This is a genomic window from Lysobacter sp. M15 (genome assembly GCF_022662515.1).
Classification (GTDB): domain Bacteria; phylum Pseudomonadota; class Gammaproteobacteria; order Xanthomonadales; family Xanthomonadaceae; genus JAKPBU01.
This window is the reverse complement of the sequence record NZ_JAKPBV010000002.1, coordinates 288,358-345,224: the sequence shown is the minus strand read 5'-3', so window position 1 is coordinate 345,224 and position 56,867 is coordinate 288,358. Positions and strand designations below refer to the sequence as shown.

Annotated in this window: 52 protein-coding genes, 3 tRNA genes and 1 pseudogene (2 of these 56 only partly in view); 15 read left to right on the top strand and 41 right to left on the bottom strand. The window is 65.6% G+C overall.

The window, feature by feature from the left end:
* Positions 1-211, top strand: the 3' portion of a protein-coding gene (gene fdxA / locus MC380_RS02370) for a ferredoxin FdxA (protein WP_242104292.1). It extends 113 nt beyond the left edge of the window; only the last 211 of its 324 coding nucleotides appear in the window; the start codon falls outside the window, past its left edge; it ends in the stop codon at positions 209-211.
* 70 nt (positions 212-281) lie between these two features.
* On the opposite strand, the gene MC380_RS02365 is transcribed toward fdxA, so the two are convergent.
* Together MC380_RS02365 and dapA are read right to left on the bottom strand one after the other, a co-directional pair.
* Positions 282-845: a hypothetical protein gene (locus tag MC380_RS02365; RefSeq protein ID WP_242104293.1), complete on the bottom strand. Its 564-nt coding sequence runs from the start codon at positions 843-845 to the stop codon at positions 282-284.
* A 21-nt stretch (positions 846-866) separates the two neighbouring features.
* Positions 867-1,772 (bottom strand): 4-hydroxy-tetrahydrodipicolinate synthase, encoded by a 906-nt coding sequence (dapA, locus tag MC380_RS02360; protein ID WP_242162797.1) that lies wholly within the window; start codon positions 1,770-1,772, stop codon positions 867-869.
* Positions 1,773-1,938: 166 nt separating this feature from the next.
* Here dapA and MC380_RS02355 point away from each other — a divergent pair, with 166 nt between their 5' ends.
* From MC380_RS02355 to MC380_RS02325, 7 genes are all read left to right on the top strand, one after another.
* Positions 1,939-2,505: a glycine cleavage system protein R gene (locus MC380_RS02355; protein WP_242104295.1), complete on the top strand. Its 567-nt coding sequence runs from the start codon at positions 1,939-1,941 to the stop codon at positions 2,503-2,505.
* 13 nt (positions 2,506-2,518) lie between these two features.
* A complete protein-coding gene (locus tag MC380_RS02350; protein ID WP_242162795.1) occupies positions 2,519-3,001 on the top strand; it encodes a peroxiredoxin in 483 nt (160 codons plus the stop codon).
* An 84-nt stretch (positions 3,002-3,085) separates the two neighbouring features.
* Positions 3,086-4,483, top strand: coding sequence for a PhoH family protein (locus MC380_RS02345; protein WP_242104297.1), 1,398 nt, complete (start codon positions 3,086-3,088; stop codon positions 4,481-4,483).
* A gap of 285 nt (positions 4,484-4,768) precedes the next feature.
* Positions 4,769-5,002, top strand: a complete 234-nt coding sequence (locus tag MC380_RS02340; protein ID WP_242104298.1) for a helix-turn-helix transcriptional regulator — start codon at positions 4,769-4,771, stop codon at positions 5,000-5,002.
* On the top strand, positions 5,002-6,720 hold the full coding sequence (sulP, locus tag MC380_RS02335) for a sulfate permease (RefSeq protein WP_242162793.1): 1,719 nt from the start codon (positions 5,002-5,004) through the stop codon (positions 6,718-6,720). Before MC380_RS02340 ends, sulP begins: the two co-directional genes overlap by 1 nt.
* 25 nt (positions 6,721-6,745) lie before the next feature.
* A complete protein-coding gene (thiD, locus tag MC380_RS02330; RefSeq protein ID WP_242162791.1) occupies positions 6,746-7,570 on the top strand; it encodes a bifunctional hydroxymethylpyrimidine kinase/phosphomethylpyrimidine kinase in 825 nt (274 codons plus the stop codon).
* Positions 7,560-8,468 carry an alpha/beta fold hydrolase gene (locus MC380_RS02325; RefSeq protein WP_242162788.1) on the top strand — a complete coding sequence of 303 codons (909 nt, stop codon included), beginning with the start codon at positions 7,560-7,562 and terminating at the stop codon, positions 8,466-8,468. Before thiD ends, MC380_RS02325 begins: the two co-directional genes overlap by 11 nt.
* Here MC380_RS02325 and virB11 read toward each other — a convergent pair.
* The 17 genes and pseudogenes from virB11 to MC380_RS02240 form a co-directional block, all read right to left on the bottom strand.
* Positions 8,465-9,508 carry a P-type DNA transfer ATPase VirB11 gene (gene virB11 / locus MC380_RS02320; protein WP_242162786.1) on the bottom strand — a complete coding sequence of 348 codons (1,044 nt, stop codon included), beginning with the start codon at positions 9,506-9,508 and terminating at the stop codon, positions 8,465-8,467. The genes MC380_RS02325 and virB11 overlap by 4 nt on opposite strands.
* Positions 9,509-9,628: 120 nt before the next feature.
* Complete coding sequence (locus MC380_RS02315; RefSeq protein WP_242162784.1) at positions 9,629-10,894, bottom strand: TrbI/VirB10 family protein; 1,266 nt, start codon at positions 10,892-10,894, stop codon at positions 9,629-9,631.
* On the bottom strand, positions 10,891-11,661 hold the full coding sequence (locus tag MC380_RS02310; RefSeq protein ID WP_242104304.1) for a TrbG/VirB9 family P-type conjugative transfer protein: 771 nt from the start codon (positions 11,659-11,661) through the stop codon (positions 10,891-10,893). The genes MC380_RS02315 and MC380_RS02310 overlap by 4 nt, the downstream gene beginning before the upstream one ends.
* Positions 11,658-12,602, bottom strand: a complete 945-nt coding sequence (locus MC380_RS02305; protein WP_242162781.1) for a type IV secretion system protein — start codon at positions 12,600-12,602, stop codon at positions 11,658-11,660. The genes MC380_RS02310 and MC380_RS02305 overlap by 4 nt, the downstream gene beginning before the upstream one ends.
* A gap of 51 nt (positions 12,603-12,653) precedes the next feature.
* Positions 12,654-13,088, bottom strand: coding sequence for a hypothetical protein (locus MC380_RS02300; RefSeq protein WP_242104626.1), 435 nt, complete (start codon positions 13,086-13,088; stop codon positions 12,654-12,656).
* Positions 13,089-13,904: 816 nt separating this feature from the next.
* Positions 13,905-14,402, bottom strand: coding sequence for a DUF4189 domain-containing protein (locus tag MC380_RS02295; RefSeq protein ID WP_242162779.1), 498 nt, complete (start codon positions 14,400-14,402; stop codon positions 13,905-13,907).
* A gap of 20 nt (positions 14,403-14,422) precedes the next feature.
* The gene (locus MC380_RS02290; RefSeq protein ID WP_242162777.1) at positions 14,423-14,860 is read right to left on the bottom strand and encodes a DUF4189 domain-containing protein; all 438 of its coding nucleotides are present in this window, start codon (positions 14,858-14,860) and stop codon (positions 14,423-14,425) included.
* 93 nt (positions 14,861-14,953) lie between these two features.
* Positions 14,954-16,198 carry a peptidoglycan-binding protein gene (locus MC380_RS02285; protein ID WP_242162776.1) on the bottom strand — a complete coding sequence of 415 codons (1,245 nt, stop codon included), beginning with the start codon at positions 16,196-16,198 and terminating at the stop codon, positions 14,954-14,956.
* Between the two features lie 29 nt (positions 16,199-16,227).
* Positions 16,228-16,845: a hypothetical protein gene (locus MC380_RS02280; protein WP_242162773.1), complete on the bottom strand. Its 618-nt coding sequence runs from the start codon at positions 16,843-16,845 to the stop codon at positions 16,228-16,230.
* Between the two features lie 77 nt (positions 16,846-16,922).
* Positions 16,923-17,450: a DUF4189 domain-containing protein gene (locus MC380_RS02275; protein WP_242162771.1), complete on the bottom strand. Its 528-nt coding sequence runs from the start codon at positions 17,448-17,450 to the stop codon at positions 16,923-16,925.
* A 221-nt stretch (positions 17,451-17,671) separates the two neighbouring features.
* Positions 17,672-18,211, bottom strand: coding sequence for a DUF4189 domain-containing protein (locus MC380_RS02270; protein WP_242162769.1), 540 nt, complete (start codon positions 18,209-18,211; stop codon positions 17,672-17,674).
* A gap of 11 nt (positions 18,212-18,222) precedes the next feature.
* Complete coding sequence (locus tag MC380_RS02265) at positions 18,223-19,815, bottom strand: type IV secretion system protein (RefSeq protein ID WP_242162767.1); 1,593 nt, start codon at positions 19,813-19,815, stop codon at positions 18,223-18,225.
* A gap of 97 nt (positions 19,816-19,912) precedes the next feature.
* A complete protein-coding gene (locus MC380_RS02260; protein ID WP_242162765.1) occupies positions 19,913-20,698 on the bottom strand; it encodes a hypothetical protein in 786 nt (261 codons plus the stop codon).
* Positions 20,699-20,769: 71 nt separating this feature from the next.
* Positions 20,770-23,226 (bottom strand): VirB4 family type IV secretion/conjugal transfer ATPase, encoded by a 2,457-nt coding sequence (locus tag MC380_RS02255; protein ID WP_242162763.1) that lies wholly within the window; start codon positions 23,224-23,226, stop codon positions 20,770-20,772.
* Positions 23,227-23,251: 25 nt separating this feature from the next.
* A complete protein-coding gene (locus MC380_RS02250) occupies positions 23,252-23,569 on the bottom strand; it encodes a VirB3 family type IV secretion system protein (RefSeq protein WP_242104315.1) in 318 nt (105 codons plus the stop codon).
* 16 nt (positions 23,570-23,585) lie between these two features.
* Complete coding sequence (locus MC380_RS02245) at positions 23,586-23,978, bottom strand: TrbC/VirB2 family protein (RefSeq protein WP_277929822.1); 393 nt, start codon at positions 23,976-23,978, stop codon at positions 23,586-23,588.
* A gap of 483 nt (positions 23,979-24,461) precedes the next feature.
* Positions 24,462-24,872, bottom strand: a pseudogene (locus tag MC380_RS02240) (lytic transglycosylase domain-containing protein); the annotation flags it as partial.
* Positions 24,873-25,185: 313 nt separating this feature from the next.
* On the opposite strand from MC380_RS02240, the gene MC380_RS02235 reads away from it, so the two are divergent.
* Both MC380_RS02235 and MC380_RS02230 read left to right on the top strand, forming a co-directional pair.
* Positions 25,186-26,820: a type IV secretory system conjugative DNA transfer family protein gene (locus tag MC380_RS02235; protein ID WP_242162829.1), complete on the top strand. Its 1,635-nt coding sequence runs from the start codon at positions 25,186-25,188 to the stop codon at positions 26,818-26,820.
* Positions 26,821-26,963: 143 nt separating this feature from the next.
* A complete protein-coding gene (locus MC380_RS02230; RefSeq protein ID WP_242104316.1) occupies positions 26,964-27,392 on the top strand; it encodes a CBS domain-containing protein in 429 nt (142 codons plus the stop codon).
* Positions 27,393-27,458: 66 nt separating this feature from the next.
* On the opposite strand, the gene MC380_RS02225 is transcribed toward MC380_RS02230, so the two are convergent.
* From MC380_RS02225 to MC380_RS02185, 9 genes are all read right to left on the bottom strand, one after another.
* Positions 27,459-27,535 (bottom strand) — tRNA-Arg (locus tag MC380_RS02225).
* A gap of 181 nt (positions 27,536-27,716) precedes the next feature.
* Positions 27,717-27,809: transfer RNA gene (locus MC380_RS02220), tRNA-Ser, on the bottom strand.
* A gap of 44 nt (positions 27,810-27,853) precedes the next feature.
* A complete protein-coding gene (csrA, locus tag MC380_RS02215) occupies positions 27,854-28,081 on the bottom strand; it encodes a carbon storage regulator CsrA (protein WP_242104317.1) in 228 nt (75 codons plus the stop codon).
* 153 nt (positions 28,082-28,234) lie between these two features.
* On the bottom strand, positions 28,235-30,871 hold the full coding sequence (gene alaS / locus MC380_RS02210) for an alanine--tRNA ligase (RefSeq protein WP_242162761.1): 2,637 nt from the start codon (positions 30,869-30,871) through the stop codon (positions 28,235-28,237).
* Positions 30,872-31,119: 248 nt separating this feature from the next.
* Positions 31,120-31,608 carry a recombination regulator RecX gene (recX, locus tag MC380_RS02205; RefSeq protein WP_242162827.1) on the bottom strand — a complete coding sequence of 163 codons (489 nt, stop codon included), beginning with the start codon at positions 31,606-31,608 and terminating at the stop codon, positions 31,120-31,122.
* A 154-nt stretch (positions 31,609-31,762) separates the two neighbouring features.
* The gene (recA, locus tag MC380_RS02200; protein WP_242104320.1) at positions 31,763-32,788 is read right to left on the bottom strand and encodes a recombinase RecA; all 1,026 of its coding nucleotides are present in this window, start codon (positions 32,786-32,788) and stop codon (positions 31,763-31,765) included.
* Between the two features lie 249 nt (positions 32,789-33,037).
* Complete coding sequence (gene lexA, locus MC380_RS02195; protein ID WP_242162758.1) at positions 33,038-33,688, bottom strand: transcriptional repressor LexA; 651 nt, start codon at positions 33,686-33,688, stop codon at positions 33,038-33,040.
* Positions 33,689-33,754: 66 nt separating this feature from the next.
* The gene (locus MC380_RS02190) at positions 33,755-34,246 is read right to left on the bottom strand and encodes a CinA family protein (RefSeq protein WP_242104322.1); all 492 of its coding nucleotides are present in this window, start codon (positions 34,244-34,246) and stop codon (positions 33,755-33,757) included.
* Between the two features lie 180 nt (positions 34,247-34,426).
* Positions 34,427-37,057 (bottom strand): TonB-dependent receptor, encoded by a 2,631-nt coding sequence (locus MC380_RS02185; RefSeq protein WP_242162756.1) that lies wholly within the window; start codon positions 37,055-37,057, stop codon positions 34,427-34,429.
* Between the two features lie 222 nt (positions 37,058-37,279).
* Here MC380_RS02185 and mutS point away from each other — a divergent pair, with 222 nt between their 5' ends.
* The 3 genes from mutS (at position 37,280) to katG (ending at position 43,126) form a co-directional block, all read left to right on the top strand.
* Entirely contained in the window at positions 37,280-39,898 is a 2,619-nt protein-coding gene (gene mutS / locus MC380_RS02180; protein WP_242162754.1) for a DNA mismatch repair protein MutS, read from the top strand.
* Positions 39,899-39,954: 56 nt separating this feature from the next.
* Entirely contained in the window at positions 39,955-40,632 is a 678-nt protein-coding gene (locus MC380_RS02175; protein ID WP_242162752.1) for a DUF937 domain-containing protein, read from the top strand.
* Between the two features lie 238 nt (positions 40,633-40,870).
* Positions 40,871-43,126 carry a catalase/peroxidase HPI gene (katG, locus tag MC380_RS02170; RefSeq protein WP_242162749.1) on the top strand — a complete coding sequence of 752 codons (2,256 nt, stop codon included), beginning with the start codon at positions 40,871-40,873 and terminating at the stop codon, positions 43,124-43,126.
* 72 nt (positions 43,127-43,198) lie between these two features.
* Here katG and MC380_RS02165 read toward each other — a convergent pair whose 3' ends face one another.
* The 7 genes from MC380_RS02165 to ffh all read right to left on the bottom strand — a co-directional run bounded on the left by MC380_RS02165 (position 43,199) and on the right by ffh (position 48,207).
* A complete protein-coding gene (locus MC380_RS02165; RefSeq protein ID WP_242104327.1) occupies positions 43,199-43,609 on the bottom strand; it encodes an RNA-binding S4 domain-containing protein in 411 nt (136 codons plus the stop codon).
* A gap of 185 nt (positions 43,610-43,794) precedes the next feature.
* Positions 43,795-44,202: a 50S ribosomal protein L19 gene (gene rplS, locus MC380_RS02160; RefSeq protein ID WP_242104328.1), complete on the bottom strand. Its 408-nt coding sequence runs from the start codon at positions 44,200-44,202 to the stop codon at positions 43,795-43,797.
* A gap of 173 nt (positions 44,203-44,375) precedes the next feature.
* Entirely contained in the window at positions 44,376-45,131 is a 756-nt protein-coding gene (trmD, locus tag MC380_RS02155; RefSeq protein WP_242162747.1) for a tRNA (guanosine(37)-N1)-methyltransferase TrmD, read from the bottom strand.
* 42 nt (positions 45,132-45,173) lie between these two features.
* Positions 45,174-45,701: a ribosome maturation factor RimM gene (gene rimM, locus MC380_RS02150; RefSeq protein ID WP_242104330.1), complete on the bottom strand. Its 528-nt coding sequence runs from the start codon at positions 45,699-45,701 to the stop codon at positions 45,174-45,176.
* 37 nt (positions 45,702-45,738) lie between these two features.
* The gene (gene rpsP, locus MC380_RS02145) at positions 45,739-45,996 is read right to left on the bottom strand and encodes a 30S ribosomal protein S16 (protein WP_242104331.1); all 258 of its coding nucleotides are present in this window, start codon (positions 45,994-45,996) and stop codon (positions 45,739-45,741) included.
* 116 nt (positions 45,997-46,112) lie between these two features.
* Positions 46,113-46,814: a VIT family protein gene (locus MC380_RS02140; protein WP_242162745.1), complete on the bottom strand. Its 702-nt coding sequence runs from the start codon at positions 46,812-46,814 to the stop codon at positions 46,113-46,115.
* 28 nt (positions 46,815-46,842) lie between these two features.
* The gene (gene ffh, locus MC380_RS02135; RefSeq protein WP_242104333.1) at positions 46,843-48,207 is read right to left on the bottom strand and encodes a signal recognition particle protein; all 1,365 of its coding nucleotides are present in this window, start codon (positions 48,205-48,207) and stop codon (positions 46,843-46,845) included.
* A 176-nt stretch (positions 48,208-48,383) separates the two neighbouring features.
* On the opposite strand from ffh, the gene ccsA reads away from it, so the two are divergent.
* On the top strand, positions 48,384-49,175 hold the full coding sequence (ccsA, locus tag MC380_RS02130) for a cytochrome c biogenesis protein CcsA (protein ID WP_242104334.1): 792 nt from the start codon (positions 48,384-48,386) through the stop codon (positions 49,173-49,175).
* 62 nt (positions 49,176-49,237) lie between these two features.
* Here the strand turns inward: ccsA and radA are convergent, their stop codons facing one another.
* Positions 49,238-50,629, bottom strand: coding sequence for a DNA repair protein RadA (gene radA / locus MC380_RS02125; RefSeq protein ID WP_242162743.1), 1,392 nt, complete (start codon positions 50,627-50,629; stop codon positions 49,238-49,240).
* Positions 50,630-50,779: 150 nt separating this feature from the next.
* Here radA and MC380_RS02120 point away from each other — a divergent pair, with 150 nt between their 5' ends.
* A complete protein-coding gene (locus tag MC380_RS02120; protein ID WP_242162741.1) occupies positions 50,780-52,450 on the top strand; it encodes a GMC family oxidoreductase in 1,671 nt (556 codons plus the stop codon).
* A gap of 93 nt (positions 52,451-52,543) precedes the next feature.
* On the opposite strand, the gene MC380_RS02115 is transcribed toward MC380_RS02120, so the two are convergent.
* The 5 genes from MC380_RS02115 to ileS form a co-directional block, all read right to left on the bottom strand.
* Complete coding sequence (locus tag MC380_RS02115) at positions 52,544-52,801, bottom strand: hypothetical protein (protein ID WP_242104337.1); 258 nt, start codon at positions 52,799-52,801, stop codon at positions 52,544-52,546.
* Between the two features lie 20 nt (positions 52,802-52,821).
* Positions 52,822-52,897, bottom strand: a tRNA-Thr gene (locus MC380_RS02110).
* 54 nt (positions 52,898-52,951) lie between these two features.
* Positions 52,952-53,911, bottom strand: a complete 960-nt coding sequence (gene ispH, locus MC380_RS02105) for a 4-hydroxy-3-methylbut-2-enyl diphosphate reductase (protein ID WP_242104338.1) — start codon at positions 53,909-53,911, stop codon at positions 52,952-52,954.
* Between the two features lie 74 nt (positions 53,912-53,985).
* The gene (gene lspA, locus MC380_RS02100; protein WP_242104339.1) at positions 53,986-54,483 is read right to left on the bottom strand and encodes a signal peptidase II; all 498 of its coding nucleotides are present in this window, start codon (positions 54,481-54,483) and stop codon (positions 53,986-53,988) included.
* Between the two features lie 87 nt (positions 54,484-54,570).
* Positions 54,571-56,867: the 3' portion of an isoleucine--tRNA ligase gene (ileS, locus tag MC380_RS02095; RefSeq protein ID WP_242162825.1), read on the bottom strand. 532 nt of this gene lie beyond the right edge of the window; 2,297 of the gene's 2,829 nt are visible here — the last part of the coding sequence; the start codon falls outside the window, past its right edge — the gene reads right to left on this strand; it ends in the stop codon at positions 54,571-54,573.

Genomic DNA, 56,867 nt, shown 5'->3' with positions numbered 1-56,867 from the left:
CGAGTGCATCGACTGCACCCTGTGCGAGCCGGAGTGCCCGATCAATGCGATCTATCCCGAAGACGACGTACCTGCGGGACAGGAGGGATTCGTCGCACTCAATGCGGAGCTGTCGAAGGCCTGGCCGGTGATCACCGTGCGCAAGGATGGCTTGCCCGACGCCAAGGAATGGGAAGGCAAGCCGGACAAGCTGCCGCTCCTCGAGCGCTGAGGCCGCCGGGAAAGCTGCCAAAAGGGCGCCCAAGCGCCCTTGAGGAACAGCCGCGAGAGGGCGCCTTACGTCAGCCGCCGAGCGCGCTTCTCAACGCCGCCATCAACTTGGCAGCCGCCTCGCCGCCCGCGGCAACCCCGCGCGGATCGACCGCCGACACGTAGACCCCGGCATCGACCTTGGTGACGCGCACCAGGAAATTGCTGCCTTCGTAGTTCACATCGTAGGTGCCCAGCAGCTGGGCCTTGCTTGCGATGGTGGCGCCAGGCACGGCCGCCAGCGCCTCACCAACCTGATTGAATACCGCATCGCGTTCGCCAGGCACGGTGAAGCCGCTGCCCGACGCAGACGCGGCGGGAGCCTGTGCGACGGCTGGCTGTCCGGCAGGTGTCTGCGCCGGGGCGGCCCCCTGAACCGGCGTGCCCGACATCCCCGAACGGGTGACGGAAGTGGGCGCACCAAGGGCTGCAGCCGTGCTCGGCCGATCCAGATCCGGCGGCACTTCCAGCGGGCGCGTTTCCGCGGACTGGTTGTACGGGTTGTTTCTGCGGAACCAGCGGCAGCCGGACGCGGCGAACACAGCCACCACCAGCAAGGCGAGCGTGGCGGTACGCAATAAGGGGGTCGGACGCATCGGGTTGTCTCTCCTGCGGGGTCAGGCCGCGAGCATGTCGCGGCAGGATAGCTCAAGGGCACGGATCCCGGCGGAAATCTCGCCAGCACGTGCAGCATGCCCGGACGACAACGGCAGCAACGGCAGGCGCAGCCCGCTGCCGATCTCCTGGAGTGCGAGCAGGGCCTTGACCGGGATCGGGTTGGGTTCGATGTTGAGGAAGTCGAATAGCGGCTGCAGCTTTGCGTTCCAGTCCTCGGCTTCCGCTGTCTTGCCGGTCTGCGCCAGCGCGCACAGCTTATGCATTGCCGCGGGCGCCACGTTCGAGGCCACTGAGATCACCCCATCGGCGCCGGCGAGGATGGCGCGCGCGCAGCTGGGGTCGTCGCCGCTGAGCACCGCGAATCCGTCGCCGCGCAGGGGCAGCAGCGCCTGCATGCGTTCGGGCTCGCTGCGCGCTTCCTTGATGCCGACGATGCGCTCGTGCGCCGCCAGCGCGGCGGCGGTGTCGGGTAACAGGTCGCAGCCGGTACGGCCGGGTACGTTGTAGAGCACCAGCGGCAGCGCACCATCGTCGGCGATCGCGTGGTAGTGGGCGATCAGCCCAGCCTGTGTCGGACGTACATAGGGAGGCGTCACCACAAGCGCGGCATCGGCGCCCAACGCCGCCGCGCGACGGGTCTGCTCGATGGTCTTGGCGGTGTTGGACAACCCGGTGCCGGCCAAGACCGGAATGCGTCCGGAAGCGATCTCGACGGCGCTGCGCAGCAGCGCATCGAACTCGGCGTCGTACAACGCGGCGGCCTCGCCGGTCGAGCCGGCGACGACCACGCCTTGGATACCGCCCTCGAGTTGCATCTGCAACAGACGCTGCCAGGCTTCGAGGTCGATCTCGCCGGCGGCCGTGAACGGCGTCGCCAGCGCGGTGATGCTGCCGGAAAGTCGCAAGCGCGGGTACCCGAATCGGTGGGGAAAGCATCCGCGGCGGTGCCGGGCGGATGCGGAATGGCGTAACACAAGATGTTACTTGCGGGCTCGAAGCACGGGCAAGTATCCTGCGCACTGCGCCGGACCGATGTCCGGTCGCCGTTCACCCTTCGTCGCGGACCCTGCCTTGACCGAACCAGACACCGCTGTCCGGCCCGCGCCGAACGAGAACTACCTGCTGATCAACGCCTACACGACGCATCCGCAATCCCCCCTGTTGCCGGTCACCCGGCGGATCGCCGACAGCGGCTGCAACCTGGTCGACACCCGGCTTTCGACGGTGGGACGCGACGTGTCGGTAAGCGCGCTGGCCACCGGTTCATGGGATGCGGTGGCCAAGCTCGAAGCCATGCTCACCCGCCTCGAGCGCGAGGAAGGACTGAAGCTGGTGTGGTACCGCACCGGCCCCAAGCCGCTGCAGTCGAACCTGCTGCCCTACGTGGTGGAAGTGGTCGCGGCGGACAAGCCTGGCATCCTGTTCCAGCTGGCGGACTTCTTCGACGGCCAGGGCATCACCATCGAAAGCCTGCACTGCTCGCGCTATCGCGCCATGCAGACCGGCGCGGACATGTTCTCCGCCCAGCTCACCATCGGCGTGCCGGCCGACATGCATATCGCCGGCCTGCGCGACGACTTCCTCGAGTTTTGCGACCATCTCAACCTGGACGCGATCATGGACCCGATGAAGTTCTAGGCATGCGAAGCTGATGGCCACCAAGCCGCTCGACGTCGGAAGCAAGGTGCCCAAGCTGCCGCTGGCGCTGTCCAGCGGGCTGACCGGGAGCACGGCCGACCATCTTGGTCACTGGCTGGTGCTGTACTTCTACCCCAAGGATGCGACGCCGGGCTGCACGACCGAGGGCCTGGAGTTCAATGTATTGCTGCCCAAGTTCACCAGGCTCGATGCCACCGTGCTGGGCGTCTCGCGCGACTCGATCAAGAGCCACCAGAACTTCTGCGACAAGCAGGGGTTCCGGTTCGACCTGGTCAGCGATGCGGACGAGAAGCTGGGCAATGCCTTCGGCGTGATCAAGCCGAAGAAGCTGTACGGCCGCGAGTACATCGGCATCGAGCGCAGCACCTTCCTGATCGGCCCGGACGGCCGCATCGCCCAGGCCTGGCGCGGCGTCAAGGTCGCCGGCCATGCGTACGCCGTGCTCGAAGCGCTCAAGGCTGCACAGAAGCAGTGACGCACGCCTCCCATTCCTCCTCCACTGCCCCGTCCCGCGGGTCGCGGTGGCCTTCCGACGCCTGACCGACAGGAACCGTCACGCATGACCAAGGGCAAGCGCATCTACGTCCTCGATACCAACGTGCTGATGCACGATCCGACCGCGCTGTTCAAGTTCGAGGAACACGATGTCTACCTGCCGATGCAGGTGCTGGAGGAGCTGGACCATGCCAAGAAGGGCACCTCCGAAGCCAGCCGCAATGCGCGCCAGGTCAGCCGCTTTCTCAACGAACTGATCGAAGCGCATGGAAACAAGGCGCTGGATGCCGGCGTGGTCCTGCAGCGCCCGAAGGGACTGCAGTTGCGCACCGCCGACAGCGCCGGGCGCCTGCGCTTCCAGACCGCGCCCATCGATGCGTCGCGCGCGTTCGCCAAGGCGATGCCCGACAACCAGATCCTGGCGTCGATCCTGGCGCTCAAGGTCGACGAGCCCGGCACGCCGGTGGTGCTGGTGTCCAAGGACATCAACCTGCGGATCAAGGCCTCGATCGTCGGCATCGTCAACGAGGACTACGAAAACGACCGCGCGCTCGACGATTTCAGCCTGCTCTACACCGGCGTCACCGCATTGCCGGAGGACTTCTGGCAGAAGCATGGCAACGACCTGAAATCGTGGACCGAGAAAGGCCGCACCTTCTACGAGATCTCGCGCAACCAGGACGACGACTGGTATCCCAACCAGTTCCTGTATCTGCCCGGCGACGAGGAAGCCGAGCTCAAGGTCACCAGGGTCGGCGAGGACAAGGTCACGCTGCAGATCGTCGACGACTACCGCAGCAACCAGCACGCGGTCTGGGGCATCCTCGCGCGCAATCGCGAACAGAACTTCGCGCTCAACGCGCTGATGGACCCGGAAGTCGATTTCGTCAGCCTGCTCGGCACCGCCGGCACCGGCAAGACCCTGCTCGCCCTGGCCGCCGGCCTGGCCCAGACCATGGACCAGCAGCGCTACCGGGAGATCATCATGACCCGGGCCACGGTCAGCGTGGGCGAGGACATCGGCTTCCTGCCCGGAACCGAAGAAGAGAAGATGACCCCCTGGATGGGCGCGCTTACCGACAACCTGGAGGTGCTGACCCACAACCAGGAAGGCGGCAGCTGGGGCCGGGCCGCCACCAACGACCTACTCGCCTCGCGGATCAAGATCCGGTCGATGAACTTCATGCGCGGCCGCACGTTCCTGTCCCGCTACCTGATCCTGGACGAGGCGCAGAACCTCACGCCCAAGCAGATGAAAACCCTGGTCACCCGCGCTGGCCCGGGCACCAAGATCGTGTGCCTGGGCAATGTGGAGCAGATCGACACGCCCTACCTCACCGAAACCACGTCCGGCCTCACTTACGTGGTGGATCGCTTCAAGGCCTGGCCGCACAGCGCCCACATCACCCTGCGCCGCGGCGAGCGTTCGCGGTTGGCGGACTACGCCTCGGAAGTGTTGTAGCGGGCGGCGCCTCCAGGGCGGGAACTCTCCACCACGCCGGCTTGTGCCGGCGATCATCTGCGTTCGCCTGCGCACCAGGCGACCGGCTCAACGGACCCTCCGATCTATCTGCTCTAGACCCATGGTCGGCGGCGTGTCGTGTGAAGCTCTCATGCGCCGATCATCCCCAGAACGAATGATGTTTTAAACATCAGTATCAATATTTTAAACTTGTATAAGCAGGTCCTGTCTGGTGGAATAAGGCACCTGTTCCGGACTGGTGCGCCGATGATCTCCGCCGCCCAAATGCGCGCTGCCCGCGCCCTGCTCGGCATCGACCAGCGCACGCTCGCGCAGCTCGCCGGCGTTTCGCTGCCGACCATCCAGCGCATGGAAGCCAGCGACGGCACCGTGCGCGGCGTGGTGGACACCCTGATGAAGGTCATCGAGGCGCTCGACGCTGCGGGCATCGAGCTGATCGGCAACGAGCAGCCCAGCCAGGCCCGCGGCCGCGGCGTGCGCCTGAAGGAGCCGGGCTGATGGCCAGTCCCGGCTTCGATCGCCGCCAGTACCTGCGCATGTTCGAGCCCAAGCTGCTCACGGTGCTGCGCGAGGGCTACCGGCTGCAGGACCTGCGTGCCGATGCGCTGGCCGGACTGACCGTCGCGATCGTTGCCCTGCCGCTGGCGATGGCGCTGGCGATCGCTTCGGGCACCACGCCCGAGAAGGGCCTGTACACCGCGATCGTGGCCGGCTTCCTGATTTCCGCGTTCGGTGGATCGCGGGTGCAGATCGGCGGGCCCACCGCGGCCTTCATCCCGGTGGTGTTCGTGGTGATCCAGAAGTTCGGCTTCGGCGGGCTGATCCTGTGCACCCTGCTGGCCGGGTTGATCCTGATCGCCGCGGGCCTGCTGCGCCTGGGCACGCTGATGAAATACATGCCCCAGCCGGTGATCACCGGATTCACCGCCGGCATCGCGGTGAGCATCTTCTCCAGCCAGGTCAAGGACATGCTCGGCCTGCGCATGGGCGATGTGCCTGCCGAGTTCCTGCCGCGCTGGGCCGCCTACGGGCAGCACATTGCCAGCACCCAGCCGGCCGCGGTCGTGCTGACCGTGATGGGGCTGGCGGTGATCGTCGGGCTGCGCAAATGGAAGCCGGGCTGGCCGGGCTTCCTAATCGCGCTGCTGGTCTGCACGCTGGTGGCGACCGCATTCGCCCTGCCTGCCGAGACCATCGGCACCCGCTTCGGTGCCCTGCCCTCGGCGCTGCCGACCTTCGACTTCCCGCGGATCCCGTTCGAGCGCACTTGGGAACTGCTGCCGAGCTCACTCACCATCGCCTTCCTCGCGGGGGTGGAATCGCTGCTGTCGGCGGTGGTCGCCGACGGCATGACCGGCGGCCGTCATCGCTCGAACGGCGAGCTGGTCGCGCAGGGCCTGGCCAATGTGGGTTCTGCCCTGTTCGGCGGCCTGCCGGCGACCGGCGCGATCGCGCGCACTGCCACCAACATCCGCTCGGGCGGACGCACGCCGGTCGCCGGCATTCTGCACGCGGCCTACCTGCTCCTGTTCATGCTGCTGCTGGCGCCGCTGATGCGCTACGTGCCGCTGGCTGCGCTGGCCGCGGTGCTGCTGGTGGTGGCCTGGAACATGAGCGAGGTCGAGAACTTCCGCAACACGATGTCGGCACCCAAGGGCGACCGCCTGGTGCTGCTGCTCACTTTCTTCCTGACCGTGTTCCTGGATCTGACCGTGGCCATCCAGGCCGGGATCGTGGTCGCCGCATTCGTGTTCATGTTCCGCATGGCCGAAGCGGTGGAAGTGAGTTCCGGCATGCCGATGCCCGACGACGAGATCGGCGACGACGACCACGCGCGCGGCGCTGACCTCGATCAGCGCGCGATGCTGCCGAAGGGCGTCGAGGTGTACCAGATCAGCGGCCCGCTGTTCTTCGGCGCCGCGAACCGCCTGGACAACCTGCTGGACCAGTTCCTGCAACCACCGAAGGTATTCATCCTGCGCATGCGGCTGGTGCCGGTGATCGATGCCAGCGGCGTGCACGCGCTGAAGCAGCTCGCCCATCGCTGCCATCGCAAGGGCATCGTGCTGATCATTTCCGGACTGCAGGAACAACCCAACCGGGTCATCGCCCGGATGCGGCTCGAGGAAGAGCCGGCCGAACTGCACTTCACCTCGAATTTCGAACGCGCACTGCGGCTGGCCGAGTCGATCGTCCATGAGCCGACAACGGGCTGAGGCGAGCTTCGGGCAGAATGCCCGCATGTCCGACCATGGTGGCCCTGCCCTGCCTGTTTGCGCGCTCACCATCGCAGGCTCGGACTCGGGCGGTGGCGCGGGAATCCAGGCCGACCTGAAAACCTTCGCCGCGCACGGCGTGCACGGTCTTTCGGCGATCGCCGCGCTGACCGCGCAAAACACCCGCGGGGTGACCGCGGTCCATGTTCCCGATGTCGGTTTCCTGCGCGCGCAGATCGATGCCTGTTTCGACGACTTCCGCATCGGCGCGGTCAAGCTGGGAATGCTGGCGAACGCGAAGGTCATCCATGCCGTGGCCGATGCGATTGAAACGCATCGACCGGCGCAACTGGTGGTGGACCCGGTCATGGTCGCCACCTCCGGCGCCAAGCTGCTGGAGGACGAGGCGCTGGACGCACTGCGCACGCGGCTGCTGCCCCTGGCCACGGTGCTGACCCCCAACATCCCCGAAGCCGAGCTGCTGTGCGGCATCCGCATCGTCGATGCCGCAGGCGCAGAGGCGGCCTTCGACGCGCTGCGCCAGTTCGGCGCGCGCGCGGTATTGCTCAAGGGCGGGCATCTGGACGAAGGCACACGGGTCGTCGACCGCTATCGCGACACGACCGACCGGGTCGAATTCGCCCACGATCGACTGGACCTGAAAGCCCACGGCACCGGCTGCACCCTGGCCTCGGCGATTGCCGCCAATCTCTGCCTAGGCCTGGCCATGCGCAGCGCCGTGGAGCGTGCGATCGGTTACGTGGAAGCTGCACTGAGACACGGCTATCGGCCGGGCCACGGCGGACTCATCGTCCTCGATCACCTCGGTGCGGCGGCCGGTGCCGACTGAGGCGCTCGAGTTGCCGGTGGAAGGCGAAGACGGTCATCGCTGGTCTTTGCTGGCGCGGATTCCCGAGCGGCCCTCGCATCGCCTGCTGTGGCTACCGGCGCTCGGCGTCGCCGCGCGCCACTACCTGCCCTTCGCCGATGCGCTGGCGCAGCACGGCGTCGCCGTGTTCGTGCACGAGTGGCGCGGACATGGGTCAAGCAGCGTGCGCGCATCCCGCCATTGCGACTGGGGCTATCGCGAGCTGCTGCTGCACGACTTGCCCGCCAGCGAACGCGCTGTCGCCGGCCAAGCGCCCGGCGTGGAACCGGTCATCGGCGGCCACAGCCTGGGTGGCCAACTCGCCTGCTGCCGGCTCGCGCTGGCACCCGGTGCGCGCGCGTTGTGGCTGGTCGCCACCGGCTCTCCTTACTGGCGCGCCTTTCCCGTGCGCACGCGCTGGTGGCTGCCCGCCACCTACCGGTTCCTGCCGTGGCTCGCGAAGATCCGTGGCGCCCTGCCGGGACGCACGGTCGGCTTCGGCGGCAATGAGGCGCGCGGTCTGATCCAGGATTGGGCGCGCAGCGGGCTGAGCGGGCGTTATGCCGCGCAGGGCCTGGAAATCGACCTGGATCGCGCGCTGCGCAGCGTCACCGTACCCGTGCAGGCCATCGGCTTCGCACGCGACTGGCTGGGACCGGAGCCGTCGCTGCGCTTCCTGCTTTCGAAACTCGGAAGCACGCAGGTCCGCATCGTCCGGCTCGATGCGACGGCGCTGGGCGTAGCCGCCGACCATTTCGCATGGATGCGGGTTCCGGATGCCGTTGCTTGCGCCCTGACGGCCGCCGCCGACCCGGACGGCCGCGAGGCTTCGCGCATCGATCCCATGCCGCCCCCGACGCAGGCAAGTCACGGCGCCTAGCTTTCGGCGAACCTGCGTGCCGGATTGAAGTCGATGCCGGTGATGTAGCGGCTGCCGGCGTGGGCGCGGATGTGCACGACCACGTCGATGGTCAGCATCAGCAGGCGCTTGATCACCGCGAACTCGAGCCCGGCGCCTTCGCTCGATGCCTTCACCATCAGCGCCAGCTGGTCCCAGGTCTGCTCCGTGCTGCCCGAGTGGCAGCTGGTGATCGACCCGGGGTGGCCCGATGCGCAGTTGCGGATGAAGTAGAACGCCTCGTCGCCGCGCAGCTCGGCCAGGATGATCCGGTCCGGTTTCATGCGCAGGCACGATTCCATGCAGCTCTTGGCGGAGACATTGGCCGTGCCCTGCCCGCCCTTCGAATACAACAGGTGCACCACGTTCGGCTGCCCGATGAAAAGCTCGCGCGCGTCCTCGATGGTCACCAGGCGCTCGTCCTGCGGGATGAACTCCACCAGCGATTTCATGAAGGTGGTCTTGCCGCTGCCGGTGGCGCCGGATACGACGATGTTCTTCTTGTAGTACACCGCACGCTTGAAGAACTCGGCGTAGTCGCGCGCCGCACGCAGGTCCAGCAATTCCTGGTCGTGGGCGCCGATGGTCGGGTTGTCCTCGAGAATCTGCTCGAAGAAGCCGCTTTCCTCGTACTGCTGTAGTGTGATCGTCCGCCGCGCCGGCAGGCGGATGGTGATCGATACCTTGCCGGCATCGCACGCAGGCGGAATCACGAACTGCGCGCGCTGGCCGGTCGGAAAGGTCAAAGAAACCATCGGATCGGCATCGGTGATGCGCTGCCCGGTATTGCTCTCGTTGACCACGGCCGTGCAGAACTGTCGCGCGCGTTCGAACGTGAGCGTCGGTACCTCCACCCGCCGCCATCCCTCGCGCGTCTCCAGGTACAGCTCGCCGGGGCGATTGATGCAGATCTCGGTGACATCCGGAGAATGCATGAATTCCAGGATGCCGAGGATCTGGTACTGGTACTCCAGGAAATCCTTGGAGATGTGCGCCAGGGGCGAGTCGTCGGCGTCAGTCATGGCATCACCACGGCCCCTGTTGGTGGCTGATGGTTCCGGAGCCGGCAGGCAGCCGCGCTCGCGCGAACCAGTGACGCGGGAGCGCCCCGGCGGCACCGCGCATCGCGATGCCGCGCGGCCTCAACGCAGGGCCATGACCGCGGAGAAGTCTACGTCCTGGGCGACGTAGACGTTGACCACCGTGCCCTGGTTGATCGTGACCGTGCCCTTGCGCTGTGCGGACTTCTGCAACGCCTGGTTGGCAAGCCTCTCCATGGAACGGGCGGTCGCGCTCTGGAATGGTTGCTCGACCACCGTCGTACCGCCCGGACCCACGATGCTGGTCGAGGTTCTCGGCCCATGTTCGGCCGCGCCCCACTGGAAGGCGTCGCTGATCAGGCTGATCAACAGTGCGGACATGATCTTGCTGCCCCAATGACCGTTGTAGTCGCCCGGATGGCCGGCGCCACCGAGTCCATCGACGCCCGGACTCGACATGGCGACGTCGATTCCGGTCGGCGTGATGATGCGGTCCCATACGACCGCGACGCGCGCGATGTCGTCGCCTTCATCCTGGTAACGCCCCAGAATCTTCGAGCCTTTCGGCAGCAGTAACTCGCGCCCGTTTACCGAATAGACCGGCTCGGTCAGGACGCAGGACGTGAAGCCGGGAATGTCGGTGACGATGCGCGATTCCAGTACGCAGCGCAGATAGGTGCCGCGCACCAGCAGCGCATTCGGATTCGACATGAATTGCGCGCTTGTTGCCGCCGCGGCCACGGTCGGCGCCGGCGTGCCGCCGGGCGGCAGGCCGAGCATCGCGTTCTGCATCGCCTGCATTTGCTGGAGCTGCGCGGTACTGCCGTTGTCCGCAGGCTCCTGCGCAGCGGCTGTCGAACCGGCGCCGCCCGCGGCGCTCATGCGTCGCTCCATCAGGCTTGGTGGCTGCGGGCCTGCCGGGGCGCCCTGGCTGCTGGCCGACGGATTGCCATACGCCTGGTCAGGCAGCGGCGGAACCACGGGTTGTGCTTGCTGCGCCAGGTCGATTGGGGGCGCCGTCTCGGCCGGCTCGTCGGCTGCCGTGGGAAGCTCCGGCACGATCAGGGGCTTGTTGGCGTCAGCTTGCGGCTTTTCGTCCTCGCCCTTGTCTCCACCGCTACGCAGGACGAAATAGCCCAGCAGGAACAGCAGCAGCACGATGCCGCCTAGGGACAGCAACGCCTTGCGGTTCAGGCGCTGGCTTTCGGCAGCGGTCAGCGTGGGCGAACCCGCATCCAGATTGGGCGCCGGCTCCGCCTGCTGGTACCCGCCGCTGTAATACGGATTGCCGCGATCCTGCGCGAAGGACGGGGTCCGACCGTCCTCATAACCGCTATCGGGGGTGTTCGGAGGTGTGGTCTGGCTCACTGTGGCGTGTTCCTTCGCAAGCCGACGGCGTTCTTGCCGTGGCGGATGACCAGGTACTGGTAGGTCCCATGCACGATGATGGTGTTCTTCTCGACCGTGCTGTTGACGACGAAATCCTCGCCCCTTCGCTTCTCGCGCCCGTATACGGCTGGGAAGTTCCCGGTCGGAAACTGGGTCATGTCCGGCATCTGGACGTAGGTGAACTGGCCGTCGTCGTACACGCTCACCGGCACGAGCCAAGGGCTCTTGCTGCGTGTGGCGAACGAGTAGTCGAAGTTGTATTCCCGCCCGGCTTCCATGCTCGTGCTCTGCCCCGGCCTTGACTCAGCCACCTCGGCGGCTTCGGCCAGCGCAGGATCGTTGGGATAGACGAACGTCACCTTGTACTGCACGCCCGCACGCTTGGCCTGGTCGAGCACTCTCCAGTCCGTGGCCACCACCTTCAGCTCGAAGATGTAGGAACGCTTGTCGGTGCGCACCATCATGTTGGTGTCCACGTCGACGTTGTTCGGCTTGAGGTAAAACACGTTTTCGCGGCGGTTGAGCTCCCATCCGCTGCTGAAGCCAGTGCTGTAATCCAGCACCTTCTCGTTCGGGCTCAACTCGATCTGGGTAGTGATGCCCAGGCCCGTACGAATTTCGTAGATGCGGTCCGGCTGGTACTCGTACTGATGCATGACCTGGGCGGAAGCAGGCCTGACCCACGCCACGGACAACAGGAGGATCGCGGCGGCCAGTGCAGGCAGCCATGGCGAACTGCGGCTCATCGGGTATTGGCTCCATTGGCGTAACCTGCGGGCGCAGCGACGTTCTGCTGCGGAGCGGAAGGCTGTTGTGGCACGACACCAGGCGCTGCGGCTGGCGATGCATCCTGTCCAACACCGCCAGGTGATGGCAGCACCCCCTCCCCGGGCGCGGCCGAAGGGGCCGGCAAGGTGCCGGGCACCGGCTGTTCCGCCATTGCCGACGGCGGCTGCGAGGGCAGCGAGACCAGTTCGGTGACCACGCGATAGTCAGTGACCTGGAAGCCGAGCGGATTGCTGAACCGCTGTTCGTCAGTCAGCGAAAGCGCTTCGTTGTAGGTATAGATGATCGTCGCTACGCGGGTGTCGAGCACCGTCGGCGCGCCATTGGCCTTGTTCACCAGCACGCGCTGGAAGCGCACCGTGGCCGAGCCTTCCTTGTCGAACCAACCTTCCCGGTTCGGGGTGAGGCTGATGATGTTGACCCGGATGGCTCGGGTCTTCCCGTACAGCTTGATCGGGCTGGCCGGATTGCCCGGCGAGAGCAGGTGATCGTAGGCCTCGCCCTCTTGCTTGGTGGACATGGTCCACACCAGCCCCCAGTCGCGCTGAGTGAGGATGTTGTAGTCGTAGGACTCGCGCGCGATCACGTAATTGGCAATGTTGGCCTTGTTGATCGCGGCATTCGCGGTCACCGGGCTGTTGCTCAGGTCGGACACCAGTGGTGCCACTGCAGCCGTGCCCGTGTACGGATCGGCGAGCACAAGGAATGGCGTCTTTTCCTTGAGCGGCAGCATCAACAGGTACCCGAGCGCCAGCAACACCGCCATCAAGATCGCGCTGCCGGCGACGAACCAGGCGCGCTTCTGACTGCGCATGGCCAGGTCGGCAATCGTCACCTCGTAATTGACGGACGCGCCGACTGCAGCATCGATCTGGGAGGAGGATTTTTTTCTTCCGAGCATCGTGGATCCAGAGGCTTCCGCGGCGGTGGGACCGGGCGTCAATCGCCAGCGTCAGGGTGCGGCGGTGGATTGGGCGGGCGGCACGGCCGGGGCCTGCGTGTGCCGCACCGTGATCTGCCCTGCTTCCACCGAGATCGCCACGTCGTACGAGGCGTAGGCTGAATCGAGCTGCGCAACCGCCTGCTCCAGGCTGGTGGTGTTCACGTCCTTCACGGGTCCGTACAGGGTGAAGTCGGACGCGTGCAGGTACGACAGGGTGCGCTTGGACGCCTTCGCCCAGCGGGTCAGCAATCCCTTGAGCGTCTTGTCCATCGGCGAGGCTGCATATGTGTACGACTCGTACAGAGGAATGGCCACGGGCGCGTCGGCGTACTGGTTCACCGGCTTCCAGCGGCCGCGGAAATTGGGGGCCGGGCGGGTGGCGCAGGCCACCACCGCGAATGCGAGGCAACACACCACCAAGACCTGCGGTCGCAGGCGCACAATCCTGATCACGAAGCACCATCCAGTGGCGAAGGACGAACGGACACGCGCATCGTCGGAGCGCCGACGGGTCCGGCGCCGCGAACGCGGCAGAGAGTATTGGGAGAACGCGGGGCGGCAGCCACGTAATGGGCCGGTTTCGCGCTGGGTATCCGGGCTCCCACGCCCGGCGAATGCTTCCTTGCCGACATCTGAGCTCTCAGCCCCTTTTGCTCTGCTTCCGTGCCGCGGCGATCCGGATCCTCGATCCTGAACCGCCGGCATTGCAGCCAAACCTTAACGTCAGCGGCAGAGCGCCGTCAAGAACCTTCCGCACTTCCCGGTATGGTCCCTACCAAGTCGAAAATCCCACGTCGCGAAATGGTCCATATCCCCTAACGACCGTCGCGCTTCTTCGTTGGAAGACGCAGTGATCACCTCGCCCTGTGCGTCGTCCCTGCGGACAACCCCGCGGCTCCAGCCCCGCTTGCTCGCGGGTCTCGGCGGCCGGTGGCCCCTGCCCAAGGCACGCCCGTCCGCCTCGCACCGCCCTTCGGCTGATCCATGTCCGTGGCGAGGCCGGCTCCGGTATTACCGACCGCTTACGCGCCCATATCTACGCTCCTGACCAGGAAGCCATCGCACGTGAAAGGCTGCGCAGCTGGCGCGGCAGGAGGGGGCCGCCGTCCTCGGGTCGCGCGACGGCATCGCCCCATGGCCCGTCCGTAGCAGAATCGGGCGTGGCGACAGCCCGGACTTACGCTGGCCTCCCCAAGGCAACAGGCCGATGCCCGTCTACCCTGACCCGCTCGCCTTTTCCCAAACGCGATGGCGATCCTGTTAGTACTTGTGGAAGATCGGCTCTGTGCAGCCCGAGTACTCGACACGGCAATTGACTCCGCTCTTCCTGCAATCAGCCATGCCGATCTCGGTGGCACGTTCAATCGACTCCGCACTAGTTGCGCGCGACAACCCGCTCCCCACAGTCATGACAGCGCATTGATTGCGGTAAGACAGTTTCACGCTGCAAGCACCGCCTCCCTTTGCCTTGCAATCGGCTAAAGCTAGCCGCTCGGCGTCCTGCTGGTTGTGCGCCCCCACCGCGACGCCGGTTATACCGTCGTGGGATGGGGGCGTCGCAATGGCGCCCCAGGTCTTTTCCCAATAACCCGAGGGACGCGGCACCGGCGACCCCTGCGGCATGGGCGGCTCGACACTTCGTGGCTGCGCCCGCTCTCCCGCAATCTCGCTAAAGCGCTCGATGTCCTCTTGCGTCGCATCGTGCGCGTTGCGGTTTGCGAGATCCGCTATCCTCGTCGTTCCATCATTCTCGTACATCGAACAGATCGGCAAGTCCTTCAACAAGCAGGCCGCCCTTCGGTAGCTTCATTGCACTCCCTCAATCCCTTCTGCGCGGCAATCAAGGGATGCACGCCATAACCTTCGAAGATCTTGCCGGCCGGATTGACCGCAATCGCCCCGCATTGATTGGAAAACCAGCCGCGCGGCTGGCAATTCTCTCCACCGTTGTTCCGGCAGGCGTCCATCGCCACGCGCTCGGCCTCCTCTCCACTCCGGGCGAATGTGCTCCAGTAAAGCTTGTAGCCATCAAGATCAGAAACAAAGCTGGAATAAACATCTGGGAGCCTAATCGGTGCCTGTTGCAGCGCTTGCGACTGTTGCCGCCCTGGGCCCTGGTAATACACCGATTGCGCGTTGTTCCTCGCATGATAATCCGGCGAATTCATGCTTTCCTGCGCTGCGATGGGTGCGCCCATCGTCAGCAATCCCAGCATAGACCATGTCCTAAGCTTCATACGTGCCTGTTTTTCGCGGACCGGGCGCTCCTGCTGTTCCCGCGCCAGATGAACCAGACTCCATTGCCCTGACTACATCGACAACTGCGGCTGCGGGCTTTGCTGCTGCCGGCGATGGTCTTCCTGGGTCCGCTCGTCAGCCAGACGGGCCATGTGGTCGCTCATCGCCTGCAGGTCGGGCGTCGGAGCGGTCAGGTCCACCTTCACCCGATCGCCAGGGATCGCGCCCTGCAGGTACACGTTCGCGCCGAGCACCGCCATCCGCTGCAGGCGGTCGGGGCCAGTGATGCCGTTCTCCAGCGCCTGCAGGGTGACATTGGCGATAGCCTTCGGGTCCGTTCCCGCCGGCAGTTGCTCGCTGATGGCGGCGTAGAGCTTGTGGTTGGGATGCGTGGCTTCCGGCACCAGCGGATGCTGCGCCGCATGTGTCAGCGTCGCCCAGGTGTCATTGCCCACCTTGCCGTCCACCGGCTCCACGCCGTGGGCCTTCTGGAACGCGCGCACGGCATGGTCCGTATTGTCGCCGAAGTCGCCGTCTGTTTTCAGCGACCGGCCGTCGGCGCCGGTATAACCCAGGCCGCGCAGGGTGGTCTGCAGGCGCCAGACTTCCGAACCGTGGGACTGGAGTTTCAACAGCGATTCCGTGCGGGATCGCACCGGGTCAGCCTCTTCCGCTTCTGGCGTTTTGGGCGGAGCTTGTTGCACCTCGCCAGGCGCATGCTGTTCCAACCCAAGGCGCTGACGGACGAATTGCTCGTATCGGTCGAGATCGGGCATCACCTTGTCTCGTGCAAGCTGCAGTCCGCCGTAATCACTAAATGGGCCGTCATGATGATACTTGTAGATGTATTCCTCGCCTTGGCTACGATTCACGGCCAGGTTTCGATTGTCGATAAAATGTTCTACGAGCGCCCTGCTGTTCGCCTTGGCATCGAAACGGTTGTCGTTGCTAAGGCCGTATCCGCGTCCGGTTCCATCCACGAACTGGCCTATGCCCGCGGCCGTCGTAGTTCCCGCGGCAGCATCGGGATTGAAACCGGATTCGGCACGCGCAATCGCCAACACATGCGCGGTTTCCCTGGTGCTAAGCCCCGCATCTCGCGATGCCTCTATCAGCGCATCGATGATCCGGGATTGCACTTCGGGACTCGCATCGCCCCAGATGCGGGAGTTCCCTGCCAGCCGGCTTGGCGAGTGATCGACCGGCTCGCGGTAATGGCTGTTCCGCGAGATCTGGCTGTCCCTATAGGTCGGACCTCGCGGTTGGACCATTGCTTCGTAGATTTCATTCGCCATATTTGTATCTTCCATTGACATGCAACCATTCCCTATGGATTGGCGGTGGCTCAATCGATGTAGCTCATCTCCGCGTCTGGGAGACGCAAGCGCTCGGCGAGTGCCGTGTATTCCTCGTTGTTGGGATATTGCTGCTGTGTCTCGGGCAACGTCTCGTCCTTCAGGATGACAGGAACGCTCCGGGTCAGCTGCTTCCCGTCCTGGTCGTATAGATAGAACCACTCACAGAACTTGCACCCCCTGGGGCGCTCTCCAAACTGAACCACGAAGTACGGTCTGCCATTGCTCCGCGATATCGCACAGCTCACGCCGACCGGCGTGTAGTCCCGCATTTCCCCTGGCAGGCCGATGGCCGACACCGCCCTCCCCGAACGCACGAACTGCAGCTTGGTCCGTTTCATCCCCGTTGCAGGATCGGTTGCGTCGTCCTGCAGTCGCATCTCCTTGCCATTACAGATCACTTTCACGCCGCCCCCCGTTCCCGACTCCAGACCTCCTGGCGGCTCAAACGGTTCGCCCCTCGCACTTGACTCAGTACGTGCATTTTCAGAAGAAGCGTTCGGCTTCTGCGCTTCACACGCTGTGAGAGCAATTCCATACGCGAACAACAAAGCACCCGCGGCGGCGAGCCGCTGCGGGTGCCTGGAGATGGATTCGATTCGGCTCATCTGCATCCTGCAGGTTGCTTCGACAAATCGACGCAGTAGCAACGCGCAAGGTATCCATGCGCCGCTGCGTTTCTGAATCAATATTTGTGGAAGATTGGTTCGGTGCAGGCGGAGTAGTAGACGCTGCAACTGTCATCCCCTCTCTCCTTGCACAACTGAATGCCAAGCTGCGACGCCTCGGGAATTGAGGCTGCGCTCGCAAATCTATAATTGGCTTTCCCCGTGACCATCACCGCACACTGGTTTTGATAGGCGATTTCTACCTCGCACGCCTTGCCCCCCTTGGATGTACAATCCTTCAGCGCAAGCCGTTCAGCCTCTTCCTTGCTGCTCGCCCCGAGCGACGTACCTAGCACTCCGCCTACCGGCGACGGCGCAATCGCCCCCCAGGTCTTCTCCCAGTAACCCGTCGGCCGAGGTGGCAGCGCCTGTTGCTGCTGCTGTGCCTGCTGGGCAGCATTCGTCTTTGCACTCTCACGCGCCCAGCACCCGGGATCCTGCGAGACCGGAAGCCCGGAACTGGGGCATAGAATTTCCTGCCCTGCACTCGTGCTCCATACACTCAGCAGACTCAGTACCAACAAGATTGCCGTTTGGACTTTCATGTGCCTCTCCTTGGCATTCTCGCAGATGCCGACTCATCGGTCGATCTGGAGAATTTATGGTTCTGACATGCTTTGCCGACAGCGCGCATAATAAAATACCCGCAGGGCCGAGCCGTTGCGGGTGCTTGGAATTGAATCTAGTTCTGATCATCTACTTCCTGCAGTTTGCTTCGGCCAATCGTCAAAATGGCAACGCGTCCATGCGCCGCTGCTTCGCTCATTCAATACTTGTGGAAGACCGGTTCGGTGCAGGCGGAATAGTAAACGCGGCAATTCGTATCTTCTTTCGAACAGGCGTCAATACCAACCTTCGCCGCCGCTTCTATGCTGCCAGCCCTTGCAGTCCTGTAAACGTTGTCGCCAAGCACCATTACGGCACACTGGTTGTGATACGCGATACGCACCTCGCACGCCCCTCCTCCTTTGGCCTTGCAATCCTCCAGCGCCAGCCGCTCAGCCTCTTCCTTGCTGCTCGCCCCGAGCGAGGTACCTAGTACACCACCCACCGGCGATGGCGCGATCGCGCCCCAAGTCTTCTCCCAGTAGCCCGTCGGCTGCGGCGGTTGTTGTTGTTGCTCCTGCGGCTGTACCTTCCAATAGCAAAGTGGTGTGGGCGCCACCCCATTTCCACCCGGATGCATGCCCGCCATCACTTCATTCGGACCCGCGCCCGCGCCACAGACATGCGGTGCCTGCGATTGCGCCGCGGCGGCGCTCACAAATGTCAGCGACACCAACATCAACCATACATGCAGTTTCATCTCGACCTCCTTCAACTGCCACCGCGAGGCGCCGGATCTGTCGGCGGCGGAGGCGGCGTATATGTAGGGCTGTGCGTCTGAGTGGAAGGTGAACCCGCCACTCGCGTGGGCGCACCCACCGACCGGGCGCTTTGCGGCGGTGCGAAGGCTGGTGCGCCACCACCACCCAAGGGCGGCGCGTCTGCAGGCTGGCTACCGTGCGGCGTGGGAGAGACCTGGGTTCCGCCCGAGGGAGACGCCGTGGACTGCGGGGTTCCTGTCGGCGCGATATTGGCCGCGCCACGCGCGCCTGGACTTTCAGGCGCGTAATTGGCCTGGCTGCCGCCTGTCGCCGAGTTGGCCGGCGAGGCAGGCGTGTAGGTCTGCGTGCCAAGTTCCTGCGTGTTGACTGCACCGCGCGCGCCGGGTCCCATGCCTTGAGGTCGGGACGTGCTCGCGGCTGCCCCGCTTGGACCAGTGGAGTGCATGGGCGTCTGCGCAGCGTGGAAATCCCCTGCACGCCTACTGCCGTCGTCGGCCGCTTGAGATTGTGTACCCCCTGGCTGCGTCGGCTGATAGGTCTGCGGGTTGTACCCCGACCCGCCCCCGAAGCTCCCGGGTGGCTGCCCCTGCGGGCCGATCATGCCGCCAGCACCAAACGCCGAGAAGTGCAGGAAGCTGCCCATCACCCCATTGAAGAACAACGCCGCCATCGGCGGCGCCGAGACGATCAGCGCGGTCAGGATGATCCCCATCCCGCCCTGCTGCAATGCCTGACTGCTCATGCCCTCGTTGACGTTCACCCCCAGCAGGAACTGGCCCGCGGCGGCTGCAGTCCACATCGCTGCTGCCACTCTTGTAACCATATCCAGCGCCAGGCTCACCACGAAGCTCAGCATCGCCATGCTGAACATCGTCCCGATGCCGTAGAACAACCACTTCTGGAAAAGCCCTTTCGTGAAATCGAACAGCAGGCACAGGATGAAGATCGGCCCCAGGCCGATGAACAGCGCCATCGCGATCTGGTACAGCAGCAGCATCGCACCGGCCACCACCGCAGGCCCGCCGGTGCCCATGGTCACGTAGAACTGGACCCGCTCCTTCTCCGCGACCAGCGCAGGATCGCCCTGCAGATCCAGCGCGTCGAACGTGCTCATCGCCACCTGCAGCCAGCCCAGCGATTCGTCGATCTTTTCCTCCGGCGAGCCGGAATTGCCCGTCACCAGCTCGTTGATCCCGTCCTTCATGTCCTGGGTCAGGTACGTGTGGATCTCGCTGCCCACCGTCCCGAACGCCACCGCACACGACACGATGAACGCCGCCTTGGCCATGTTCGCCACCAGACCCATCAGCGACTCACGCATCTGCCCGGTGATCACCTTGTAGCCCTGGAAGAAGATCCATAGCGTCAGCACGATCAGAGCCAGGAAGCCGACGAAGCCCATCACCCGGCCCATGACGTCGAAGCCGAAATCCTCGATCCGGCTGCTCAGGAACCGGAACACGGCCCGGAAGAAGATGAAATCGCCCAGCCCGCCGATATCCACTACCTTGGGCTGCAGCCAGTCCATGAGGCCGTTACCCAGTCCGCCGAGCGTCGTCGCGATGTCCCGCACGATTGCCATTACCCATTTCCCTGCGCAAATATGGGGTCGCCCCCGTCTCGCACCGCGCCGCGTTCCCTGTGGCGCAGCATCCCCTGCTCCGGCCCGATGCTAGCGTTCAGTCCACTTCCAAGGCGCCGACCAGGATCGCCGTCTTGCCGATCTGGCCCAGGACCTGGTTGGTCTTCGACCCCTTCATTGCGGTCTGCGCCAGCAGCTTCTGGTTCTCGCGCATGGTGGCGATGTAAGAATCGATGGCGGTCATCGTGCTCTGCCAGTTCTTGTAGCGCGCTTCCTGGGCATATAACGCTTCGTTGGCGCTCTGGCTGGCCTTGGCGTTGTTGCCAAGATTCGTGGCCGAACGGTTCATCTGCTGCAACTTGTTGAACTCGCTTTGGGTGGCGCTGTAGCTGTCGCGCAGGAACCTCACCGTCTCGTTGTACTTGGTGTTCTGCATCATCTGGATGTTGGCGCAGACCTCCTTCTGCTGTTGGTAGATGTCGCCCTTGCCATCGACACTGAACATCGAGCTCATCATCGAGGTCGGGCTGAACCCGCCGCAGCGCTCGGGCACGTTGTAGTTCTGCGGCACCTCGTCCATCTGCGGCCCCGGCTGGATGCCCAGGGTCAGGAACATGTTCTGGATATTGGCGATCTGGTTCTGCATGTCCCGCGCCTGTTGCTGCCAGGAAGCGACTTCCTTGCCGTAGTGGGCGATCTTCGCCGCGTACTCTGGAATCTGGGTCATCCAGTTGGAGCAGTTTGCGCAGAAGAATGCGACCGCCTGCGCTGGTCGCGGCATCATCACGGCCCCCGCGCCAACCATGCCGATCGCCACGGTCATTGCGAACGACAAGCCACCCGCCCTGACCGACTTCTTCTTGCTGGACAAGTTCGTGTTCATCTTCGACTCCTTGAGCAAACCTGCGTGCGTGACTGATGCATGGTGGAGGGGTGAGTGGGATCGGTGGCGCGTCATGTCCCCATCCTCTGTCGCGAGTCAGATGCCGCTTTTCCCTTGCCCGAACCCTTACGGTTGTCGTAGAAGTCCTGCAGCCACTGGTCGGGGGTGAGATCGTCCGGCGAGACCTGGTGGAAACGCGCCTTGCGCTCCAGGATCTGGTGCAGGATTTCGATGTTGTCGGTACTGGCTGAGATCACCGCAAGCGCATCGTCCATGCCGCGCAGGTTGAGCTGGCACACGGTAGATCCATGGCCTTGTTTGACCAGGAAGCAGCGCGAGCGCTCGTCTAGGCCCTTGATGACCTGGAACTCGGCGTCAGTGAGCTTGAGGCCGTCGATGTAGTCTTCGCGGCTGGCATTGGGATTGGGCAGCAGGATCATGGTCGCGGTCTGCTCGATCAGAGCCGCGGAGATGTCGCTCTTGAGCGCATCCTCCGGACTCTGGGTGGCAAAGACGCCCAACCCGTTCTGCTTGCGGATGGTCTTCTGCTTGTTCTTGGCGAATTCCTTCAGGCCGCCTTCGCCGTCCAGGATCTTCCAGAATTCGTCCATCACGTAAATCAGGCGGCGGCCGTCGATCAGCTCTTCCAACCGGTGCAGCAGGTAGTTGATTACCGGCACACGCACTTCGGGATTGTCGATGATGTCGGTGTAGTCGAACCCGATGATGTTGGCCTTGTGCAGGTCGATGCTGTCCTTCGGGTTGTCGAATACCCAACCATGCGAATTGCCCGCCGTCCACTTGCGCATGCGCGCGTAGAGGCCGTCGTCACCCATGTTGGGCAGGCTCTTCTGGAAGTTGGTCATGCTGCGCAGGTGCATCGGCGTGTCGAGCATGTTCTCGACCGCGCGGAAGATGTCCTCCTCCTCGCGCGCCGTGTATTCGCGCTTGCCCGCGAGCACCTTGACCAGGTCTGCGAGGAACTGGACGTTGGCCTCGGTGCGCTCGCACTGGAACGGGTTGAAGCCGGTCGGCTGGCCGTTCTCAAGCGCCAGGTAGTTGCCGCCGCAGGCTCGCACGAAGATCTCGGCACCGCGGTCCTTGTCGAAGAAAAAGACCGTGGGCGGCGGGTCGAGCTTCTGCACCTGGCTGAGCAGGAAGTTGATCAGCGCCGTCTTGCCGGTACCGGACTTGCCGATGACCATCGTATTGGCGATGGCCTTCTCGCCCAGCGAATTCTCGGCGGGGTGGGTGGCATGGAAATTAAAATAGTAGGGCTGACCGTTTGTCGCCTGCAACGTCGTGACGCAGGGGCCCCAAGGATTGTTGTCTTTCTTACCGGCACTGAAGTTGTGCAGCGGCGACAGGCCCAGGAAATTCAGCGAACTCATGCTCGCCAGCCGCGTGCGGTACTTCCAGTTACCTGGCAGCTGCGAATAGAACGACGCGGTGATCGCCCAGTCCTCCTTTGAGGACACGAAGCCGGCGTTGGACAGCTCGGCGCGGGTGATGGCCAGCTGCTGCTGCAGCTTCTCCTGTCCGTCGGCATAGACGGCGATGATGAAATGGTATTCGCCCAGCACGAAGTTGCCCGAGGCAAGCTGGTCCATGGCGTAGTCGAGCTCCACGATCTGGCTGACCGCCTTGTCGCCTGACGAGATCATCATGCCCTTGGTGCGATCGAGCGCCTTGAGCGCGTCCTGGCGACCCATGGGGCTGAAGGAATGAGTGATGACGTACTCGAAATCGAGATACTTCAGGCCGTTGAGGATGCCCGGATAGGTACCCTCGGCATATTCCTTCAGGTTGAGGATCGCGCCGTAATGGTTGCCGCCATTGGGCGTACTGACCACGAAGTCGCCGCTCTTCACGGAGAACATGTGGCGGCTCACCGGCAGATACTCCGGCACCGGCGCCTTGAGCACCGGCACCGGCTCATCCACGCGGTTGAGCAGATAGCCAAAGAACTCGAGCGTCTCCGAGAACACCACACCGTTGGCCGCTTCGTACATGCCAAGGCGGTATGGAGCGTAGTCCTTGAGCACGGCCTCGACGTTGCCTGCCAGCTCGAGCACCTTGCCGACGGCCTGCTCCTCCATCGCCTTGAGGCGCGCGGTGTCGCTGACCTTCTCCGTGAAGCGCTTGCCGCCGACGATCGGGCGATAGAGCATCGTCAGATATAGCTCATTGACCATGATCTTCTGCGACGACAGGCTGCCGTAGTACGCATCGGACAAGTGCTGGTTGAAGGCCTGGGCGAAATGGTCGCTGGAGCTGATCCTGCGCCGGCGCCGCACGTCGTGCACCCAGAAGGCCACGTTCACGTAGTCCGGCGCACGCAGGGTCTGCAGCATGCGGTTGAACGTGTTGTGGCGATGCTCGATCTCCCACTCGTCGCGCCCCACGAATGGCAACCCGCCCAGGTACCAGGTCAACAGGTAGTCGCCCCCGGTCGTTTTCACGACCGAGGGGGCGACGTGGGACGAGAGCGGAACGAAGCTGCTGATGGGACTGTCGCGGTTGAACATGCGGTCTCGGTATTGGAATGCCGGTTTATTTCTTCTTTGGCGCGGGTTGGTCACGATGGGGATTCGGATTGAACACCCACATCCCTTCGTGCTCGCGCTTGTTGCGGACCTGCGGCGCGAGCTGCAGACGCAACCCGAGCAGGCGGAAGATCATCTCGTCGCGCCGGGCCATCTGCCGCATCACGAGGATCACCGGTGGCAGCAACAGCAACCAGAGCAATCGCCCGGGCGCGTACAGGGCGAGCATGATCACCCCACCCGCCCCGATGAAGAACGGGACGTACGGCACGCCCAGGAACATGGGCGGGCGGGTGCAGCCGCGGAAGACGATGTTCTTATGCATTGCCCTGGACGTGCGCTTACGCCACGTACGGCAGCAACTGCTGGATCGCGGAGATATCGCCGCAACCTTCCGAACCTTCGCGGGAACCAATGATCCAGTTGGCCAGTTGGCCAGCCGCACCGATCAGCAGGGCCCCGATCATGATCGGCGCGACATCAGAAATGCGCTTGTGTGCAAACGCGATCTGGTAGCCGGCGAAGATGATGCCGATGGTGACCACGGCAATCGATGCGATGTTGAGCAGACCGGTGATATTGCTGAGAAATCCGCAGGTCTTGGTCTGGAATTCGGACTGGGCCATGGCGATCTCGGGCATGGCGATCGTCGACACGAAGACGACGGCCATGAATAGCGCCGAGAGCGTGTTGCGGGCATCGGTGGCCTGGGGGACGAATTTCGCGGGCTTCATGGTGATCTCCTTTTCGTGAGGGGTGGTTGGGGCGGATGCGGCTTTCGTTAGGTGTGTCGTGACTCAGAAGACGAAGGCGCTGTCGCCGCCGCTCGGCGAAACAGCTGTTGGCTGGGGGGCGACTGGGGCGTCGGGGGCGGCGCCGTCGTTTGCACGCCGCGCCATAACGACAACGGCGCCCGAACCCGCGCTTGCCATGGGAAAGGCAGCGGTCGCCGGAATCGGAACCTGGGCCTGCGTCGCCTGCATGGACGCGGGTGTCGAAGTCGGGGCGGCACCCTGTCCTTGCGGGATGACCGCAGGCTGGCCCCGAGTCGTTGGCGCGGATCGGTAATCGGCGCCCCGGCGTTCCACCAGCGACCCGATGGTGGCGACGGCTGCGGTTTGCTGCTCGACCGGGCGTCCCGTGCGCCTCACGACGCGGTCAACGACAGCGATCGGGGCCACGCCGGCAAAGGTCGCATCCATGCGACGCTCCCGCTGCATCGAGGCATACACCTTCTGCACATAACCGTGCCGGTACCCGGTCTTGAAATCGCCCGAGTAGTAGCAGCTGAAGGATTTGCCCCAGTCGCGCGAGCGCTGGTAGCACTCGGCCAAGATGCGCGAGCCGGCCTGCAGGTTGGCGCAGGGCTGGAAGGCTTTCTCGTAGGAGTCCAGGCCGTACTTGACCAGGTTGTAGCGGTTGACCTGGGCCAGGCCGAGCGAGAAGTTGTAGCCGCGCTGCTCGAGCATGCGGGCGGTGGAAAGCGCCTCGGGCAGGTTGCGCGGCTGGCGCACGAGGCGGCCGCCGACGACGCCGATGGCATACGGGTTATATGAGGATTCGACACGCACCACGTGGTGCATGACTTCCCTGGGCACGGCCAGGTTGGGGCAGCTCATCAGCTCCATGCCGGGTAACACGTCCGTGTTCCTCCTTGATCCCCTGCTGCCGCGGATCGCCGATCCTTGGCTCCTTGATGAATAGTCCACGGCCGCATCGGCGCTGTCAACAAGTCCATTCGTACAGGTATGGCCACGCGGCCTGGGCGATCAGGGGGTAGTTCGTGCGACTTGCCGCCGCCTGTCGCGCCCTGACATGATCGCCCCGGCCCCGCGTCTGCTGCGGGGCCGCGACATGGACAGACCCCACCTGCAGGACGCCACGGTGAGCAATACATTCCCCCTGAAACTCGGTGCGCTTCTGGTCACCCTGGCGCTCGCCATGGCGGGCGGGTTGTACCTGTCCGGCGTGCTGGTGCCGCTGCTGCTGAAGGTGCAGGCACCCACGCCCTGGTACGAAACCTGGTGGAGCTACTTCCGAGTCCTGGACCTGCCGCAGGTCAAACCGCACGCTGGCAAGATCAAGTTCGCGACCGTCGTCGGCTTCGGGCTGCCGCTGCTCGTCTGGCTGCCGCTATCCGTGCTGATCCTCAAACCGCGGCATAAGTCCCTGCACGGCGACGCGCGCTTCGCGACCGCCGGCGACCTGGCGAAGAAGGACATGTTCAAGCCGTCCGCCGACGGCGTCGTGGTCGGGAAGATGGGCGGCAAGTTGATCCGGCTGCCAGGGCAGCAGTTCGTGATCCTGGCGGCGCCCACGCGCTCTGGCAAGGGCGTAGGGATCGTGATTCCGAACCTGCTCGAGTACCAGGAATCGATGGTGGTGCTGGACATCAAGCAGGAAAATTTCGAGTTGACCAGCGGCTGGCGCGCCAGCCAGGGCCAGGAGATCTACCTGTTCAACCCGTTCGCCGAGGACCGGCGCACGCATCGCTGGAATCCGCTGACCTACGTCTCGCGTGACCCGGCTTTCCGTATCTCGGACCTGTCGAGCATCGCCGCCATGCTCTATCCCGACGGCGCGGACGATCAGAAGTTCTGGGTCAGCCAGGCGCGCAATGCCTTCCTAGCCTTCGCGTTGTACCTGTTCGAGAACTGGGATGAGGAGCAGGCGCTGGGCTTCCCGTTCTCGCGGTATCCGACCCTAGGCGCGATCTATCGGCTTTCGTCGGGCGACGGCAGCGACCTGAAGAAGTTCCTACAAGGACTGGCCTCGCGCAAGTTCCTCGGGCCGAATGCGAAGACCGCCTTCGCCAACATGCTCTCACAGGCGGACGAGACCTTCGCCTCGATCATGGGCACGTTCAAGGAACCGCTCAACGCCTGGATCAACCCGGTGCTGGACGCGGCCACCTCCAACGACGATTTCCTGCTGACCGACGTGCGCAGGAAGCGGATGACCATCTACATCGGCATCCAGCCCAACAAGCTGGCCGAGGCGCGGCTGATCGTGAATCTGTTCTTCAGCCAGCTGATCAACCAGAACACGCGCGAGCTGCCGCAGAACAATGACGAGCTCCGGCACCAGTGCCTGCTGCTCATGGATGAGTTCACATCGATCGGCAAGGTGGAGATCATCTCCACTGCCATCGCTTACATGGCCGGCTACAACATCCGCCTGCTGCCGATCATCCAGTCGATGGCGCAGCTGGATGCGGTGTACGGCAAGGACGTCTCGCGCACCATGATCACCAATCACGCGCTGCAGATCGTCTACGCCCCACGGGAGCAGCAGGACGCCAACGACTATTCGGAAATGCTCGGCTACACGACCATCCGCAAGCGCAACCGCAGCCGTTCCTATGGCCAGCACGGCAACTACACCCTGAGCGAGAACGAGGAGCGGCGCGCGCTGATGCTGCCCCAGGAACTCAAGGCGATGGGATTCGATACCGAGGTGTTCTTCTACGAAGGAATCCCGCATCCGGTGAAGTGCGAGAAGATCAAATACTTCAAGGACCGGCACTTCACTGAACGGCTGCTGCCGAAGGCCACGGTACCGCTGCTGGAGTTCTAGGACGTCGCAGCAGGTCATTTCCGTGACGCCGGCCCACCGCGACGCGCCTTGCGCTGCTGTGGCATTCACCTGGATGCCACTGCGGCCGCGCGAGAATCGTTCCCACCACCCGATCGCGGTGGTTGCCCGATGGAGGTAGCGAAATGACACGCATAAGCGAAGTGATGACGCCCGACCCCGCCACGTGCAGGGTCGAAACGCCCGTGCAAGAAGTGGCGCGCATGATGATCGACAACGACTGCGGACAGATCCCGGTGTGCAACGATCAGGGCATGCCGGTCGGGGTAATCACCGACCGCGACATCGCGGTACGGATCGTCGCAAGGGGCGGCGACGGCATGGTCAGGGCCAGCGATGCAATGTCTTCGCCGACCAGGACGGTACGCACCGACAGCGACCTGAAAGAAGCGGTCAGCCTGATGGAGCAGGCGCAGGTACGCAGGGTGCCGGTGGTCGACCCATCCGGACGGCTCGCGGGCATCGTCTCGCTCGCGGACATCGCGCTGGCGGGCAAGAAGAAGGACACCGCCGAGATCGTGCGCGAAGTCTCGGAGCCCAGGTACCCGCACTAGCCTCAACATCACGCAGAAAAAAGCAAAGGCCGGCGGAAAACCGTCGGCCTTTGGTACTGCAGGATCTGGCGCGCCCGGAAGGATTCGAACCTCCGACCCCCAAGTTCGTAGCCTGGTGCTCTATCCAGCTGAGCTACGGGCGCATGATGCAGAAGCGGAATTGTGCCCAATTGGCGGCGTGACCGTCAATTCGTGGCGTCTCGGACACTGGCGGAGACTGAGGGGCGAACGGTGGACCGCTTGCAAGCCACAGGCTTGCGGCCCATCTGCGCCCTCGCGCGCCCGGCGCGAGGGCCGGGAATCACGAAGTCGTAGCCAGTTAACTGGCGGAGACTGAGGGATTCGAACCCTCGATGGAGCTTTTGACCCCATACTCCCTTAGCAGGGGAGCCCCTTCGGCCTCTCGGGCAAGTCTCCGTGCGTTGCGTCCGAGGACGCGCGCGGCGCCGAAGGATACCGGTTCAACCCGACTGCGGCAAACCTTCCAGATTGTCGCGCTCTTGGGGTTCGGAGCGGCGATCCCCCTCTTCGCCGTGGATGCGCTGGTAAATCTCCTCGCGATGCACGGCAACATCCTTGGGCGCAGTGATGCCGATGCGCACCTGGTTGCCCTTGACCCCGAGCACGGTCACGGTGACCGAATCTCCGATCATCAGCGTTTCGCCTACGCGGCGGGTCAAGATGAGCATTGAGTGACTTCTCCAGAGGACGGCAGCGGCCGTCTACATGCTTAAACGCACATTTTAAACGAATTTGCGCAAAAACCGATTGCGCCCCCGGCGGCTGTTCTCACGGTAGTCAGCCCCGACGGCGCCTGCATCAGCACAAAGTCATGCAGGACGTTAACCATTCAGCCTTGTCTGCACCCAACAACGTACTCCCTCAAGCGCATCGGCCAGCGCCGGCGAGTCCTCGCCGCCGCCCTGCGCCATGTCGGGTCGACCGCCGCCCTTGCCCCCGATCCGGGCCGCGACGTCGGCAAGCAGCTCGCCCGCACTGATCCTGCCGCCGGCAGCGCCGCTGACGCCGGCGACCAGCGCCGCCCTCCCGCCCTGGACTCCGGCCAGCACGATCACCGCGTCGCCCAGCTGCTGCCGCAGCCGGTCGACCGCCTCACGCAGAGCCTTCACATCGAAGCCTTCCAGGCGGGCGGCCAGGATCTTGATGCCGTCCAGGTCGACCGCCTGCGCGGCCAGGTCCGCGGTGGCTCCGGAGGCCGCCCTGGCCTTGAACGTCTCGAGTTCCCGCTCGAGCTTCTTCTGGCGGTCGATCAGCGCACGCAGCTTGTCGGCAACATCACCCGGGGCACCACCCAGCAGGGCGGCTGCCTCGTCCAGCCTGCGTTCCTCCTGTTCGACGTAATCCAGCGCGCCCTGCCCGGTCAGCGCCTCGATCCGGCGCACACCGGCCGATACGCCACCTTCCGAGACGATCTTGAACAGGCCGATATCGCCGGTGCGACGGACGTGGGTGCCGCCGCACAGCTCGGTGGAGGTGGGCCCGAAGCGCAACACGCGCACGTTCTCGCCGTATTTCTCGCCGAACAGCGCCAGGGCGCCGAAATCGAGCGCTTCCTGCATCGCCATGTGGCGGACCTCGCCCTCGTGGTTGGCCCGCACCTCGGCGTTGACCCGTCGCTCGATTTCGGCCAGCTCGACATCGGTCACCGGCTGGAAGTGCGAGAAATCGAAGCGCAGCCGGTCGGGTGCTACCAGCGAGCCCTTCTGCTGCACGTGGGTACCGAGCACGGTGCGCAGGGCGGCATGCAGCAGGTGGGTGGCGCTGTGGTTGAGGACGGTCGCGGCGCGACGGGCTGCGTCGACCGAACCCACCAGGCGGTCGCCCCTGCGCAGGCTTCCATTCACAAGGCGGCCGACATGGCCATGGAACTGCCCGGCCAGCTTGATCGTGTCCTCGACAATGAAACGCACACCCTTCTCGTCCAGCTCGCCGGTATCGCCGACCTGACCACCAGATTCGGCATAGAACGGCGTGCGGTCGAGCAGGACGATCGCGCTGTCGCCGGCGTCGACGGCCTCGACGGGGCGTCCGTCCTTCAGCAGCGCGACGACCTCCAGCCCGCCGGCATCGAGCGCCTCATAGCCGAGGAACTCCGTCGGGGTGAGCTGCGCGACCAGGTCGGCAGGCAGCTGGGTGCCGCCGCCGAACTTGCCCGCGGCGCGAGCGGTTTCCTTCTGGCGTGCCATCGCCGCGTCGAATCCGGCCATGTCGACGGACATCCCGCGCTCGCGGGCCATGTCGGCGGTCAGATCGACCGGGAAGCCGTAGGTGTCGTAGAGGCGGAACGCGTCCGCGCCGGGGATGATGTCGGCATTGCGCGCAGCGACTTCGTTGAAGATGCGCATGCCTGAGTCGAGCGTTTCGGCGAAGCGCTCTTCCTCGGCCTTCAGCGCGCGCTCGGCGGTGGCGCGGTGCTCACGCAGGGTCGGGTAAGCCTCGCCCATCAACGTATCGAGCGTGGCGACCAGATTGTGGAAGAACGGCTCGCGCACGCCAAGCATCCAGCCATGCCGCAGCGCGCGGCGGATGATCCTGCGCAGCACGTAGCCGCGGCCTTCGTTGCCCGGCAGCACGCCGTCGACGATCAGGAAGGCGCACGCGCGAATGTGATCGGCGATGACCCGCAGCGACTTGTTCTCGAGGTCGCTGGTATTGGTGAGCTCGGCGGCGCGCCGGATCAGCGCCTGGAACAGGTCGATTTCGTAGTTGCTGTGCACGTGCTGGAGCACCGCCGCCAGGCGTTCCAGGCCCATGCCCGTGTCCACGCACGGCGCCGGTAGCGGCACCAGGGTGCCGTCGGGCTGCTTGTCGAACTGCATGAACACCAGGTTCCATATCTCGATGTAGCGGTCGCCGTCTTCGTCGGGCGACCCGGGCGGGCCGCCGAAATGCGACGGACCGTGGTCGTAGAAGATCTCGGTGCACGGGCCGCAGGGGCCGGTGTCGGCCATCTGCCAGAAGTTGTCGCTCGCGTAGGGCGCACCCTTGTTGTCGCCGATCCGGACGATGCGCTCGGCGGGGATGCCGATCATGTCGTGCCACAGATCGTAGGCCTCGTCGTCAGTGTGGTAGACGGTGACCAGCAACCGGTCCTTCGGCAACTTCCAGACCTCGGTCAGCAGCTCCCACGCCCAGGCGATGGCGTCCTTCTTGAAGTAGTCGCCAAACGACCAGTTGCCCAGCATCTCGAAGAAGGTGTGGTGGCGCGCGGTATAGCCGACCGAGTCCAGGTCGTTGTGCTTGCCGCCCGCGCGCAGGCAGCGCTGCACGTCGGCCGCACGTACGTAGCTGCGCTTCTCCGCACCCAGGAACACGTCCTTGAACTGGACCATGCCGGAATTGGTGAACAGCAGGGTCGGATCGTTGCCGGGTACCAGCGGCGCGGACGGCACGATGGTGTGGCCCTTGCCCTGGAAGAACTCGAGGAAATCCCGGCGGATGTCGGAGGTGGTTTTCATCTGGCGAATGCTGGAGGGTGGGCGCAGTCCGGACGCCGCAAGACCGGCAAGATGCGGCCGCGGAAACGAACGGACAACCCGATCAGGCTAGTTTACAGGCGGGATGGGGCGCGTCAGGCGCCGATCGAGCGTGTTTGGAGCTTGCGAACGACCCACGCGCGCCAGGGACGGGCGCTCAATGGCGACCCCGCCGCTGTTCACGCATCGCCCCTTCCCGTGACATGCCAGCCACAGACCCAGGTCCGGGTTCAATCTTCAGGGTCGCAGCGAAGCGCGGTACGGATATGGTCGGCAGCAAAACCGCGGCGGACGAGCATGTCGGCCGCTTTGCGCTGGCGGGCGCGGTCGGTGGCGATCCCCCGGCCGAAACGGCGGCGGACCAGGTCCTGTGCATTGGTGGCCCAGTCCCCGTCGAAGCTGTCCATGGCGGCAGCCACTGCTTCCCGATCCAGGCCATGGGTTCCCAGTTCGGCGCGGATCCGGATCGGACCATAACCAGCATTGGCACGGCCGCGAACCAGGGATTGGGCGAAGCGGGCGTCGTCCTGCCAGCCGGCGTCGCAAAGCTTTTCGATCGCCGCGGCCGCCTCTGCCCGCTCTACGCCCCGATCAGTGAGCTTGCGGGTCAGCTCCTTGCGCGAATGCTCGCGACGGGTGAGCAGGCCCAGCGCACGTTGCAGGGGCGAGGGTTCGGGTCGCCGTCGCTTGCGCCGTTCGGGACCAGTGACGCCGCACACGACCGGTGCGGTTTCGGCTAAGCCTTGGTTTGATTCGGGCAAGTCGATCGAGTCATCGGATTTCCCCATGAGGTGCCCTTCTCCGGCGCCTGCACGAGGAGCGGGCCGGGATGCCTGCTGACGATCAGTCATCCCGGCCCGCCGTTGCAACCGGTCAGGCTTCATCGACCTCGGCGCGCGAGATTTCCTCCGGCACGAACTGCTCACGCAGCTGGGCTTCGAGTTTCTGCGCGACCTGCGGATTCTCCTTGAGGTACTGGCGGGCATTTTCCTTGCCCTGGCCAATGCGCTCGCCGCCGCAGCTGTACCAGGCACCCGACTTCTCCACCAGCTTGGCGTCCACGCCCATCTCGATCAGCTCGCCCTCGCGGCTGATGCCCTCGCCGTACAGGATCTCGGTAAGCACCTGCTTGAACGGGGGCGCCATCTTGTTCTTGACCACCTTGATCTTGGTCTGGTTGCCGATGATCTCGTCGCCCTTCTTGATCGCGCCGATGCGGCGGATGTCCAGGCGGATCGAGGCGTAGAACTTGAGAGCGTTGCCGCCGGTGGTGGTCTCCGGGCTCTGGCCCGGCATCATGATCCCGATCTTGTGGCGCAGCTGGTTGATGAAGATCACCATGCAGTTGCTGCGCTTGATATTGCCGGTGAGCTTGCGCAGCGCCTGGCTCATCAGGCGTGCCTGCAGGCCGGGGAGCTGATCGCCCATCTCGCCCTCGATTTCGGCCTTGGGCGTGAGTGCGGCGACCGAGTCGATCACCACCATGTCCACGGCGTTGGAACGCACGAGCATGTCGGCGATCTCCAGCGCCTGCTCGCCGGTGTCCGGCTGCGAGAGGAGCAGCTCGTCGACATTGACGCCCAGCTTGCCCGCATAGATCGGATCCAGCGCGTGCTCGGCATCGATGAAGGCGGCGGTGCCACCGAGTTTCTGGCATTCGGCGATGGTCTGCAGGGTCAGTGTGGTCTTGCCCGAGGATTCGGGCCCGTAGATTTCGACCACCCGGCCCTTGGGCAAGCCGCCGATCCCCAGTGCGATGTCCAGCATCAGCGATCCGGTGCCGATCACTTCCGCCACCTCCACGGCACGGTCGCCCATGCGCATCACCGAGCCCTTGCCGAACTGCTTCTCGATCTGGGTCAGGGCCGCGGAAAGGGCACGCTTCTTGTTTTCGTCCATCGTGGTCGTCCTTCAGGTTCGTATGGGAAATCCGGAATGCGGTCAGGCTAGGCCCGGGTCATCGCAGGGGCTGCGACGCTGCAGCCTTGTACGAAAAAATATTCACGGGGGACGCTGGGGGGAACTGGGCAACAACGCAAAGGCGGGTAGGAAAACCCTGAAAAAAATCGCTGGTCGAGCAGGCCCGAGGCAACGCGCCCGGGTTCCCGCCGGTGCGGGGTGCGGATCGGGCTGCGGCGGGCCGCACCATCACCGGTTCGGCCGCACCAGGCCGCAGTAAAGGCCCTCGATCGCGAAATCCTGGCCCGGCTGCACCTCGATCGGGGCGTAATCGGGATTGCGCGGCAGCAGGCGGATGCGGTCCTTGCCGATCTTCAGCAGCTTGACCGTGATTTCCTCGTCGATCCGCGCGACCACGATCTGACCGCTGCGTGCGTCGCGGGTGCGGTGCACGCCGATCAGGTCGCCCTCGAAGATGCCTTCGTCGCGCATCGAGTCGCCCTTGACCTTGAGCAGGTAATCCGGCGACGGCGAGAACAGCACACGGTCGAGCACGAGATAGCTGTCCGGGCCGCTGCTCTCGTCGATGCCCGCGCCAATCGGCAGGCCGGCAGCGACCTGCCCAAGCACCGGAAGGCGCACGGCGTCCTCCATGGAGGCAAGCGGCAGTTCCCGCTGCGGTGCGGCCGGCGTCCGCAGCAGGCGGATGCCCCGCGCCCGACCGGGCATGCGCTCGATGGCCCCGGCGGCCTCCATCGCCTCCAGGTGGTACTGGGCGGCGCGCACCCCCTTGAAGCCGAAGGCACGTGAAATCTCGGCCTGCGAGGGCGGGAAGCCTTCGGCCTCGATCCGCTCGGCGATCATGGCGAGGATGGCCTGCTGGGTATCGGTGAGTTCCATGGTGAGTAGTATTACTACTAACAAACCATCGGCGCAAGCCTCTCGTTCCGCCTGGCTGCCTCAGGGTTACAGAGGTCCGAGACCTTCCAGGGCCGCTGCCACGGTTTGTCGTCGGACGGCTTCGCGGTCACCTTCGAAGTGGAAAACCTCGGCCCGCGGATAGCCGCCGCGGCGCTTCCATGCGATCCAGACGGTTCCGACCGGCTTGTCCGCGGTGCCGCCCCCCGGCCCGGCGATCCCGGTGACGGCCACGGCGACGCTGGCACCCGAATTCACCAGCGCGCCCGAAACCATTTCGATCGCCGTCTCGCGACTCACCGCACCATGGGTTTCCAGGGTCTGGGGGCTCACGCCCAGCAAAGCCTGCTTGGCCTCGTAGCTGTAGGCCGCCATCCCGCAGTCGAACCAGTCCGAGGATCCGGCGACGTCCGTCACCGTCTTGGCGATCCAGCCGCCGGTGCAGCTCTCGGCAGTGACCAGGTGATCGCGACTGCCACGCAGACGCTCGCCCAGCGATTGGGCAAGTGCGCGCAGTTGTGCATCGGTGGGGCTCGGCATGCGGCAGGCAGTTCGGCGGAGGAACGTTGAATTGTCGGCTGAAACCCAGCGCCCGTGTTGCATGGCCGCGGCGCCCTTTCACGCAATCTGCTCGCGATCAACCACCGCCGGCTGGAGTCACCGGCCGGCGCATGGATCCTGCTGCCCCGCTTTCCTCGTCCGGAAACTCGAAGCCCGCCCTCAGTGATAGTTGTAGCGGAACGTGATGCCGTACGTGGCCGGCGCGCCGAGGAACGCGTTGTAGGTATTGAGCGGATCCCCGGGCTGCGGCGTGCCGACCGCCTGCAGCGGGCCGTCGAAGGCGACCTGCACGTATTCGGCATCGAAGATGTTCAGGCCCCACAGCTCCACCGCCCAGCGCTTGTCGCGCCGCCCCAGGCCGATCCGGGCATTGACCACGGTGAAGGCGTCCTGCAGTTTTTCGTCGTCAAGGTCCGAACCGGTGTTGTAGTCCGACATGTACTTCGCGCCCAGGTTGAAGCGCGCGCCCAGGTCGCTGGCGAAATCCCATTCGTAGGTGATCGAGGCCGAACCCGACCACTTCGGCGCGAAGCTCATCTGCGCGCCCGGCAGTTTGTACAGCTGGCCGGTGGGCTCGACGAAATCCGCCCCGGGGATGTCGTCGCCGTACTGGGTATCGGCATACATCAAGCCCCCCTGCAGCATCAACCCGGGGATGGCGTTGGGCTGCCACAGGATTTCGCTGTCGATGCCGCGCGAGACCACTTCCGGAATCGAGCGCACCACGAAACTCGTGCCGAGGAAGCTGTTGAGCTGGAAGTCGTCGTAGGTCTGGTGGAACAAGGTCGCGTTCAGCAGCAGGTTCCCACCCGCCCAGGTGGTCTTGGCGCCGAGTTCGTAGCTGTCGACGAACTCGCCCGGGAACGACGTGTCGTTCACCGGCAAGATGCCGGCGCCGCCGCTGGACAGGCCGTTGGAAGATTGCACGCGGTCCAGGTTGAAGCCGCCGCCTTTGTAGCCGCGCGCGGCCGACGCGTAGGTCATCACGTTTTCGTTCCAGCGATAGGCCGCCTTGAACGTGCCCGACCACTCCTTCTCCTCGCGTTCCTGCTCGCTGATGCGGCCGTTGTGCAGGGCGTTGGCCCAGGGCAAGCACATGAAGCCGGCCACCTGCGGCGCGATCGCGCCGATCAGTTGGGCCTGGACGTCAGGCGGCAGGAACGCCCAGATGGCGATGCGCTGCGCCAGCGCGCCGCCGACCGTGGCTGCAGGATTGGCCAGCACCGCGCCGCATGAGGCGCTGCCGTTGGGATTGGAGAACACCGAGCGCAGCTCCTTCTCTTCGCGGGTGTAGCGAAGGCCCAGGGTCAGGTCGAGCGCCTCGGTCGCGTGCCAGGTGTTGTTGGTGAAGATCGCCGCGCTCTTCGCGTTCTGGTTGTGCCGGTCAAGGGCACCGAGCCCGGCGAAGCCGGTGCCGAACGGGCGGCCGCTGACCTGCGAGAAGAACGTGGCCGGATTCGCGGTGTCGAACGGCAGGCCCAGCGCGGTCACGCCCTGTGCCACGCGCTGCAGCACCAGGGTCGACAGATAGGGCTCGTAGGCGGCGCCGATGCGGTAGGACTCGTTGCGCTCGATGTCCTCGTCCGAATAGAACGCGCCCACCATCCAGTCGACACGGTCGGTGGAGCCGGTCAGACGGAATTCCTGGCTGAAGCTTTCGAAGCCGCTGAAATTCTCGTCCTCATCGGCGTTGCGATAGAGGATATCAGCGGCGGTGAAGTCGAAGTCGATGCCGTGAATCAGTTCCCAGTCGCGCTGCGCGGTGATCGAAGTCAGCGTGGCACCGCCGAACCACGGCAGTTCCCAGTTGATTTCCGCGGAAACGCCCTTGTCCTTGATGTCCTGCTCGGTGCTGCGGTTGCTGTAGGCCGTGCGTCCGAACGGATCGGCGGGGATGGCGATGGCGTTGCCGCCGCCGAGGATGTTGATCAGTGGCGCCGTGCCGCCACTGACCAGCTGCACGGCAGTGCAACAGTTCTCCTCGCGGCTGGAGAAGTCGCCAGAGAGGAGGATGTCGACGTTTTCGCTGGGTTCCAGCAGCAGCTTGCCGCGTAGGGTGTGGTAGTTCTGGTCGTAGTCCTCTTCCTCGGTGCGTGGGCCGGCGCCGGTGACCACGTCCATCCAACCGTCGCGCTTGCGCTTGGCGGCATAGACGCTGAAGGCGGCGTTCTCGCCCAGCGCGTCGTTGTACGCGCCCGACACGCCGAGGGCGCCGTAATTGCCGACCGTGATTTCGCCATCGAGCTCCTGGTTGTAGCCGGGGCGCTTGGTAATCACGTTGATCACGCCAGCGGAGGTGTTCTTGCCGAAGACGGTGCCCTGCGGACCCTTCAACACCTCGATCCGCTCGACTTCGCCCAGATCGCCGAAGCCCACGCTGTTGCGCGGCCGGTAGACGCCGTCGATCACCACGCCGACCGAGGATTCCAGGCCGACGTTGTCACCGACGGTGCCGATCCCGCGGATCCGCGCAGTGGTGATGCCCTCGTTCTGGGTGCTGGTCACGGTGAACCCGGGCACGAGCACCTGCAGATCCTTGATGTCGCGGATGCCGTTGTCCTGGATCAACTGTTGCGGTATCGACGTGACCGCGATCGGCACGTCCTGCATCTGTTCTTCGCGCTTCTGCGCGGTGACGGTCATGGTGGACAGCGTCGTCGGCTCTTCCGCATCCGGGTCCGTCGCAGTCGCGGGCGCCTGCTGCGCGCTGGCCGCTGTCGGAAGCCCCAGCGAAACGAGAACAGCCAGCACGGCGACGGCGAGCGTTGCACGCGGCGGTTGGATGGTCATGGCGATGTCCCCTTGGATGTGTGCAATGCGGATGACTACACAACGGAGAAAATCCGGTGACGGGGCCGGACCGAAGTCCGCCCGGTCGCATCGGCGACGCATTCCCCGCGGCCGGATCGGTGGGGACGCCCCGGCCATGCACGGCACGCTAGCACAAGCCAGGGCAGCCGGCATGGGCATGGCTTGGGGCACACTATCGGGCCACGCCCGCTCCCTGCGCAGATGTCCGCCGAACACACGCCGTTGATGAAGCAGTTCTTCGCCGCCAAGGCGGAGCATCCGGACATCCTGCTGTTGTTCCGCATGGGCGATTTCTACGAGCTGTTCTACGACGATGCCCGCAAGGCGGCGCGGCTGCTTGACATCACCCTGACCCAGCGCGGGAGCTCCGCCGGACAGCCGATCCCGATGGCCGGCGTGCCGGTGCATGCCTACGAAGGCTATCTGGCAAGACTGGTGGCGCTGGGCGAGTCGGTGGCGATCTGCGAGCAGATCGGCGATCCCGCGCTGGCCAAGGGCTTGGTCGAACGCAAGGTCGTACGCATCGTTACCCCCGGCACCGTGACCGACGAGGCCTTGCTGCCGGAGCGGCGCGACACGCTGCTGCTGGCGCTCGCGCGCGGCGGCGCGTCGCGGGGAGGCGTCGGCTATGGGCTGGCGTGGGCGGATCTGGCCGCGGGTCGCTTCCTGGTCAACGAAGTTGCCAGCGACGATGCGCTTGAGGCCGAACTTGCGCGCCTGCAGCCAGCCGAACTGCTTGTGCCGGACGAGGACGGCTGGCCGGGCTTCGTGCTCGAGCGCGGCGGCCTGCGCCGGCGCGCGCCGTGGCTGTTCGATGCCGATGGCGGACGCCGCCAGCTGCTGCGGTTCTTCGCCCTGCACGATCTTTCCGGGTTCGGTATCGACGAAGGCCTGGCGTGCAAGGGACGCCTGGCCGTCGCCGCCGCGGGCGCCCTGCTCGGCTATGTCGAGGAGACCCAGAAGCAGCGCCTCCCGCATCTGACCACGATCGCCGTGGAAGCCAGCGACGGCGCCATCGCGATGAATGCCGCCACCCGCCGGCACCTGGAACTGGATACGCGCATCGATGGCGATACGAAGACCACCCTGCTTGGCGTGCTCGACACGACGGTGACGCCGATGGGCGGGCGCCTGCTCCGTCGCTGGCTGCATCGGCCGCTGCGCGACCGCCAGGTCGTGCGCGAACGGCACCAGGCCGTGGCGACCCTGATCGAGAGTCGCGCCGACGCCGCAGTGCGCGACGCGTTCCGCGCGCTCGGCGATCTGGAGCGCATCCTCTCCCGCATCGCCCTGCGCAGCGCACGTCCGCGCGACCTGTCCACGCTGCGCGATGGCCTGAACCTGGTGCCGGAAGTGCGCAAGCTGCTGGCGCCGCTGGATTCACCGCGCCTGCAGGCGCTGCACGATGCCCTTGGCGAACATGCGGGACATGCCGCGCGCCTGACCCGTGCGCTTGTCGCGCAGCCACCCGTCCTGGCACGCGATGGGGGCGTCTTCGCGGAGGGTTTCGATGCCGAACTCGACGAACTGCGCCAGCTGTCGAGCAACGCGGATCGATTCCTGGTCGACCTGGAAGCACGCGAGAAAGCCGCCACCGGAATCCCCACGCTCAAAGTGGGTTACAACCGCGTCCACGGCTATTACATCGAGATCAGCAAAGGCCAGAGCGAGCGAGCGCCGGCGCATTACACCCGGCGACAGACCCTGACCGGAGCCGAGCGCTACATCACCGAAGAACTGAAGATCTTCGAGGACAAGGTGCTGTCCTCACGCGAACGCGCGCTCGCGCGGGAAAAATTGCTCTACGAAAGCCTACTCGACACGCTCAACGAGAACCTGGAACCGCTCAAGCATTGCGCGGCGGCATTGAGCGAACTCGATGCCCTCGCCTGTTTCGCCGAACGCGCACAGGCGCTCGACTGGAACCAGCCGGTACTGTCCGAGGGTCCGGGGATGCACATCGAAGGCGGGCGCCACCCTGTCGTCGAAGCCGTGCGCGACGAGCCGTTCACTCCCAACGACCTGGTGCTCGACTGCGCGCCGGACCATGGCGGCCTGCGCATGCTGGTGATCACCGGCCCCAACATGGGCGGCAAGAGCACGTACATGCGCCAGAACGCGCTGATCGTGCTGCTCGCGCATATCGGCAGTTTCGTCCCGGCCGCGCGCGCCGAGATCGGACCGATCGACCGCATCCTCACCCGCATCGGTGCCGGCGACGACCTGGCGCGCGGACAATCCACCTTCATGGTGGAAATGGCGGAAACCTCCTACATCCTGCATCACGCCACCGACCAGTCGCTGGTGCTGATGGACGAGATCGGCCGCGGCACATCGACCTACGATGGCCTGGCGCTCGCCGATGCCTGTGCGCGCCACCTGGCAGCGGTGAACCGGAGCTACACCCTGTTCGCCACGCACTACTTCGAATTGACCGCGCTGGCCGAACCGGGCAGCGGCATTGCCAACGTGCACCTGGATGCGGTCGAACACCACGACCCGGTCGCAGGCGAGAGTCTGGTGTTCATGCATGCGGTGAAGGACGGGCCGGCCGATCGCAGCTTCGGCCTGCAGGTCGCGGCGCTGGCCGGGCTGCCGAAATCCGTGGTACGCCAGGCGCGCGCCAGGCTCGCCGAACTCGAGGCGCGACGTGATGCGCCCTCCTCCCCGCTTACCGCGCAGGCGCTCGACGCGCCACAGCAGATCGGATTGTTCGCGCCTGCATCCGCCGCGCTCGAGGCCCTGGCAACACTGGATCCGGACGAACTGACGCCGAAGCAGGCGCTCGAAGCCCTGTACCGGCTCAAGGCCCTGCAATAACCGGGCACTAACGCGTTCGGCCGTAGCGTGGCTTCCCCTTACCGGACGGACCGGCCATGACCACTTCGATGACCCAGGATCTTGCCTCGCAGCTGCAGGGTGGGCCGGTACAGCAGATCGCGCAGCAGCTGGGCGTGGATCCGGCCACCGCACAGACCGCGGTGACCGCCGCATTGCCACTGCTGATCGGCGCGCTCGGCCGCAATGCCAGCCAGCCCGGGGGCGCGCAGGCGCTGTTCGGTGCGCTGCAGAACGATCACGCCGGCGCTGGCGGCCTGGGCCAGTTGCTCGGCGCGGTGCTCGGCGGCGACCACAGCCGGCAGACCGATGGCGCCGGCATCCTCGGCCACATCTTCGGCGGCCGCCAGCCGCGCGCCGAGCAGGCCGTCGGCCAGAGCACCGGCATCGGCCAGGACAAGGCCAATCTGCTGCTGCGCTGGCTCGCCCCGATCGTGCTGGCCTATCTGGCCAAGCGCATGTTCGAGAACCGGCAGGTGTCGGCCGGCGGTGCATCGTTGCCGCAAGGCTCGGCCCACCAGCCACCGGCGCAGGCGCCCTCTCCCGGCGTGCTCGGCGAGATCCTCGAGCAGGAGACACGCACGGTCGAACAGCAAGGTGGACCGCTCGGCAGCGTGCTCGGCCAGGTGCTGGACCGCGATGGCGACGGTGACACCGATTTCAGCGACCTGCTGAAGATCGGGGGTTCAATTCTCGGCGGCCCGCGGAGGGTTTGAATCGGCGCGCCTCCCGGCCGCAGACGCGACGTCGGCCGGACAGCCGCAACACTACGGGCTTGCAATAGCAATCACCTATCGGATCTGTCGAATCATTCAATTTTCCTTTGCACCGGGACGGTCGTAGCCTCGTTGCAGCTGAGCACCCGGCACATCCGGCAGCCCGGCTTGTCTTCGACATGCCGCACGCAGGTTCGATCGAACCTGCGTTCCACGACACCACCAAGGGAGAAATGCCATGTCCAACGAGGCCAAGTGTCCGTTCCACCAGACCGCGGGCGGAGGACAGCAGAACATCGACTGGTGGCCGAACCAGCTGCGTGTCGACCTGCTGTCCCAGCATTCGTCCAAGTCCGATCCCATGGGCGCGGATTTCGATTACGCAAAGGAATTCCAGAAGCTCGATTACGCCGCGCTGAAACAGGATCTCGCCGCGCTGATGACCGATTCGCAGGACTGGTGGCCCGCGGACTTCGGCCACTACGGCGGGCTGATGATCCGCATGGCCTGGCATAGCGCCGGGACCTACCGCATCGGCGACGGGCGTGGCGGCGGCGGGCGCGGCCAGCAGCGCTTCGCCCCGCTCAACAGCTGGCCGGACAACGTCAGCCTGGACAAGGCTCGCCGGCTGCTGTGGCCGATCAAGCAGAAGTACGGCCGCAGCATTTCCTGGGCCGACCTGATGATCCTGGCCGGCAACGTCGCGCTGGAAACGATGGGCTTCAAGACCTTCGGTTTCGCCGGCGGGCGGCCGGACACCTGGGAACCCGACGAGGATGTCTACTGGGGTCGGGAAAATACCTGGCTGGGCGGCGACGTGCGCTATGCCCACGGCTCGGAAGGCGTCGAGAAGCCGGGCGACCACGGCGTGCTGGTCTCCGACGACGATGCCGACGGCGACGTGCATACCCGCAATCTCGAAAACCCGCTCGCCGCAGTGCAGATGGGCCTGATCTACGTCAATCCGGAGGGCCCGGACGGCAACCCGGATCCACTGCTCGCCGCGAAGGACATCCGCGACACCTTCGGGCGCATGGCCATGAACGACGAGGAGACGGTCGCGCTGATCGCCGGCGGGCACAGCTTCGGCAAGACCCATGGGGCCGGTCCGGCGGACAATGTCGGCGAGGAACCGGAAGCCGCCGAGCTGGAAGCGCAGGGGTTCGGCTGGCATAACCGTTTCGGTTCGGGCAAGGGTCCCGACACGATCACCAGCGGTCTCGAGGTCACCTGGACCAAAACTCCGACCAGGTTCAGCAACGACTTCTTCGAGCACTTGTTCGGCTTCGAATGGGAATTGTCGAAGAGTCCGGCCGGCGCGCACCAATGGGTCGCCAAGAACGCACCGGCCCTCATCCCGGACGCGCACGATTCGTCGAAGAAGCGCGTGCCGACGATGCTGACCACCGACCTGTCGCTGCGCTTCGATCCTGTGTACGAAAAGATCTCGCGCCGGTTCCTGGAGAACCCGGACCAGTTCGCCGATGCGTTCGCCCGCGCCTGGTTCAAGCTCACCCACCGCGACATGGGCCCACGCGCCCGCTATCTGGGCCCTGAGGTTCCGGAAGAGGAGCTGATCTGGCAGGACCCGGTGCCGAAGGTCGACCATCCGCTGGTCGATGCGAACGATATCGCTGCGCTCAAGGCGAAGATTCTCGGCTCGGGGCTGTCGGTCGCCGAACTGGTATCCACGGCATGGGCGTCGGCGGCCACCTTCCGCGGCGGTGACAAGCGCGGCGGCGCCAACGGCGCGCGCATCCGCCTCGCCCCGCAAAAGGACTGGGCGGTCAACCAGCCGGCGCAGCTGGGCAAGGTGCTCAAGGCGCTCGAAGGCATCCAGGCCGATTTCAACGGCGCGGCTGCCGGCGGCAAGAAGGTTTCGCTGGCCGACCTGATCGTGCTCGGCGGCGTGGCTGCCGTCGAGAAGGCCGCAAAGGACGCCGGCGTCGAAGTCGCGGTGCCCTTCCATCCGGGCCGGACCGATGCGTCGCAGGAGCAGACCGACGTCGATTCGTTCGCCCCGCTCGAGCCGTTCGCCGACGGGTTCCGCAATTACATCAAGGGCCGTTCCGTGGTACCGGCCGAGCACCTACTGATCGACCGGGCGCAGCTGCTCACGCTCACCGCGCCGGAGATGACGGTCCTGGTCGGCGGCCTGCGCGCCCTCGGCGCCAACCATGGCGGTTCGAAGCACGGCGTGCTGACCGACCGCCCCGGCGTGCTGAGCAATGACTTCTTCGTGAACCTGCTCGACATGGGCACGGAATGGAAGGCGACCTCGAATGCGCGCGACGCATTCGAAGGCCGCGACCGCAAGTCGGGAGCGTCGAAGTGGACAGGCAGCCGCGTGGACTTGGCATTCGGCGCCAACTCCGTGTTGCGTGCGCTGGCCGAGGTCTATGCAAGCGCGGATGCGCAGGAGAAGTTCGTCAGGGACTTCGCCGCGGCCTGGAGCAAGGTGATGGATCTGGACCGGTTCGATCTCGCAGCGTAGCGGCAAGAACGCGGGCGCCGACACGGCGCCTGACGACGGAACGCCGGCGCAAGCCGGCGTTCCTGTTTCCGGCTACAGCGTGTCGATATCGCCGAGCGCGCGGATCAGGCGGCGGGCGCGCTTGTCGGGTTTGGTCTCGGGTGCGCGATAACCTGCGCGCGCGGCTGCGCGGGTCGCACGTTCGGCCTCGCGTCGCTCTCGCGAGGCCTCGCCTTCCTCATAGAGCCCCTGCGCGACCGAAGCCGGTCCGCGCATGCCGGAGAGTGCACGGACGATGATCTCGAACACCTCCTCGCCCCGCCGTATGAACAGGCGATCTCCCACCCGCACCAGGCGCGAGGGCTTGGCGCGTTGGCCGCCGACCTCGACCTTGCCTGATTCAACCGCCAGCTTGGCCAGGCTGCGCGTCCTGAAAAAGCGCGCCGCCCAGAGCCAGACATCGATGCGGGTGCCGGCAGCAGCGTTGTCGGTTGCGGATTCCATGCTGGGGACATTCTAACCAGCGTTGCGGACGGGTCCGGCAGCGTGCAGTCGTGCATGTCGGCCGCAGCGAACCGGTGCGGCGCTTCCGCCAAAGCACGCGCTGCCAGGTCCCGGCCAGTCGAACTCATAAACGCGAACGGCCACCTTGCGGTGGCCGTTCCAGGCATCGCCTGAAGGCGCGGGTCTTACTCGGCGGCTTCGGCTGCAGCAGCGGCGGCAGCCGCAGCATTCTTGGCCTTGGCATTGCCCGCCAGGTCTTCCTTGATGCGCGCCTTCTTGCCTTCCAGCCCGCGCAGGTAGTACAGCTTGCCCGCACGCACGTCGCCGCGGCGCTTGACCTTGACCGATTCGATCGCGGCGCTGTAACTCTGGAACACGCGCTCGACGCCGTAGCCATGCGAGATCTTGCGCACGGTGAAGGCGGAGTTGAGGCCGGCGTTCTTCTTGGCGATGACCACGCCTTCGTAGGCCTGCACGCGCTCGCGGTTGCCTTCCTTGACCTTGACGTTGACGATGACGGTATCGCCCGGACCGAATTCCGGCAGCTGGCGCTGCGCCTGGTCGGCTTCGAATTGCTGGATGAGCTTGTTCATGGGAATCGCCTTGGAGCTGTGCCCGAGCGGGCTGCCTGTTGGACGCTCTGTTCAGAGCTTAGTTGTATGCGCGAGTGCACGCGGACCCGCGTCATGGCCTTGGTGGAACGAAGCCGCGCATTATAGCGACAAAAATCCCTGTGATGCCATGGGGTTAGCGGACGCCGGGCCGGTCAGGACCGGGACTTCCAGAATTCATCCAGCAGCGCCTGGTCCGACTCGGACAAGACCACCTCGTCGAGCAGGTCCGGCCGCCGCAGCCAGGTGCGGCCCAGGGCCTGCATCCGCCGCCAGCGGGCGATCTCGGCGTGGTTCCCCGACAGCAGTACTTCAGGCACCGGGCCCAGGGGGTGTTCCACCGGCCGGGTGTAATGCGGACAGTCCAGCAAGATGGGGCCTTCCTCACTGCCGGGTCCGAAGCTGTCCTGGAGGGCGGAATCGGCGTCGTTCAGCGCCCCCTCCTGCAGCCGGGCGATCGCGTCGATGACTACCGCCGCGGCCAGCTCGCCACCGGAGAGCACGTAATCGCCGATCGAAAGCTCCTCGTCGACCTCGGCCTGGATCAGGCGCTCGTCCACCCCCTCGTACCGTCCGCAGAGCAGGATCACGCGGCTGCGTGTGGCCAGCTCGCGCGCCTTCGCCTGGTCGAAACGTTCGCCCTGGGGGCTGAGATAGATCACCCTGGCCGGTGCGGGATCTGCCGCGCGCGCGGCGGTGATGGCCGCCTGCAGCGGATCGATCAGCATCACCATGCCCGGGCCGCCGCCGAAGGGACGGTCGTCGACCCGACGGTAGTTGCCTTCGGCGTAATCGCGCGGGTTCCAGCCATGGATCGACAGCAGTCCGCGCTCGCCCGCCCGCCCGACCACGCCGTGGCCGGCGATCTGGGCGACGAATTCGGGGAACAGGCTGATCAGGTCGATACGCATCGGAATTCCATCAGCCAGTGTAGGTGCGACTGGTAGGAGCGGCTAGAAATCCGCGTCCCAGTCCACCGTGATGACGCCGGTTTCGAAATCGACCTGCCGGATCACATCGGGCTGCACAAAGGGCAGCATGCGCTCGCGTTCGCCCTGCACCACCAGCACGTCGTTGGCTCCGGTGGAGAACAGATGGGATACGGTCCCGAAGTCGACCCCTTCCGCATTCCGCACGCGCAGGCCTTCCAGGTCGACCCAGTAGTACTCGCCTTCCTTGGCAGCCGGCAGCGTCGAACGCGGCACCCAGACCTCGGTGCCGCGCAGGGCCTCGGCGGCGTCGCGGTCGGCCACGTCCGGCAGCGTGGCGACGATGCCCTTGGCCGTTTCGCGCCCACGCGCGCCACTGAGTTCACGCTCGCGTCCGTGCGCGTCGCGCAGCGTCCACGGCTGGTAGCGGAGCACGGACGATTTCGGATCGGTGAAGGATTCGAGCTTCACTTCGCCGCGCACGCCGAACGCGCCGTGGATCCTGCCGATGAGGACGAGCCTGTCACCGGAGGGGCGCGTGGCGGTTTGCATGCGTCCAGCTGCGGCCGCGCGTCGCGCAGCCGGCGGATCAGGCGGCGGGTGCGGCCTTGGCGGCCTGCTTGTACAGATCGGCAACCTTGTCGGTCATCTGGGCGCCGTGACCCAGCCAGTGCTGCACGCGCTCGACATTGAGCTCGACGCGCTTTTCCTGGCCCGAAGCCACCGGGTTGTAGAAGCCGACGCGCTCGATGTTGCGGCCGTCGCGGGCGCTGCGGCTGTCGGTGACGATGATGTGGTAGAACGGACGCTTCTTCGCGCCGCCACGGGTGAGGCGGATCTTGACCATTGCTGTTCTCGGTATAGCCCAGCTGCCAGGGTGGCAGGGTAAGCCGGCCATTCTAGAGCATTGGCAGGAGCCGCGAAACCCGGTCCCGCATTCGCAAGCGACACCAGGCTTGCCTGTCAGCCGGCGACCACGCCCCCGAACCAGTGCCCCAGGGCCGCGGTGAAGGCCATCGCCAGCGCGCTCCATACGCTCACGCGTAGCGCGCCGCGCGCGACTGGCGCGCCCCCCACCTTGGCCGCGACGCCACCCAGGATTGCGAGGCAGACCAGCGAAAATCCGGTGACCCACGGGCCGGCATGGTCCCGCGGCGCCAGCAGGACCACCGTGATGGGAAGCATGGCCCCGAGCGCGAACGCCCCCGCGGAAGCGAGCGCCGCCTGTACAGGCCGGGCACGCAGGGTCTCGGTGATCCCGAGCTCGTCGCGGGCGTGCGCGGCCAGCGCATCGTGTTCGCTGAGCTGGGTGGCGACCTGGTCGGCCAGCGCCGGGTCGAGCCCGCGCTTGACATAAATGGCTGCGAGTTCCTGATGCTCGGCTTCGGCGAAATTCTCGAGTTCGCCTTTTTCCTTGGCCAGGTCCGCCGCTTCAACGTCGGCCTGCGAGCTCACGGACACGTATTCGCCTGCGGCCATGGACATCGCCCCGCCCACCAGCCCCGCAAGACCGGCCAGCAGCACCTGGTGATGGCCGGCGTTGGCCGCAGCGATGCCGACCATCAGGCTCGCGGTCGAGACGATACCGTCGTTGGCGCGGAGCACGGCGGCGCGCAGCCAGCCGGCGTGTTCGTTGCGATGGCGCTCGGCGTGCCGGCTGCGCATCACCCGATCCTGAGTCGAGTCCGCGCGATCACGGGAACGGCCGTCCCCGCCCGCCCATCATTCCGCCCAGGTTGCGCATCATCCCCTTCATGCCGCCACGGCCCAGCTTGCCCATCATCTTTTCCATCTGCTGGTACTGCTTCATCAGCTTGTTGACGTCGGCAGGCGTCATCCCCGCGCCCTTGGCGATGCGGGCGCGGCGCGAGCCGTTGAGCAGGGCGGGATTGCGCCGCTCCTTCTTGGTCATCGAGTTGATCAGCGCGATTTGGCGCGGGATCTCCTTGCCGGTGACCTGGCTCTTCACCGAATCGGGGATCTGGCCCATACCGGGCAGTTTGTCCATCAGTCCGGACAGGCCGCCCATGCTCTGCATCTGTTCCAGCTGCTCCTTGAGGTCGTTGAGGTCGAAACGCTTGCCCTTCACCACCTTGTCGGCCAGCTTGGCCATCTTGTCCTTGTCGACCTGCTGCTCCACCTGCTCGACCAGGCTGAGCACGTCGCCCATGTCGAGGATCCGGCCAGCGGCGCGATCGGGATGGAACACGTCCAGGCCGTCGGCCTTTTCCCCGGTACCGACGAACTTGATCGGCTTGCCGGTGATGTAGCGCACGCTGAGCGCTGCGCCGCCGCGCGCGTCGCCATCGGTCTTGGTCAGGACCACGCCGGTCAGCGGGAGCGCCTCACCGAACGCCTTCGCGGTGTTGGCCGCGTCCTGACCGGTCATCGCGTCGACCACGAATAGGGTTTCGACAGGATGGATCGCCGCGTGCAAGGCCTTGATCTCGGCCATCATCGCCGCGTCCACCGCAAGGCGGCCGGCGGTATCGACGATCAGCACGTCAGCGAAGGACTTGCGCGCATCGTCGATGGCCGCGCGCACGATGGCCTCCGGCTTCTGCGATGGGTCGGAGGGGAAGAAACCCACGTCCACCTGTTGCGCCAGCGTTTTCAGCTGCTCGATGGCGGCAGGACGGTAGACGTCGGCCGATACCACCATCACCTTCTTCTTGCGCTTCTCCTTCAGGTGCTTGGCGAGCTTGCCGACCGTGGTGGTCTTGCCCGCACCCTGCAGGCCGGCCATCAGGATCACCGCCGGAGCCGGGACGTTGAGGTTGAGTTCGCTGGCGGAGGCGCCCATCACGGTGGCCAGCTCGTCGCGAACGACCTTGATCAGCGCCTGGCCCGGGGTGAGCGATTTCAGGACTTCCTGTCCGACCGCGCGCACCTTGACCCGTTCGACCAGCGCCTGCACGACCGGCAGGGCCACGTCGGCTTCGAGCAGCGCGATGCGCACCTCGCGGGTGGCCTCACGGATGTTCTCCTCGGTCAGACGGCCGCGTCCGCGCAGGCGGTTGAGGGTGCCCGAGAGGCGCTGGGTAAGGGATTCGAACATGCTGAGGGCCTTGCAGATGCGGAAGGAACTGGCGCGAATTATAGGTCCCGCCTGCGTCGACGCTCGCCCTGCGCAGCCCGGCACAGCGAGGTCTCGGGATATTCGCGCGAAGGATGAGGGCCGTCCCGCGGCAGTATCAGCCACGCCCGGTGGCCCATTCGTGCCAAACTCCTCCGATGACAATCGTTCTCATCGCCGTCTTCGCCTACCTGTCGGCCACCGCCCTGCTGGTGCGGGCCGTGTCGAGGGATGACGATCAGTCGATGTCGGCACTCTGGTTATGGCCGGCCATCGCCGCCGTTGCAGCGCATGGCGGCTATCACCTACTCGCCTGGCGGGCCGCGGGCGGAGCGGACATGCACTTCTTCGCCGCACTGTCGCTGGTGGGCCTGGGCATGGCCACGCTCACCGCGTTGTTCGGAGCAACCGGCCGCATGCGCGCGCTAGGTGTGGTGGTCTTTCCGCTGGCGGCGATCATGCTGGCCGGTTATGCCATGGTCGGGCACAAGCCGCCCGAGCCGCATGACTGGCGGCTGCAACTGCACGCCTGGTGCGCGCTGTTGGCCTATTCAACCCTGGCGATCGCGGCGCTGCTGGCGCTGATGCTGTGGCTGCAGGAACGCGCGCTGCGCCGGCGCAAGTTCCATGGCTGGCTGCGCGCCCTGCCGCCGCTCACCGAACTCGAATCGCTGCTGTTCCGCAGCATCACCGTCGGTTTCGTCCTGCTCAGCGCAACCCTGCTCACCGGCGTGTTGTTCGTGGAGGATCTGTTCGCACAGCATCTGGTGCACAAGACCGTCCTCAGCGTGCTGTCATGGCTGGCCTTCGGCGCGCTGCTGGTCGGCCGCAGACGCTATGGCTGGCGTGGTGCGATTGCGGTGCGCTGGACGCTCGTGGCCATGGCCCTGCTGGGCCTGGCGTTTTTCGGCAGTCAGTTCGCTCTGGAGCTGGTTCTGCAACGGGGCTGAGGTCGCCGCGTTCCCGGCGAGTCGGCGCTGCGGCCGATGCGCATTGAACCCCAAGCCAGCCCTCAACCGGCGGCCTCGAGCGCGTCGGCGAGGCGCTCGACCGGCACCACCTGCATCCCCTTGTAGCTGCCCGCCTTCGGCGCATTGGCCTTGGCCACGATCGCGCGCTTGAACCCGTGGGTGGCGGCTTCCTTGAGCCGCTCCTCGCCGTTGGGGACCGGGCGGATTTCCCCGGACAACCCGACCTCACCGAAAGCGATGGTCTTGTCCGCGAGCGGTCGGTCGCGCAGCGAAGACAGCACAGCCAGCAGCACGGGCAGATCGGCCGCGGTTTCCTGCACCCGGATCCCGCCGACCACGTTGACGAACACATCCTGGTCGCCGACCCCGACGCCGCCATGCCTGTGCAGTACCGCCAGCAGCATCGCCATGCGGTTGCCTTCCAGGCCGACCGCGACGCGGCGCGGATTGGACAGCGGCGACGCATCCACCAGCGCCTGCACTTCCACCAACAGCGGGCGCGTGCCTTCGCGCGTGACCATGACGCAGCTGCCCGGCTGCTGGATGCTGCCTCCGGACAGGAAGATCGCCGAGGGGTTGGGAACTTCCTTGAGCCCCTTGTCGCCCATCGCGAACACGCCCAGCTCGTTGACCGCGCCGAAGCGGTTCTTGAAGGCCCGCAGGACGCGAAAACGCGAGCCAGAATCGCCTTCGAAGTACAGCACCGCATCGACCATGTGTTCGAGCACGCGCGGGCCGGCGATGCCTCCCTCCTTGGTCACATGGCCGACCAGGAACACGGCAGCGCCGGTTTCCTTGGCGTAGCGCACGAGCCGGGCGGCGGATTCGCGCACCTGGCTGACCGACCCGGGTGCGGCGGTGAGCTGGTCGGTCCACAGGGTCTGGACCGAATCGGCCACGATCAGCCGCGGCCGCAATGCGACTGCCTGCTCGAGGATGCGTTCCACACCGGTTTCGGCCAGTGCATTCAATCCGTCGAGCGGCAGACCCAGTCGTGCAGCGCGACCGGCGACCTGCGCGAGCGATTCCTCGCCGGTCACATACAGGCTGCTCAGTGCCGGACCCGAGGAGGCCGACGACATCTGCGCCAGTGCCTGCAGCAGCAAGGTGGACTTGCCGATGCCCGGATCGCCGCCGACCAGGACCACCGCCCCCTCGACCAGGCCGCCGCCGAGCACACGATCGAACTCGCCGATCCCCGTGGATACGCGCGCGTCCTCGCTGTGCTGCACGTCCTTGAGCGCGGTAACCCGCGGCGGATCGACCTTGCCGGCCCAGCCGCCGCGCCGGGCAGGCCCGCCGCCGTTGGCGACAGATTCCACGACGAATTCGACCAGCGTGTTCCATGCCCCGCATTCGGCGCATTGGCCCTGCCATTTGGTGGATCCCGCCCCGCATTCGCTGCAGACGTAGCTGGTCCTGCTCTTGGCCATTGCGTTTGCAGTTCGCTTCTTTGGGGAGCCCACCTTACCGGGTCGGTGTCGCGCGACGCGAGACCGGGACGCATGACCGGTAAGCCCGCTCGCATGCGTTCAACTGAATCGTGCCGGTCGATGCACGCCAGCGGACCACGGAGCCAGACGTTGATCGAGGACTTTGGGACTGGAACAGGCACGTTCCACTGCGAGACCGACCTGTGCATCGTGGGCGCAGGCGCCGCCGGCATCACCATCGCAAACGCGTTTGCAGGCACCCGCCATCGGATATTGCTGCTCGAAAGCGGAGGCCTGACCTGCGAAGACGAATCGCAGCGCCTGCTGGAGGGTTCATCGGTGGGAGAGCCTGGCCTCCACCCTGCGCATAGCCGGCTGCGCGCTTACGGCGGCAGTTGCCGACTATGGGGCGGTGGCTGCCTGCCCCTGACCCCCGACGACTTCCAGCCGCGGGACTGGGTTCCCTACAGCGGCTGGCCGATCGGTTACCACGATCTTGAACCCTACTATCGACGTGCGCTGTCCGTATGCGGCCTGCATCGCCACAGGATCAGCAACGGCTCGTTCAATACCCGCGCCAGCAGTTTCCCGCATTCGCACGCATCCATGGACCTCGCGAACCGTGTGTTCGTCCAGAGCCCCGTGGAGTTCGGCGGCGCGACCGTGGCGCCGCTCGCGAACGCCGCCAACGTGCGCGTGCTGCTGCATGCCAACCTGATCGAATTGCACCCGGTGCCGAGTGCGGAATACGTGGTCGAGGCCAGCATCGGGTCGCTGGGCGGACGGCGCGGCACGGTCCGGGCCCGCCATTACGTCCTGGCCGCCGGCGGAATCGAGAACGCCCGGCTGCTGCTGCTTTCCGATTCAGTGGCCCGCGACGGACTGGGCAACCGGCACGACATGGTCGGCCGCTACTTCCAGGATCATCCGCGCTGCCGCCTTGGGATGCTTGCCGAAGGGCGGCTGGACCGGGTGATGCGACCTTTCGACAAAGCCACTCGCGGCGAGTACGCCGAACCGTGCCTCTCCAACGAGGCCCAACGCCGCCACCAGGTGCTCGCGTCGCGGATTCGGCCCTTTGCGGTCCATGCCGCTCCCTCCCCTGGCGTGCAGGCCTTGCGCGAACTCCGCGCGCGATTGCGTGGCAGGCCAGCGGAGGGCGCGATCGGCAGCCGGATCGAACGCGAGGTTGCCGCGGTGCTGGACCGCGGACTACCGCTGCCGCTGCCGCAGCCAGACCACGAAGCCGTGCAGCCGGTGCGGGCTGCGCTGCATCTCGCGCGTCATGCCGGAGACGTGGGCAGGATGGTTCTGCGCAAATGTCGCGGGTATTCCCATCTGCGCCGGGAGCGGGTGGAGGTGATGGGCTTCTTCGAACAGGCCCCCAACCCGGACAGCCGGATCAGCCTGGAAGATCGCCGCGACGCCCTGGGGCAGCGCAGGGTCCGCGTGGACTGGAGATTGACCGACCTGGACCGGGCGACGCACCGGGTCGCGGCAAGACTGTTCGGCGCCGAACTCGCCCGCGTCCACTCGGCGAGGTTCGTACCGGAACCATGGGTGGAAGATCCGGCGGACGCGCCCGTTCTGCACGGCACGGCGCATCACCTCGGCACCACTCGCATGTCGGCCAATCCGCACGATGGTGTCGTCAACCGCCATTGTCGGGTCCATGGCATCGACAATCTTTACGTGGCAGGCAGTTCGGTCTTCCCGACCGGTGGCTGGGCCTATCCCACCTTCACCATCATTGCGCTCAGCCTGCGCCTTGCCGACCATCTGCGCAGCCGGCTGGACACGTTCGCACCGTTGATGGGTTGATCCGCAAGCGCGATCGCGCGCCGAACGATCGCCAGGCAAGTCCGGTTACCGGTTCGGTGACGACCCCTGGGCCGCGGATCTGGCTAACCAGCCTCAGGCGGTGAGGTCACTGCCTTCGCGCTTCTGCAGGATCTTCTCAGCCTGGGCATCGGCGGCGACGCGATGCTGCAGCGACTTGCACATCTCGATCCCGGCGGCGGTGAGCTGCATGCCGCCCTCGACATCCATCGCCAGCGCGCTTTCGTACAGCCGCTGCCGGATCGGCGCATCGGACACGGTCAACTCGGCACCCTGGTCGATGCGCTTGAGAACTTCGAGGAGGGCGAGGTCCTCGAGCGGGATAGGATCCATGCGGTGACCTTCGCGAAAAATGGTGCCGGAAACAGGAGTCGAACCTGCGACCTACGCATTACGAATGCGCCGCTCTACCAACTGAGCTATTCCGGCGAGGGGCGCATTCTAGCCGGGAAAGCGCGGCCCACCAAACCCGCCCTGAGGCGTTCAGACAAGCTGGATCCGGAGCTCCCTGGGCAGGGCGAAGACCATGTCCTCGCGCTGGCCTTCGAGCTCGCGCACCGCGTGCGCGCCCAGTTCGTGCAGTCGTTCGAGCACGCCATGCACCAGCACGTCCGGGGCCGAGGCGCCCGCGGTCACGCCGATATGGCGCCGCCCCTGGAGCCAGCGCGGATCGATTTCGGCCGCACCATCGATGAGGTGGGCTTCTACCCCTTCGCGCTCGGCCAGTTCGCGCAGGCGGTTGGAATTGGAGCTGTTGGGCGAGCCGACCACCAGCACCAGGTCGCATTCCCTGCTCAGTTCACGCACCGCGTCCTGCCGGTTCTGGGTGGCGTAGCAGATGTCGTCGTTGCGCGGGCCCTGGATTGCCGGAAAGCGGGCCTTGAGCGCCGCGATGATCTCGCGAGTGTCGTCGACCGAAAGCGTGGTCTGGGTTGTATACGCCATGTTGTCGGGCTGGCCGGGCGCGAGCGTGGCCACATCGTCCATGTCTTCGACGAGGTAGATCTTCCCGGGCGAATCCTGGCCGTCGCCATCGGCCTGCCACTGGCCCATGGTGCCTTCCACTTCCGGATGGCCGGCGTGGCCGATCAGCACCATGTCCCGCCCCGCGCGGCATTGGCGCGCGACCTCCAGGTGGACCTTGGTCACCAACGGGCAGGTGGCGTCGAAGACCTTCAGCTTGCGCTGCGCCGCTTCGGCCCGCACCGCCTGCGAGACGCCGTGCGCGCTGAAGATGACCGTGGCGCCGTCCGGAACCTCGTCGAGCTCGTCGACGAACACCGCGCCGCGGTGCTTGAGTTCGGCCACCACGAAGCGGTTGTGCACCACTTCGTGGCGTACGTAGATCGGCGCGCCGAGCAGATCGATGGCGCGCTTGACGATCTCGATCGCGCGATCGACGCCGGCACAGAAGCCGCGGGGGTTGGCGAGGACGATGTCCATGGCGGAATTTTACGCCCCGGGCCGCCGATCGGGCCGCGACCGGGAGGAAATGATGCCCAGGATGCTGCCTGCATTCATCGCTTTGCGCCCTTCTTGCCGTCGAACAGGCCGAACAAGGCGATCCCGACCGCCCCGGCCACGATCGCCGAATCGGCGAGGTTGAACGCCGGCCAGTAATGGTCCCGCCAGTACCACTGGATGAAGTCGATCACGTGTCCATGCTGCAATCGGTCGATCACGTTGCCGACGGCCCCGCCGATCACCAGCGCGAACGGCAGCGCCGTCTTCCAGTCCGCGCGTGGAGTGCGCGACAGCCAGAACGCCAGCAGGCCGCTGATGACGAAGGCGAGCCCGGTGAAGAACCAGGTCTGCCAGCCGCCGGCATCGGCCAGGAAACTGAACGCGGCGCCCGTGTTGTAGGTGCGATACCAGTTCCAGAACCCGTCGATCACCGGGATCGCGGTGTACTCCGGCAGCGAGGACAGCACCCACTGCTTGGTCAGCTGGTCGAGGGCGATCACGGCGATGGACGCGAGCAGCCAGATCAGGGCGTTGGGTTTCGGGTTGGGCATGGATCGCTCGTTTGGGTGCCGTTCGCGCGGCATTGTTTCTGGAAGCTGAGGAAGCCGGACCGGTTCGGCCCAGTTCGGCTCGGAACGCTAGAACCAGCGGCGATCCTCGCCGGGCCCTTCGATATTGCCGACGCAGCGCGCGCACAGCTGCGGATGCGCCGCGACGGAACCGACGTCCGCACGCCGATGCCAGCAGCGCACGCACTTGATCTTCGTGGTCGGCACGGCGAGCACGGCAAGGTCCTGGATGCCTTCGTCGGCGACCACGTGCACATCGCCACTGATGAACAGGAAACGCAGCTCGTCGGCCAGCGGCGCCAGGCGACCTCTAACGAGCATGCCCTGCTCGGCGGGGCTGCAGCGCAGCGTGATCTCGGCGTCGAGCGCGGCGCCGATCTCGCCGTTGGCGCGCATCGGCTCCAGCACCTTGCTGACCTGTTCGCGCAGCGCCAGCAACTGGTCGAAGTCCTCCGCCGACAGGGCCGCTTCGCCTTCCAGCGGGGCCAGCCCTTCGTACCAGGTCGTGAACAGCACGTTGTCCTCGCGCTCGCCCGGCAGGAAACTCCACATCTCGTCGGCGGTGAACGCCAGGATCGGGGCGATCCAGCGGACGAAGGCTTCGGCGATGCGGAACATCGCGCTCTGCGCGCTGCGCCGGCCGCGCGAATCCTCCGGCATCGTGTAGAGCCGGTCCTTGGTGACATCCAGATACAGCGACCCCAGATCCACGCTGCAGAAGTTCGACAGCAGCTGCACGATCTCGGCGAAGTCATAACGTTCGTAGGCGGCCGCGATGCGCTCCTGCACTTCGAAGGCGCGATGCACGATCCAGCGATCCAGCGCCACCATGTCGCCAAGCGGTCGCAGGTGCGCGGCCGGATCGAAACCGTGCAGGTTGCCCAGCAGGAATCGCGCGGTATTGCGGATCCGGCGATAGACGTCGCTGTTCTGCTTCAGGATCTTGTCCGACACCGACATCTCGGCGCTGAAGTCGGTCGCCGCCACCCACAGGCGCAGCACGTCCGCGCCCATCTGGTCGATGACCTTCTGCGGCACCACCACGTTGCCGAGCGACTTGGACATCTTCCTGCCGTTCTCGTCGACCGTGAAGCCGTGGGTGAGCACCTGCCGGTAAGGCGCCGTGCCGTCCATCGCCACGCCGGTGAGCAGCGCGCTGTGGAACCAACCGCGGTGCTGGTCGGAACCTTCCAGGTACAGGTCGGCCGGCTTGCGCAAACCGTCCTGCGGGCGCTGGGCCAGCACGCATTCATGGCTGGCGCCGGAGTCGAACCACACGTCGAGGATGTCGGTGACCTTCTCGTAGCGCGCGGCATCCTCGCCCAGCACTTCTTCGGGCTTCAGCGCATACCAGGCCTCGACGCCCTCGACCTGCACCCGGTCCGCGACCTGGTGCATCAGCTCGACCGTGCGCGGATGCGGCTCCCCGGTTTCCCGATCGAAGAACAGTGCGATCGGCACACCCCAGTAGCGCTGGCGCGAGATGGTCCAGTCGGGGCGGTGTTCGATCATGCCGTAGATGCGGGCTTCACCCCACTCCGGCACCCACGACACTTCGGGGATTGCGGCCAGGGCATCGCGGCGCAGCCCGGCCTGCTCCATCGAAATGAACCACTGCGGCGTGGCGCGGAACACCACTGGCGTCTTGTGCCTCCAGCAGTGCGGATAACTGTGGTTGAACCTGGCGAACGCGAGCAGCGCGCCGCTGTCGCGCAGGGCGTCAACGATCAGCTCGTTCGCCTTCCAGATGTGCACGCCCGCCAGTGCGACCTCGCCGAGCGGCGGAGTGGATGGCAGGTAGACGCCGCGGCCGTCGACCGGATTGATTTGCGCTGCGGTGTACTTCTCGAGCAGACCGTACTGCTGGCCCACCGCGAAGTCTTCCTGGCCGTGGCCAGGCGCGGTGTGGACGGCGCCGGTGCCGTCTTCGGCGGACACGTGGCTGCCCACCAGCAGGGGGATGTCGCGCCCGGCATATGCGCTGCTCAACGAAGCAAATGGATGCGCGAGCAGCAGCAGTTCCAGGGCCGCACCGGTCGCGCGACCGTGTACGACCGTTTCGTCCACGCCGTAGCGCTGCAACGCCTTGGGCACCAGCGCCTCGGCGACGACCAGCCAGCGCCGCCTGCCGCCGTGTGCGGGGCCTTCCACCAGCGCGTATTCGAGCTCCGCACCTACGCTCACCGCCAACGAGGCGGGTAACGTCCATGGCGTGGTCGTCCAGATCGGTACGGCGACTTCCACGTCGGCCGGAATCTCGATGCCGAAGGCGCGCGCGAATGCCTGCGCGTCGCGCGCCGGGTATGCGATGTCGACCGCAGGCGACACCTTGTCCTGGTATTCGATCTCCGCTTCCGCCAGCGCCG

What these genes read in the sequence shown, in the direction of transcription:
- MC380_RS02115 (WP_242104337.1), bottom strand. Translation starts at nt 52,801, where the DNA reads ATGGATCCTATCCCGCTCGAGGACCTCGCCCTCCTCGAAGTTCTCAAG.
- MC380_RS02230 (WP_242104316.1), top strand. Translation starts at nt 26,964, where the DNA reads ATGACACGCATAAGCGAAGTGATGACGCCCGACCCCGCCACGTGCAGG.
- MC380_RS02245 (WP_277929822.1), bottom strand. Translation starts at nt 23,978, where the DNA reads ATGAAGCCCGCGAAATTCGTCCCCCAGGCCACCGATGCCCGCAACACG.
- lexA (WP_242162758.1), bottom strand. Translation starts at nt 33,688, where the DNA reads ATGGAACTCACCGATACCCAGCAGGCCATCCTCGCCATGATCGCCGAG.
- trmD (WP_242162747.1), bottom strand. Translation starts at nt 45,131, where the DNA reads ATGCGTATCGACCTGATCAGCCTGTTCCCCGAATTCGTCGCCCAGATC.
- MC380_RS02185 (WP_242162756.1), bottom strand. Translation starts at nt 37,057, where the DNA reads ATGACCATCCAACCGCCGCGTGCAACGCTCGCCGTCGCCGTGCTGGCT.
- MC380_RS02265 (WP_242162767.1), bottom strand. Translation starts at nt 19,815, where the DNA reads ATGGCAATCGTGCGGGACATCGCGACGACGCTCGGCGGACTGGGTAAC.
- ispH (WP_242104338.1), bottom strand. Translation starts at nt 53,911, where the DNA reads ATGGACATCGTCCTCGCCAACCCCCGCGGCTTCTGTGCCGGCGTCGAT.
- alaS (WP_242162761.1), bottom strand. Translation starts at nt 30,871, where the DNA reads ATGAAAACCACCTCCGACATCCGCCGGGATTTCCTCGAGTTCTTCCAG.
- MC380_RS02165 (WP_242104327.1), bottom strand. Translation starts at nt 43,609, where the DNA reads ATGGAATCCGCAACCGACAACGCTGCTGCCGGCACCCGCATCGATGTC.
- MC380_RS02260 (WP_242162765.1), bottom strand. Translation starts at nt 20,698, where the DNA reads ATGAACACGAACTTGTCCAGCAAGAAGAAGTCGGTCAGGGCGGGTGGC.
- MC380_RS02235 (WP_242162829.1), top strand. Translation starts at nt 25,186, where the DNA reads ATGGCGGGCGGGTTGTACCTGTCCGGCGTGCTGGTGCCGCTGCTGCTG.
- MC380_RS02255 (WP_242162763.1), bottom strand. Translation starts at nt 23,226, where the DNA reads ATGTTCAACCGCGACAGTCCCATCAGCAGCTTCGTTCCGCTCTCGTCC.
- katG (WP_242162749.1), top strand. Translation starts at nt 40,871, where the DNA reads ATGTCCAACGAGGCCAAGTGTCCGTTCCACCAGACCGCGGGCGGAGGA.
- MC380_RS02270 (WP_242162769.1), bottom strand. Translation starts at nt 18,211, where the DNA reads ATGAAACTGCATGTATGGTTGATGTTGGTGTCGCTGACATTTGTGAGC.
- ffh (WP_242104333.1), bottom strand. Translation starts at nt 48,207, where the DNA reads ATGTTCGAATCCCTTACCCAGCGCCTCTCGGGCACCCTCAACCGCCTG.
- sulP (WP_242162793.1), top strand. Translation starts at nt 5,002, where the DNA reads ATGGCCAGTCCCGGCTTCGATCGCCGCCAGTACCTGCGCATGTTCGAG.
- MC380_RS02310 (WP_242104304.1), bottom strand. Translation starts at nt 11,661, where the DNA reads ATGAGCCGCAGTTCGCCATGGCTGCCTGCACTGGCCGCCGCGATCCTC.
- MC380_RS02365 (WP_242104293.1), bottom strand. Translation starts at nt 845, where the DNA reads ATGCGTCCGACCCCCTTATTGCGTACCGCCACGCTCGCCTTGCTGGTG.
- rpsP (WP_242104331.1), bottom strand. Translation starts at nt 45,996, where the DNA reads ATGGTCAAGATCCGCCTCACCCGTGGCGGCGCGAAGAAGCGTCCGTTC.
- MC380_RS02290 (WP_242162777.1), bottom strand. Translation starts at nt 14,860, where the DNA reads ATGCTGGGATTGCTGACGATGGGCGCACCCATCGCAGCGCAGGAAAGC.
- ccsA (WP_242104334.1), top strand. Translation starts at nt 48,384, where the DNA reads ATGACAATCGTTCTCATCGCCGTCTTCGCCTACCTGTCGGCCACCGCC.
- MC380_RS02340 (WP_242104298.1), top strand. Translation starts at nt 4,769, where the DNA reads ATGCGCGCTGCCCGCGCCCTGCTCGGCATCGACCAGCGCACGCTCGCG.
- MC380_RS02280 (WP_242162773.1), bottom strand. Translation starts at nt 16,845, where the DNA reads ATGAGCCGAATCGAATCCATCTCCAGGCACCCGCAGCGGCTCGCCGCC.
- rimM (WP_242104330.1), bottom strand. Translation starts at nt 45,701, where the DNA reads ATGCAAACCGCCACGCGCCCCTCCGGTGACAGGCTCGTCCTCATCGGC.
- MC380_RS02305 (WP_242162781.1), bottom strand. Translation starts at nt 12,602, where the DNA reads ATGCTCGGAAGAAAAAAATCCTCCTCCCAGATCGATGCTGCAGTCGGC.
- lspA (WP_242104339.1), bottom strand. Translation starts at nt 54,483, where the DNA reads ATGCCCAACCCGAAACCCAACGCCCTGATCTGGCTGCTCGCGTCCATC.
- MC380_RS02250 (WP_242104315.1), bottom strand. Translation starts at nt 23,569, where the DNA reads ATGCATAAGAACATCGTCTTCCGCGGCTGCACCCGCCCGCCCATGTTC.
- MC380_RS02285 (WP_242162776.1), bottom strand. Translation starts at nt 16,198, where the DNA reads ATGTCAATGGAAGATACAAATATGGCGAATGAAATCTACGAAGCAATG.
- recA (WP_242104320.1), bottom strand. Translation starts at nt 32,788, where the DNA reads ATGGACGAAAACAAGAAGCGTGCCCTTTCCGCGGCCCTGACCCAGATC.
- MC380_RS02345 (WP_242104297.1), top strand. Translation starts at nt 3,086, where the DNA reads ATGACCAAGGGCAAGCGCATCTACGTCCTCGATACCAACGTGCTGATG.
- csrA (WP_242104317.1), bottom strand. Translation starts at nt 28,081, where the DNA reads ATGCTCATCTTGACCCGCCGCGTAGGCGAAACGCTGATGATCGGAGAT.
- rplS (WP_242104328.1), bottom strand. Translation starts at nt 44,202, where the DNA reads ATGAACAAGCTCATCCAGCAATTCGAAGCCGACCAGGCGCAGCGCCAG.
- MC380_RS02275 (WP_242162771.1), bottom strand. Translation starts at nt 17,450, where the DNA reads ATGAAAGTCCAAACGGCAATCTTGTTGGTACTGAGTCTGCTGAGTGTA.
- MC380_RS02140 (WP_242162745.1), bottom strand. Translation starts at nt 46,814, where the DNA reads ATGCGCAGCCGGCACGCCGAGCGCCATCGCAACGAACACGCCGGCTGG.
- radA (WP_242162743.1), bottom strand. Translation starts at nt 50,629, where the DNA reads ATGGCCAAGAGCAGGACCAGCTACGTCTGCAGCGAATGCGGGGCGGGA.
- mutS (WP_242162754.1), top strand. Translation starts at nt 37,280, where the DNA reads ATGTCCGCCGAACACACGCCGTTGATGAAGCAGTTCTTCGCCGCCAAG.
- MC380_RS02295 (WP_242162779.1), bottom strand. Translation starts at nt 14,402, where the DNA reads ATGTACGAGAATGATGGAACGACGAGGATAGCGGATCTCGCAAACCGC.
- thiD (WP_242162791.1), top strand. Translation starts at nt 6,746, where the DNA reads ATGTCCGACCATGGTGGCCCTGCCCTGCCTGTTTGCGCGCTCACCATC.
- MC380_RS02175 (WP_242162752.1), top strand. Translation starts at nt 39,955, where the DNA reads ATGACCACTTCGATGACCCAGGATCTTGCCTCGCAGCTGCAGGGTGGG.
- virB11 (WP_242162786.1), bottom strand. Translation starts at nt 9,508, where the DNA reads ATGACTGACGCCGACGACTCGCCCCTGGCGCACATCTCCAAGGATTTC.
- MC380_RS02190 (WP_242104322.1), bottom strand. Translation starts at nt 34,246, where the DNA reads ATGCCGAGCCCCACCGATGCACAACTGCGCGCACTTGCCCAATCGCTG.
- MC380_RS02350 (WP_242162795.1), top strand. Translation starts at nt 2,519, where the DNA reads ATGGCCACCAAGCCGCTCGACGTCGGAAGCAAGGTGCCCAAGCTGCCG.